The sequence below is a fragment of the Streptomyces sp. NPDC005899 genome (assembly GCF_040629645.1).
Lineage (GTDB): Bacteria > Actinomycetota > Actinomycetes > Streptomycetales > Streptomycetaceae > Streptomyces.
This window is the reverse complement of the sequence record NZ_JBEXWB010000009.1, coordinates 1-54,700: the sequence shown is the minus strand read 5'-3', so window position 1 is coordinate 54,700 and position 54,700 is coordinate 1. Positions and strand designations below refer to the sequence as shown.

Annotated in this window: 38 protein-coding genes; 16 read left to right on the top strand and 22 right to left on the bottom strand. The window is 72.3% G+C overall.

Annotation, left to right across the window (positions count from 1 at the left end; all coding sequences use genetic code 11):
- Positions 1-90: 90 nt before the first annotated feature.
- On the bottom strand, positions 91-522 hold the full coding sequence (locus ABZ371_RS02525) for an Lrp/AsnC family transcriptional regulator (protein ID WP_358672738.1): 432 nt from the start codon (positions 520-522) through the stop codon (positions 91-93).
- A gap of 162 nt (positions 523-684) precedes the next feature.
- Here ABZ371_RS02525 and ABZ371_RS02520 point away from each other — a divergent pair, with 162 nt between their 5' ends.
- From ABZ371_RS02520 to ABZ371_RS02505, 4 genes are all read left to right on the top strand, one after another.
- The gene (locus ABZ371_RS02520) at positions 685-1,896 is read left to right on the top strand and encodes an MFS transporter (protein ID WP_358672737.1); all 1,212 of its coding nucleotides are present in this window, start codon (positions 685-687) and stop codon (positions 1,894-1,896) included.
- Between the two features lie 52 nt (positions 1,897-1,948).
- A complete protein-coding gene (locus ABZ371_RS02515) occupies positions 1,949-3,406 on the top strand; it encodes an acyl-CoA synthetase (protein ID WP_358672736.1) in 1,458 nt (485 codons plus the stop codon).
- 19 nt (positions 3,407-3,425) lie between these two features.
- Entirely contained in the window at positions 3,426-4,760 is a 1,335-nt protein-coding gene (locus tag ABZ371_RS02510; protein ID WP_358672739.1) for a carboxyl transferase domain-containing protein, read from the top strand.
- A 79-nt stretch (positions 4,761-4,839) separates the two neighbouring features.
- On the top strand, positions 4,840-5,637 hold the full coding sequence (locus ABZ371_RS02505; protein ID WP_358672735.1) for a VOC family protein: 798 nt from the start codon (positions 4,840-4,842) through the stop codon (positions 5,635-5,637).
- 53 nt (positions 5,638-5,690) lie between these two features.
- On the opposite strand, the gene ABZ371_RS02500 is transcribed toward ABZ371_RS02505, so the two are convergent.
- The gene (locus ABZ371_RS02500) at positions 5,691-6,959 is read right to left on the bottom strand and encodes an MFS transporter (protein WP_358672734.1); all 1,269 of its coding nucleotides are present in this window, start codon (positions 6,957-6,959) and stop codon (positions 5,691-5,693) included.
- A gap of 111 nt (positions 6,960-7,070) precedes the next feature.
- Here ABZ371_RS02500 and ABZ371_RS02495 point away from each other — a divergent pair, with 111 nt between their 5' ends.
- Positions 7,071-7,244 carry a CsbD family protein gene (locus ABZ371_RS02495; RefSeq protein ID WP_358672733.1) on the top strand — a complete coding sequence of 58 codons (174 nt, stop codon included), beginning with the start codon at positions 7,071-7,073 and terminating at the stop codon, positions 7,242-7,244.
- 304 nt (positions 7,245-7,548) lie between these two features.
- Here the strand turns inward: ABZ371_RS02495 and ABZ371_RS02490 are convergent, their stop codons facing one another.
- Positions 7,549-7,989 (bottom strand): ATP-binding protein, encoded by a 441-nt coding sequence (locus tag ABZ371_RS02490; RefSeq protein ID WP_358672732.1) that lies wholly within the window; start codon positions 7,987-7,989, stop codon positions 7,549-7,551.
- Positions 7,990-8,159: 170 nt separating this feature from the next.
- Here ABZ371_RS02490 and ABZ371_RS02485 point away from each other — a divergent pair, with 170 nt between their 5' ends.
- Positions 8,160-8,330: a hypothetical protein gene (locus ABZ371_RS02485; RefSeq protein WP_358672731.1), complete on the top strand. Its 171-nt coding sequence runs from the start codon at positions 8,160-8,162 to the stop codon at positions 8,328-8,330.
- A 140-nt stretch (positions 8,331-8,470) separates the two neighbouring features.
- Here ABZ371_RS02485 and ABZ371_RS02480 read toward each other — a convergent pair whose 3' ends face one another.
- The 7 genes from ABZ371_RS02480 to ABZ371_RS02450 form a co-directional block, all read right to left on the bottom strand.
- Complete coding sequence (locus ABZ371_RS02480) at positions 8,471-9,361, bottom strand: universal stress protein (RefSeq protein WP_358672730.1); 891 nt, start codon at positions 9,359-9,361, stop codon at positions 8,471-8,473.
- Positions 9,362-9,454: 93 nt separating this feature from the next.
- Complete coding sequence (locus ABZ371_RS02475; protein WP_358672729.1) at positions 9,455-9,667, bottom strand: hypothetical protein; 213 nt, start codon at positions 9,665-9,667, stop codon at positions 9,455-9,457.
- Between the two features lie 917 nt (positions 9,668-10,584).
- Entirely contained in the window at positions 10,585-12,105 is a 1,521-nt protein-coding gene (locus ABZ371_RS02470) for an AMP-binding protein (protein WP_358672728.1), read from the bottom strand.
- On the bottom strand, positions 12,102-12,398 hold the full coding sequence (locus tag ABZ371_RS02465) for an acyl carrier protein (RefSeq protein WP_358672727.1): 297 nt from the start codon (positions 12,396-12,398) through the stop codon (positions 12,102-12,104). Before ABZ371_RS02465 ends, ABZ371_RS02470 begins: the two co-directional genes overlap by 4 nt.
- A 61-nt stretch (positions 12,399-12,459) precedes the next feature.
- Positions 12,460-13,488, bottom strand: a complete 1,029-nt coding sequence (locus ABZ371_RS02460) for a 3-oxoacyl-[acyl-carrier-protein] synthase III C-terminal domain-containing protein (RefSeq protein ID WP_358672726.1) — start codon at positions 13,486-13,488, stop codon at positions 12,460-12,462.
- Between the two features lie 10 nt (positions 13,489-13,498).
- Positions 13,499-14,827 (bottom strand): amidase, encoded by a 1,329-nt coding sequence (locus ABZ371_RS02455; RefSeq protein WP_358672725.1) that lies wholly within the window; start codon positions 14,825-14,827, stop codon positions 13,499-13,501.
- A gap of 59 nt (positions 14,828-14,886) precedes the next feature.
- Positions 14,887-16,278, bottom strand: a complete 1,392-nt coding sequence (locus tag ABZ371_RS02450) for an MFS transporter (RefSeq protein ID WP_358672724.1) — start codon at positions 16,276-16,278, stop codon at positions 14,887-14,889.
- A 296-nt stretch (positions 16,279-16,574) separates the two neighbouring features.
- Here ABZ371_RS02450 and ABZ371_RS02445 point away from each other — a divergent pair, with 296 nt between their 5' ends.
- The gene (locus tag ABZ371_RS02445; protein ID WP_358672723.1) at positions 16,575-17,291 is read left to right on the top strand and encodes a 4'-phosphopantetheinyl transferase superfamily protein; all 717 of its coding nucleotides are present in this window, start codon (positions 16,575-16,577) and stop codon (positions 17,289-17,291) included.
- Between the two features lie 751 nt (positions 17,292-18,042).
- Positions 18,043-19,440 carry a helix-turn-helix domain-containing protein gene (locus tag ABZ371_RS02440; RefSeq protein ID WP_358672722.1) on the top strand — a complete coding sequence of 466 codons (1,398 nt, stop codon included), beginning with the start codon at positions 18,043-18,045 and terminating at the stop codon, positions 19,438-19,440.
- 25 nt (positions 19,441-19,465) lie between these two features.
- Here ABZ371_RS02440 and ABZ371_RS02435 read toward each other — a convergent pair whose 3' ends face one another.
- The 7 genes from ABZ371_RS02435 to ABZ371_RS02405 all read right to left on the bottom strand — a co-directional run bounded on the left by ABZ371_RS02435 (position 19,466) and on the right by ABZ371_RS02405 (position 35,764).
- Positions 19,466-21,214 carry an acyl-CoA dehydrogenase family protein gene (locus ABZ371_RS02435; protein ID WP_358672721.1) on the bottom strand — a complete coding sequence of 583 codons (1,749 nt, stop codon included), beginning with the start codon at positions 21,212-21,214 and terminating at the stop codon, positions 19,466-19,468.
- Positions 21,211-21,555, bottom strand: a complete 345-nt coding sequence (locus tag ABZ371_RS02430; protein ID WP_358672720.1) for an acyl carrier protein — start codon at positions 21,553-21,555, stop codon at positions 21,211-21,213. Before ABZ371_RS02430 ends, ABZ371_RS02435 begins: the two co-directional genes overlap by 4 nt.
- Before the next feature lie 933 nt (positions 21,556-22,488).
- Positions 22,489-23,832 (bottom strand): cytochrome P450, encoded by a 1,344-nt coding sequence (locus ABZ371_RS02425; RefSeq protein WP_358672719.1) that lies wholly within the window; start codon positions 23,830-23,832, stop codon positions 22,489-22,491.
- 81 nt (positions 23,833-23,913) lie between these two features.
- Positions 23,914-24,684, bottom strand: coding sequence for an SDR family oxidoreductase (locus tag ABZ371_RS02420; protein WP_358672718.1), 771 nt, complete (start codon positions 24,682-24,684; stop codon positions 23,914-23,916).
- 31 nt (positions 24,685-24,715) lie between these two features.
- Positions 24,716-25,804, bottom strand: coding sequence for a guanitoxin biosynthesis L-enduracididine beta-hydroxylase GntD (gntD, locus tag ABZ371_RS02415; RefSeq protein ID WP_358672717.1), 1,089 nt, complete (start codon positions 25,802-25,804; stop codon positions 24,716-24,718).
- Positions 25,805-26,030: 226 nt separating this feature from the next.
- Positions 26,031-32,537: an amino acid adenylation domain-containing protein gene (locus tag ABZ371_RS02410; protein ID WP_358672716.1), complete on the bottom strand. Its 6,507-nt coding sequence runs from the start codon at positions 32,535-32,537 to the stop codon at positions 26,031-26,033.
- Positions 32,534-35,764 (bottom strand): amino acid adenylation domain-containing protein, encoded by a 3,231-nt coding sequence (locus ABZ371_RS02405; RefSeq protein ID WP_358672715.1) that lies wholly within the window; start codon positions 35,762-35,764, stop codon positions 32,534-32,536. Before ABZ371_RS02405 ends, ABZ371_RS02410 begins: the two co-directional genes overlap by 4 nt.
- 263 nt (positions 35,765-36,027) lie before the next feature.
- Between ABZ371_RS02405 and ABZ371_RS02400 the strand changes: the two genes are divergently transcribed.
- From ABZ371_RS02400 to ABZ371_RS02390, 3 genes are read left to right on the top strand one after another with little or no spacing between them, the layout of a single operon-like run.
- A complete protein-coding gene (locus ABZ371_RS02400) occupies positions 36,028-37,689 on the top strand; it encodes an AMP-binding protein (protein ID WP_358672714.1) in 1,662 nt (553 codons plus the stop codon).
- A 60-nt stretch (positions 37,690-37,749) separates the two neighbouring features.
- On the top strand, positions 37,750-38,088 hold the full coding sequence (locus ABZ371_RS02395; RefSeq protein WP_358672713.1) for a PadR family transcriptional regulator: 339 nt from the start codon (positions 37,750-37,752) through the stop codon (positions 38,086-38,088).
- Positions 38,085-39,023 (top strand): hypothetical protein, encoded by a 939-nt coding sequence (locus ABZ371_RS02390; RefSeq protein WP_358672712.1) that lies wholly within the window; start codon positions 38,085-38,087, stop codon positions 39,021-39,023. Before ABZ371_RS02395 ends, ABZ371_RS02390 begins: the two co-directional genes overlap by 4 nt.
- Before the next feature lie 90 nt (positions 39,024-39,113).
- On the opposite strand, the gene ABZ371_RS02385 is transcribed toward ABZ371_RS02390, so the two are convergent.
- The gene (locus ABZ371_RS02385) at positions 39,114-40,181 is read right to left on the bottom strand and encodes a diiron oxygenase (RefSeq protein ID WP_358672711.1); all 1,068 of its coding nucleotides are present in this window, start codon (positions 40,179-40,181) and stop codon (positions 39,114-39,116) included.
- A 315-nt stretch (positions 40,182-40,496) separates the two neighbouring features.
- On the opposite strand from ABZ371_RS02385, the gene ABZ371_RS02380 reads away from it, so the two are divergent.
- The 4 genes from ABZ371_RS02380 to ABZ371_RS02365 all read left to right on the top strand — a co-directional run bounded on the left by ABZ371_RS02380 (position 40,497) and on the right by ABZ371_RS02365 (position 49,107).
- Positions 40,497-41,195 (top strand): thioesterase domain-containing protein, encoded by a 699-nt coding sequence (locus ABZ371_RS02380; protein ID WP_358672710.1) that lies wholly within the window; start codon positions 40,497-40,499, stop codon positions 41,193-41,195.
- Between the two features lie 155 nt (positions 41,196-41,350).
- Positions 41,351-47,647 (top strand): amino acid adenylation domain-containing protein, encoded by a 6,297-nt coding sequence (locus ABZ371_RS02375; protein ID WP_358672709.1) that lies wholly within the window; start codon positions 41,351-41,353, stop codon positions 47,645-47,647.
- Between the two features lie 61 nt (positions 47,648-47,708).
- Positions 47,709-47,918 (top strand): MbtH family protein, encoded by a 210-nt coding sequence (locus tag ABZ371_RS02370; RefSeq protein ID WP_358672708.1) that lies wholly within the window; start codon positions 47,709-47,711, stop codon positions 47,916-47,918.
- Positions 47,919-47,964: 46 nt separating this feature from the next.
- The gene (locus tag ABZ371_RS02365; protein ID WP_358672707.1) at positions 47,965-49,107 is read left to right on the top strand and encodes a glycine amidinotransferase; all 1,143 of its coding nucleotides are present in this window, start codon (positions 47,965-47,967) and stop codon (positions 49,105-49,107) included.
- A 254-nt stretch (positions 49,108-49,361) separates the two neighbouring features.
- Here the strand turns inward: ABZ371_RS02365 and ABZ371_RS02360 are convergent, their stop codons facing one another.
- The 4 genes from ABZ371_RS02360 to ABZ371_RS02345 all read right to left on the bottom strand — a co-directional run bounded on the left by ABZ371_RS02360 (position 49,362) and on the right by ABZ371_RS02345 (position 53,864).
- Complete coding sequence (locus ABZ371_RS02360; protein WP_358672706.1) at positions 49,362-50,195, bottom strand: alpha/beta hydrolase; 834 nt, start codon at positions 50,193-50,195, stop codon at positions 49,362-49,364.
- 107 nt (positions 50,196-50,302) lie between these two features.
- Positions 50,303-51,145, bottom strand: coding sequence for an alpha/beta hydrolase (locus ABZ371_RS02355; RefSeq protein ID WP_358672705.1), 843 nt, complete (start codon positions 51,143-51,145; stop codon positions 50,303-50,305).
- A 624-nt stretch (positions 51,146-51,769) separates the two neighbouring features.
- Positions 51,770-52,951, bottom strand: a complete 1,182-nt coding sequence (locus ABZ371_RS02350) for a serine hydrolase domain-containing protein (protein WP_358672704.1) — start codon at positions 52,949-52,951, stop codon at positions 51,770-51,772.
- 439 nt (positions 52,952-53,390) lie between these two features.
- Complete coding sequence (locus ABZ371_RS02345) at positions 53,391-53,864, bottom strand: DNA starvation/stationary phase protection protein (RefSeq protein ID WP_358672703.1); 474 nt, start codon at positions 53,862-53,864, stop codon at positions 53,391-53,393.
- 317 nt (positions 53,865-54,181) lie between these two features.
- On the opposite strand from ABZ371_RS02345, the gene ABZ371_RS02340 reads away from it, so the two are divergent.
- The gene (locus ABZ371_RS02340) at positions 54,182-54,523 is read left to right on the top strand and encodes a beta/gamma crystallin domain-containing protein (RefSeq protein ID WP_358672702.1); all 342 of its coding nucleotides are present in this window, start codon (positions 54,182-54,184) and stop codon (positions 54,521-54,523) included.
- The last annotated feature ends 177 nt before the right edge of the window (positions 54,524-54,700 follow it).

Here is a 54,700-nt window from a genome sequence, read left to right as displayed (position 1 = left end):
TCACCGCGCGGCTGCCCGGCGGGCGCCCCGCCGTGCGCCTGGCGGTCGCCGACGACGGGCGCGCGGAGGACGGCACCCGCTCCCCGACGGTCATCTGGCAGGCGCCGCTCTGAGCGCGATGCGGGTGTTGGAGTGGGCGACGCCCGCGTCCCGTTTCAGCCGGCTCAGGAGCGCCCCCAGGGAGCCGGAGTCGGCCGCCGTGGCCCGGACCAGGTAGTCGTGTCCGCCTGTCACGTGGACCACCTCGGTGATGCCGGGCAGGGCGAGCACGGCCCGCTCGAACTCCTCGTTCGTCGTGTCGAGGCGCAGCGACACCTCGATGAAGACGACGAGGCCGGTGCGGGTGTCGGCGGCCGGGTCGATGATCACCGTGAAGCCCCGGATCACGCCGTCACGGCGCATGCGCCGCACGCGGTCGCCCGCCGCGTTGGCACTCAGTCCCACACGCGCGCCCAGATCGCGGTACGAGATCCGGGCGTCCTCCTGGAGAATGCCGAGGATCTCTCTGTCCAGCCGGTCCATACCGGTGATTGTCGCAGCCGGGGGCCGTGAGCGGCGGGCGAGCGGCTCCCCGCGCGGGGCCCGGGGGCACCACGGCCCAAGGGGCGTATGCCGTCCGGCGCCCTTCCCCATATGGCGCAACCCGGCGGGCCCCCCGCGCCCTCGCGCCCTTGACTTGCCCGTGTGGACACAGCCGCCAAGCAGGCCCTCACCCCTGAACGGAAGCCCTCCGCCGCCGCCTACCGGAACCTGATCGTGGCCACGGCCGGTTTCACGCTCACCTTCTGGGCGTGGAACCTGATCGCGCCCATGTCGGGTGACTACAAGGAGCGGCTCGGGCTCACCTCGTTCCAGCAGTCGCTGCTGGTCGCCGTGCCGGTACTCGTCGGTTCGCTGGGCCGCATCCCGGTCGGCGCGCTGACCGACAGGTACGGCGCCCGCCTCATGTTCCCCGCCGTGTCGGCGCTGACGGTCCTCCCCGTGCTGCTGCTGATCCCGGCGGCGGACTCGTACGGGGCGATGCTCGCCGTGGGCTTCCTGCTGGGGCTCGGCGGTACGACGTTCGCCATCGGCATCCCGCTCGTGAACTCGTGGTTCCCGCCCACGGCACGGGGCCTCGCGCTGGGCGTCTTCGGCATGGGCATGGGAGGCGTCGCCCTGTCCGGCTACTTCACCCCCCGGATCGCGAAGCACGGCGACGACCTGCCGTTCCTCATCGTCGCCGGGGCGCTCGTGGCGTACGCGCTGCTCGCCGCCGCGCTGCTCCGGGACCGCCCGGACAGGCAGGTGCCCACGGCCTCGCCGGCCCACCGGCTGGGGCAGGCCGGCCGCCTGCGGGTCACCTGGGAGCTGTCCGCGCTGTACGCGATCGGCTTCGGCGGCATCGTCGCGTTCGGGGTGTACCTGCCGACCTACCTGAAGACCTGGTACGAGATGTCACCCACCGAGGCCGGGACGAAGGCGGCGGGGTTCGCCCTGGTGACGGTGGTGTTCCGGCCCGTCGGGGGCTGGCTCTCCGACCGGATCCACCCGGCCCTGGTCACCGCCGGGGCCCTGCTGGCCACCGCGCTGACGGCGATCGTCCAGTCCTTCGACCCGTCCCTGGACCCGGTCGGCACGATCGCGCTGCTCTGCATGGCGGCCGGGCTCGGCACCGCGAGCGGCAGCGTCTTCGCCCTGGTCTCCCAGGTGACGCCGCAGGCCGCGGTGGGCAGCGTGACGGGCATCGTCGGTGCGACGGGCGGCCTCGGCGGCTTCGTGCCGCCCCTGGTGATGGGCGCGATCCACAGCGCCAAGGGCTCGTACTCGATCGGCTTCATGCTGCTCTCGGACCTGGCCCTGGCCGGAGCCGTGTACGCGTACGGCCGGATGCGGAACGTACGGCGGGACGCCTGACCGTGTCCCGATCCCCTGACCGCCGGCCGGGCGAGACCCTAGGCTGCGTGGCGTGACCCTTCTTCTGCCCGCACTGCACGGAGCGTCCGGCCGGCCGGACGCCGCGGAAGCCGTCCGCTTCGGCGCGCACAGCCTCACGTACGGCCGGCTGGCCGAGGCGTCCGACGCGCTGGCGGCGCGGATCGCGGGGGCGGGGCGCGTCGCCGTCTGGGCCACCTCCACCCCGCGGACGGTCGTCGCGGTGGTGGCGGCCCTGCGCGCGGGGGTGCCCGCCGTACCCCTCAACCCGAGGACGGGCGACCGGGAACTGACGCACATCCTCCGCGACAGCGCCCCCTCCGTCGTGCTCGCCGGGGCGGACGAGGTGCTTCCGCCGGCGCTGGACGGGCTGCGGCGGCTGGACCCCGGTACGGCAGCGCCGGGTGCGGAGGCCCCGGGCGCGGAGCCCTCCCCGGACGCCCCGGCCCTGATCGTCTACACCTCCGGCACGACGGGCCCGCCCAAGGGCGCGGTCCTCCCCCGCCGGGCGATCGCCGCCTCGCTGGACGCGCTGGAGGACGCCTGGCGGTGGACCGCCGACGACGTCCTCGTGCACGCCCTGCCCCTGTTCCACGTGCACGGCCTGATCCTGGGCGTTCTCGGCCCGCTGCGCCGGGGCGGCTCGGTGCGACACCTGGGGCGCTTCTCCCCCGAGGGAGTGGCCCGGGAACTGCTCTCCGGGGGCACCATGCTGTTCGGCGTGCCCACGATGTACCACCGGCTGGCCGGCGCGCTGGACGACCCGGACGGCCCCGGACGGCTGAAGGAGGCCCTCGCGGGCGCCCGGTTGCTCGTCTCCGGATCGGCGGCCCTGCCCGTCCACGACCACGAACGGATCGCCGCCGCCACCGGCCGCCGCGTCATCGAGCGGTACGGCATGACGGAGACCCTGATGAACACGGGCGTACGGGCCGACGGCGCCCCGCGCGCGGGTACGGTCGGTCCGCCGCTGTCCGGGGTGGAGCTGCGGCTCGTCGAGGAGGACGGCACCGTGCTCGAGGACCCGGCGTCCATCGGGGAGATCCAGGTGCGCGGGCCGAACGTCTTCACCGGCTACCTCGACCGCCCCGACGCCACGGCCGCGGCGTTCACCGAGGACGGCTTCTTCCGCACGGGCGACATGGCCACGGTCGACCCCGACGGCTACGTGCGGATCGTCGGGCGCAAGGCCACCGACCTGATCAAGAGCGGCGGCTACAAGATCGGCGCGGGCGAGATCGAGAACGCCCTGCTGGACCACCCGGGGGTGCGTGAGGCCGCCGTCACCGGTGAGCCCGATCCCGATCTGGGCGAGCGGATCGTGGCCTGGGTCGTCCCGGCCGACCCGGCCGCCCCGCCCGGCGAGCGCGAGCTGGCGGACCACGTGTCCGCCCTGCTGGCCCCGCACAAACGCCCGCGCGTCGTCCACCACCTCGACGCCCTGCCCCGGAACGAGCTGGGCAAGATCATGAAGAGGTCGCTCGGTGCCTGACGCCCCCGGTGACGGCCGCATGGCGGCGCGGGAGATCATCGCCGCGATCGCCGGCGACTTCACCGAACACCGCCCGCCACGGTGCCCGGGCCCGGCCGACGGGCCGCTGGGCTGGGCGGGTTACGGGGAGTCCCGGGCGCGCGCCGCGGCCCGGACCGGCGAGGACGAGTCGGTCCTCCACGGGGTGGCGGACGTCGCCGGCCACCCCTGCGTCCTGGTCTCCTTCGAGTTCGGCTTCCTGGGCGGCTCGCTCGGCGGGTGCTCCGGGGACCGGCTGGAGTCCGCGTACGCGCTGGCCCGCGAACGGCGGCTGCCGCTCGTCTCCCTCGTCGCGACCGGCGGCAGCCGGATGCAGGAGGGGATGGTCGCGCTGACCCAGCTCCAGCGGGTGGCACGCGCCTCCGCACTGCTGCGCGCGGCGGGGCTGCCGCAGATCGCGGTGGCGCGGGACCCCATGACCGGGGGCGGCTGGGCCACCCTGGGGGCGGGGGCCGATGTGGTGCTGGCCCTGCCCGGGGCGCAGATCGGGTTCGCCGGCTCCCGGGTGCGGCCGGCCGGCGCGGACCCGTACGCCTACACCGCCGAGGGGCAGTGGGCGGCGGGCCAGATCGACGCGGTGGTGCCGGCCGGGGAACTGCCGGCGACGCTGGGCCGCTGGCTGGCCGCGCTGACGGTGTCCGGACCCGCGCACCCGGCTCCGCTGCCGGACCCGCTGTCGGCCACCGGCCTGCCGGAGACCGGCTGGGACGCGGTGGAGCGGGCCCGTGCGCCGGAACGGCCCCGGGCCGCGGCCTACCTGGACGCGTACTTCGAGGACCGCCTGCCGCTGAGCGGTGACCGCTGCGGGGGCGTCGATCCCGGGCTGCTCTGCGGGGTCGGGCTGCACGACGGACGGCCTGTGGCGTACGTCGCCCAGTGCGGCACCGCCACGCTCCCGGCCGGCTACCGCACGGCGTCCCGGGTGATCCACCTCGCGGACCGGCTCGGCATCCCCGTGCTCACCCTGGTCGACACCCCCGGCGCGGCCAACGACGCCGAGGCCGAGCGGACGGGCGCGGGAGCGGCCATCGCCGGGGCCTTCGCGGCGATCGCCGGCGCCCGGGTCCCGGTGACGACCCTCGTGATCGGCGAGGGCGGCTCCGGCGGCGCGCTCGCCCTGGCGGCGCCGGACAACACCCACGTCACGTCGGACAGCTACTTCTCCGTCATCGCCCCCGAATCGGCCGCCGCCATCCTCAAGCGCGGTCCGGACGAGGTGCGTGCCACCGCCGACCAGCTCCGCCTGCGCCCGCAGGACCTGGTGGAACTCGGCGTCGCCCGGTCCGTGGTCGGTCCGGCCGGGCGGGAGCGCTGAGACGCTCGGCGCGCCGCGCGGGCGACGGTTGGCTAGCGTGGCAGGAGGGACCATCCGCCGAGTGAAGAGGGGTCCGGTCATGGCCGCAGAATCCGAGGGAACCCCGTGCTGGGCCGACGGTACGTTCGGCGACCTCGACGGTGCCAAGCGCTTCTACGGTGAGGTCCTGGGCTGGACCTACGGCGAATCGATGCCCGAGTACGGCAACTACACCCAGGCGTACGTGGACGGCAAGGCCGTCGCCGCCCTGTCGCCCCCCATGCCCGGTCAGGAGTCGCCTCCCGCCTGGACGCTCTACCTCGCCTCCCCGGATGCCGCGGCCACCACCGCGAAGATCCGCGAGCACGGGGGCGAGGTGCTGGTGGAGCCGATGAGGGTCGGCGACTTCGGGACGATGGTGCTGGCCGCCGACCCCGCCGGGACCCCCTTCGGGGCGTGGCAGGCGGGCAGCCACGAGGGTTTCCAGGCCCGGACGGTGCCCGGCGCGTACGCGTGGGCGGAGGTGTACACCCGGGACCCGGCGAAGGCGGACGCGTTCTTCCCGGCCGTCTTCGGATACGGGGTGAAGCACCTGGAGGACGACGCGATCGACTTCTCGCTCTACGACCTGGGCGGGGACCCGGTGCTCGGCCGGATGAAGATGGGCGAGGACTTCCCGCCCGAGGTGCCGGCCCACCTGAACGTGTACTTCACGGTCGCCGACTGCGACGGGGCGGTGGACAGGGCGAAGTCGCTCGGGGCGGAGCTCCGGTTCGGCCCGATGACCATGCCGTTCGGCCGGTTCGCCGCCCTGACCGACCCTCAGGGCGCGGTCTTCTCACTCATCGACGTCTCCACGACGGCGGGTGAGATGCCGCGGATCACGGACGTCACCTGAGCGGCGGCGGCCCCGCGGGCCGGGGGCTCCGCGGAAGGGCCCGGGGCCGGGGCCTACGGCTGCGGGTCCCGGGCGTCGTAGTGCGTGAACCCCCGGCCGCGCAGGCCGAGCAGGCACACCCCCAGGACGCACGCGAGGCCTCCGCCGGTCACGGCCACGGCCGGTGACGCCAGGTCGGCGACGGAGCCGGCCACCAGGTCACCGAGCCGGGGGCCGCCCGCCACGACGACGATGAACACACCCTGGAGCCGCCCGCGCATCTCGTCCGGTGCCGCCGCCTGGAGCATCGTGTTGCGGAAGACCATGGATATGGAGTCCGCGCATCCCGCGACCGCCAGGAGGAGCAGGCCGAGCCAGAGCTGTCTGGCCAGCCCGAACACCGCGATGGCGCCGCCCCAGCAGCCCACCGCGATCAGGACCGCGAGCCCGTGCCGGCGGATCCGCCCCAGCCAGCCGGAGAACACGCTGCCGAGGAGCGCGCCCAGCGCCGGGGCGGCGACCAGCAGCCCGGTCGTCCGGGCGTCGCCCCCGAACCACAGCACGGCGACCACCGGGAACAGCGCACGCGGCTGCGCGAGGACCATGGCGCACAGATCGCTGAAGAAGGTCATCCGCAGATTGGGCCGGGTCCCCAGGAAGCGCAGGCCGTCCGCGACGGAGGCCCGTCCGGCCGCCTTCCCCCCGTCCGCCCGGTCGGGGAGCATCGACGGCAGCCGCCACATCGCGTACAGCGAGGCGGTGAAGGTGACGGCGTCGACGGTGTAGGCGGCGCGGTACCCCCACCAGCCGACGACGAGGCCGCCGAGCATCGGCCCGACGAGACCGCCCGTGGTGGACGTCATGGAGTTGAGGGCGTTGGCGGCGGGCAGCTGCCCGGCCGGCAGCAGGCGGGCGATCATCGAGCTGCGGGCCGGCGAGTTGAGGGCGAAGCAGGCGGCCTGGAGGGCGACGACCGCGTAGAGGAGGCCGACGTCCTCGATCCCGGCGAAGGCCACGGAGGCCAGGGCCACGGAGAGGACGAAGGACCCGGCGGCGCTGAACAGACCCAGCTTGCGGCGGTCGACGGTGTCCGCCACGGCTCCGCTGTACAGACCGAGCAGCACCAGCGGCACGAGGGAGCAGAGACCGGTCAGCCCGACGGAGAACGCCGACCCGGTGATGTCGTAGACCTGGAGCGAGACGGCCAGTGCGGTCATGCCCTGCCCGATCCAGGACACGGTGTTCCCGAACCAGAGCCTCCGGTAGTCGGGCGAGGTCCGCAGGGGCGTCAGGTCGGCGAATATGCGTGTGCGAGATACACGGGCTTCGGCTGTTTCGGTCACGGGGGATGGTAACGGCCGCCGGGAACCCGTTCGGCGGCACGGTGTTTGCCCGCGCCGGTCCCGGTCATACGGAAGGTGTTCCCGACGCCCACAGAACAAGGTGTGATCGACATGGCTGCTGAAGAGAAGACCCAGGCCAAGACCGAGCAGGCCAAGGGCAAGGTCAAGGAAGCCGCCGGCCGGGCCACCGGCAACGAGCGCCTGACGGCCGAGGGGCAGGCAGACCAGGCCAAGGGAGACGCCCGCCAGGCCAAGGAGAAGGCCAAGGACGCCTTCAAGCACTGACTCCCGCAGACACTCCCGGGCTCGGTCCGGGAGGCGGGACCCCGGACTCGGTCCGGGGCCTCGCCACGAGCGCGAGACGCTCCCCTTTCATGCGTGTGGCCCGGCACCTGTGCCGGGCCACACGCATGAGCACGTACCGATGCCGGGTCGGAGGCGGGAGCGCGCTCCCGGTGTCGCGGACGCGGGAGTACCCGTGTTCCGGACGGCCCGGAAGTCCGTGACGTGTGTGAGGAGGGTGGGACGGGAGAGGGCGGGCGTGAGCGGCCGTGGCCGGTGTTCCGGCCCGGCCGCTCACGCACCCGGATCAGCTGACGGCGTCGCCGTGCGCGGGCTTCGGGGAGCCCGGCGGTACGAAGCAGGCGGTGACGGTCTTCCCGGACCTCTGCGGATGCGTGGACCATCCGTCGGCGAGCGCGTCGACGATGGCCAGCCCGCGCCCTCCCGTCGTGGTGAGGTCCTCGGGCCGCCGGGAGGGCGGCACCGGGTCGGAGTCGTGCACGCTCACGTGCAGGCATCGGCTGTCCCAGGTGAGGATCAGCTGGGCGTCGCTGTGCGCGTGGACGTGGGCGTTGGTGATGAGTTCGGAGACGCTGAGCAGGATCGCGTCCACCGTCTCGGGCGCGTCCTGTGTCCATGGCAGGGACGCCAGGTGCTCACGCGTCCATTGGCGGCCCGCCCGCACACCGCGCGACATCGGGAACGTCTGTGCCCATCCCACAGCACGCAGTGACGTGTCCTTCGTCATCGACCCCTCCTCACTCGGTTTCTCCCCACTCGTCTACCCCCGCGTTCGGCGCCCACCCGGGCGGCGTGCGGGCGGCCCCGGACGGCCTCGTGGAAGCCGGAGCGAAAACGGGGGCCTGTCCGCGGGATGTCCGGGCACACGCACCTCACCCCTTCGAGAGGAGCAATCCCATGCTCGGTATAGCCGCCGCCGTTCTGTTCTTCATCGCGTTCCTGATCAACGCAGCCGACATCGCCACCAACGACGTCTTCTCCTCCGTGAACGTCATGCTGCTGGGCCTCATCTGCCTCGCCCTGCACGTCGCCGGCATCGGCGCCGGCCGCCCCGCCCGCAGACGCTGACGCCGCCACCGGGCCGACGGGCCCGGTGCGGCCCGCAGGACGCGACAGCCCCGCCCCCGGAACGCTCACGGGGACGGGGCTGTCGCCGGTCGGGCCGGAACCCGCGGAGGGCTCGGACGTGCGGCCGGGGCGCGCGCGTCTCACTCGTCGGCGGCGGGCGGCACCGACGATCGCGGGACGAGGGCGATGGGCACGTCGGCGAAGTGCAGGGTCGCGTGGGCCACGTGCCCCACGTACCGGCTGCGGGGTGCGGCGCGGCGGCCGACGACGAGAAGCTGGGCCGACGCCGCCAGAGCCACCAGCATCTCGGCGGTCGGCCCGGCTTCGACGTGCTCCACCACCGCGACCTGCGGATGACGCCGCCGCCACGGCACCAGCTGGTCCGCCAGGGCGAGGCGCTGTGCTTCCTCCGGCCCGCCGCTCTCCTGGGAGCGGCGCACCAGGTCGGGGTCGTTGACGAGGAGGGTGGGCAGGTGCCAGGCGCGCGCCGCCCGCAGCGGGACACCGCGCGCGGCCGCCGCCCGGAAGGCGAAGTCCAGCACCGCGTCCGCCTCCTCCTCCCGCGGGACCCCTGCCACGACCTCGCCGCTCCCCCGGTGGCGGCCGGCTGCCCCGCCGCGGATCATGACGACCGGGCAGGCCGCCCGGCTCAGTACGCGGAGGCCGACCGATCCGAGGAAGAAGCCCGTCATCGGGCCCGGCCGGCGAGAGCCGACCACGAGCATCCGCGCGTCCGCGCCGCGCTCGACGAGGAAATCCGCCTCCGGCCGCACCGCCAGTTCAGCACTCACCTCGATGTCGTCGTAGTGGTCGCGCACCCATGCCAGTGCGTCGTCGAGCAGCTGTCCCGCGGCGCGGCGCTCGTGCTCCGTTCTGCCGGCGAGCAGGGGATGGGACCCCCTGCCCTGGGGGACGTGGCCGTGGAGGAGCACCAGGGGTGCTCCGTGCCGGCGCGCCTCGGCCGCGGCCCAGCCCGCCGCGATCAGGCTGTCGGCCGTACCGTCGACTCCGGCGACGATGGGGCGTTGCATGGCGACTCTCCTTGTGCGGGGGCCGGGTGCGGGGGGCCTTAGTCCGGGGTGGAGCGGATCACCTCGGGCCCGCGCGGCCCGCACGGGGGCTCCTCAGAGCTGGTCGGGTTCGAGGGCGAAGAACTCGACGGCCGACTCGGCCGCTCCCACCTGGTCGGCGGCGGCGGCGACGAGCTGCCGGTATGCCTCCTGCCGTGTCTGACCGGGCTCGATCAGGACCGTGCCCTCCACGGTGCGCCGGACGGGGGTGCCGGCGACCTCCCACCGCAGGGTGATGATCCAGTGGTGGACAGTGGGCAGATGCATCGTGGCTCCTCGCCTTGGCTCGTGATGTCCGGTCACGCATGCGGGACGGGTCGCCCGGCCGGCCGGTGACACCGCCGACGCGTCGGCGGTGCGGGCGCGGGAGCCCCTCGCTCGCCGCACCCGGGCCCGTCGGGCGGCCGGGTCGGCACCAGGGCCCCTCCCTCACGGTGCACCGTCGCGGTCGTACGGGAAGCCGGGTGGTCGCGGACCGACGGCCGTGGCAGGGGAGACCACCGGAGGGGGCCCGTCTCTCGCATGACATATACGGTCAAAGTAGCCGTCAGTTCACGACAGTGCGAGCGCGCCGCGCCACGGCCGGACCCGGTCGCCGGACCCGGTCGCGGCGACGCCCCGGAGCCTGACGACGGGACGCCGCGCACGTCGGCCGGCGCCGCCCACCACCTATCGCCTACCGCCGCCACCATGACGATGCCGTATCCACGCACCAGGGCCGTCCGAGCCCTGACGGCGCCGGGCGGAGGTGGTCGCCGTACCGGTCGCCGGCGCCGAGGGTCCGCGCGAAGCGGGATACGACCTCCACGTCGTGACCGCATCGGCCAGCGACGAGGACACCGTGTGGGTGAGCGAGGTGGGGAGGAGCAAGGAGCATCACGAGGCGTCGTTGCGGCTGCCCGGAGCGAAGGCTGCCGTCGGCAGGGCCAGGCCGCTGCCGACGGGTGAGTCTCACCCGTCAGGGGACGCACGTCGTGGGCGGTTCCGGTATCCGCCGCAGGTGCGTGCCGTGCGTCAGGGGCCGGCCCGCCGCCGCCTGACGGCTGCGCGAAGGCGAGGTCAGGATGTCCGTGGGCCGGGGCCGGGTGGGTCAGGTCGCTCCTCACTCGATCCGGCTCCGGCGGACGCGGTGCGGCGTTCACCGCACCGCATCCGGTCACGTCGGGGCCGAGTGGACCACGGCCTCAGGGCCGCGGAGTCCGGGCCGGCTCCTCCTCGGCTGCGAGAAGGCGGGCCTTGATCCGGTTGCGGTCGACCTTGCCGGTGGAGGTCCTGGGCAGCGGGTCCGTCACCATCTCGAACACGCTGGGGATCGCCGCGCGTACCGTTCGCTCCGAGCAGTGCTGGCGCAGCGAGAGGCTGTTCACCCGTCCCGCATCGGTCAGCCGAAGGCGGGCGTGCAGGCGGTGGCCGGCGACCGGATCGGGGAGGGCGATGACGGCGGCCTCGGCGACGGCCGGGTGGTCCAGGAGGATCTGCTCCACACTCTGGGTGCTGACCTGGAAACCACGCACCTTCACCAGGTAGTCGGTCCGGCCGATCACGCTCAGGGCGCCGTCCTCGTGCACGGTGACCATGTCGCCGGTGCGGTAGTAGACGAGGCCGGGTGCACCGTCCGGGTGCGGGGCGAAGGTCTTCCCGTTGGGCGCGTTCACGTATCCCGCGCTCTGGAAAGGGGTGTTGACCAGCAGCTCACCCTGACCGGGGCCGGTCAGCGCCCGGCCGTCCTGGCCGATGACCAACCAGCGCACACCGGCCAGCGGCCGGCCGATCGGCAGCGGGGTACGGAGGGGCCGGTCCTGGTCCACTTCGTGGAGGAAGCTGTTGTTCGTCTCGGTACAACCGTAGTTGTTGTACCAGCGTGCCTTGGAGAAGGTGGTGGGCACCCCGGCCAGCACCCGAGCGGGCATGCTGTCACCGGCGAAGATGACGTGCTCGGGCGTGTCGAGAGGACCGCTCTGCGCTGTCGCCTCCGCGAGCAGCTGGAAGAGCAGCGGCACTCCCTGGACCACGGACACCGCGTGATCGGCGACCAGATCACGCAGATAGCCGGCCGAGGCACCCCTGCCCGGGTCGACCAGCACGACGGTGCCGCCGTACGCCAGCGTCGTCCACACGTCCAGCATGCAGAGGTCGAAGTTGAGCGGCGCGTAGTTGAGGACAGCGACGCCGGTCGTGATCCCGAAGGTCTCGGCCGCCCACTCGGTGAAACGGCCGACCGCGCCGGACGACAGCGGAACGACCTTGGGCAGACCGGTCGAGCCGGACGTGGTGAGCATGAAGGTCACGGCTTCGTCGTCGACGGCCGCGGCGGGGGGGTACTCCGCACAGCTCTTGGGAGCCCCGGCCGGATCCACCACCCGGTCGACGGGCGGGGCGTCGGCGAGGCCGAGCACCACCGCGCACCCCGCCTGCTGGTACAGGGCTTTCAGGGGGGCGTCGGGCAGCTCGTGCGAGGGCAGCAGGAAGGTGCGGCCGGCCATCAGGCAGCCGAGCACCAGCGCCACGGCTTCCGGTGACTTGCGTACCAGCAGACCGACGGGACGCTCGGCGTCCGGCGCCGCCTCCTCGACCTGGGTGCGTGCCCTGGCCGCCATGGCGTACAGATCGCCGTAACTTACGGGCCGGTCCTCCCAGATGAGCGCGGGTGCGCCGGGCTGGGCGGCCGCGCGGGCCGTGAACGACGCGACGAGCGAGCGGGTCATGCCGCGCCACCCGCTTCCGCCCGCTCGGCCGTCGCCCGGATGGTCCGCACGGAACGGAAGTTACCGGCCGTCAGTTCGGGGCCGGTCAGGGTGATGCCGTGCTGCTTCCCCAGCCAGCTCGCGATGTGCAGCACCCCGAGGCTGTCGACCACTCCGGTCGCCAGCAGGTCGTAGTCCGGGTCGAGTTCGCTCCACTCGACGTCGGGAAGAAAGCGCTCGACGACGAATCGGGCGATCTCGTCCTCGGAGATCCCGATCAGTGTCTCCGGCTCGATGCCGGACTCGGTGGTCATTCCTGTTTCCCATCCTGGGGTCGTGACACGGGGAGCACTGCCTCGTCTCGATGTTCCGGTCTCACACCTCGACGAGCGTGCAGAACCAGTGCATGCCGGGGGAGGCGACACCCGCGAGGGCGACGAGGTCCCCCGGGGCCAGCTCCCCGGCCTCCGCGAGCAGGTGGAGGGAGACCAGCTGATCGGCAGCGCCCATGTGCCCGAGTCGTCGGGCGAGTTCGGCGTTGGTGCGGGCGACGGGAACGCCGATCGCGTCGGCGGCGCCGCGGATCGCCCGTTGGCTGTCGTTGAGGTAGACGAGCCGGGCCAGTTCGCTCCGGTCCCGGCCGGCCCGCGCCAGAGCCTTGTCAACCACGTCGGCGAACCGTCCGACGACCTCCCCGACGAACCGCCCGAAGCGCTCGGGGTCCGCGCCGAAGTGCTCGTAGACCGCGATCATCGGGTCCAGGTCGCGATGGGTCCGGCCCGGGGGCGGTACGGGGTGGGCGGAACCACCGATGTCGATACGGAACAGGTCCGCGTACTCGGGATCGGTGAAGGCGGCGGAGGAGAGCCGGCGGAGGCGTGGATGGCCACGGCGCAGGACAGCGGCGGCGGCTCCGTCGCTGGCGATGGTGCCGTTGAAGTCCATCCGGTTGGTGTGCGTCTCGCTGACCACGTTGACCATGGCCACCAGTACGGTGCCCGTGTCGGGCGAGAGCGCCATCGCGCCCGCCGCGTGGTCGAACGCCGACGACCACGCGGCACAGGACTGGGTGAACAGCACGGTGGGGGTGCCGTGGGCGCCGAGCGCCCTGGCCACCGCCGCCGAGGGGTCCCACCCCAGGTACTGGGGTATGTCGGAGTGGCCGAGGACGATCAGGTCCACGTCCCCGATGCCGAGGCCGGCGTTCTTCAGGGCGACGCGGGACGCCTCGGCCGCCAGGTCGACCGCGGTCACACCGTCGGCCACCCGGTGATAGCTCTCGTAGCCCAGTTTGGTGACGACCTCGGGATCGGGCAGGTACTCGCCCGCGGTCCCGGCCACGTCGCAGAGGGTGCCGAACGCGGTACCGGTCGCGACGATGCCCATCTCCACCGGAGTCTCCACGCCTCGTCCTTCAGCTCTCACGGGTACCGGCCCCCCGCGCGGTGAGTACCGCCTCGAGGTCGAGGGCCCAGTGCAGCAGGCGCTCGTCCTCGCCGTCACGGCCGACGCACTGGAAACCGAGCGGCAGGGCGCCCGCGGGACGGGCGGTGGGGATGGTGAGGCACGGGAGGCCGACGCCGCTCCACGGCAGGGACATCACCGAGTCCCCGGCGCTCTCCAGGCCGAGCGGAGCCGGTCCGGTGGCGGCGGGGGTGATCCACAGGTCGACGCCGTGCTCGGCCGTGGAGGCGGCCAGCCGGTCACGGAACGCCTCGCCCCGCGCCAGTGAGGCCGCGTGGTCGGACGCCTGGGCACCCTGGCCCTGGCGGATGGCCTCGGCGGTGCGCGCGTCGTAGAGCTCCTCGTAGCGCGCGAACCAGTCGGCGTGGGCCTGGGACAGCTCGTAGAGGTTGATCACGAAGAAGTCGAAGACCTCTTCCTCGAAGTTCTCGAACATGGGGACGCTCACCACGTCGTAGCCCGCCGTGCGCAGCGCGGCCACCTGCTCGTCGAAGGCGCTGCGGGCCTCCGGCTCCGCGAAGTTCATGTACGGGCCCTCCGGTATGCCGAGCACCGGCCGGCCGGGGGTCGCCCGGTCGGGCCGCCAGTCGTCGCACAGACAACTCGCAGCCAGCGCGGCGTCGGCGACCCGAGCGGTGATCATGCCGACGGTGTCGAAGGTCGGGGCGACGGGGAGGACACCGTCCAGCGGGATGCGTCCGTGGCTGGGCTTGAAGCCGACCACTCCGCAGTACGCGGCGGGGCGGATGAGCGACCCGATGGTCTGGGTACCGATGGCGAGCGGAACCAGACCCGCGGCGACGGCCGCGGCGGAGCCGCTGCTCGATCCGCCCGGGGTGTGCTCCGGCCGGTGCGGATTACGGGTGGGCCCCGGCGCCGTGACGGCGAACTCGCCCGTCACCGTCTTCCCCGCGATGACCGCGCCGGCCTCGAGCAGCCGGTCCACGACCGTGGCCTGCCCTCCTGCCAGGACCTCGGGCGGCAGCGCCGATCCCGCCCCGGTGGGCAGCCCCTCGACGTGGATGATGTCCTTGATCCCGACCGGGACCCCGTACAGCGCGGGCCGGTCGCCCGGCACCGTCCCGCGCCCGGCGGCTTCCCGGGCCGCGTGGGCCAGCCGGTCCGCCCGGCCGGGCTCCGCCACGAAGGACTGGACGACACCGTCCACTTCCGCGATGCGCTCGACGGTCCTGGCCACGTACTTCTGCGGCTCGGCGGCACCCGTCCGCAGGCTTTCGGCGACGTCCGTCAGTGACAGGGGCTGAACAAGATCTTCCATGATTTCCTTCGTACGTTCCGGTCGGCGGGCATGTGTTCCGGTCGGCGGGCCGAGGCCCGTCATCGCTGCTGCGGGTCTCCAAGCGTCGTGGTCCCGGTCGCCGTGGCGGGGACGTCGTCCTCCGGAGGGGCCGCCGGCCTGCTCTCCTCGCCGGTGGGCACGGCCCCGGGCAGGGGAAGTTCCTCCACGTCGGCCAGCGGGATGTCGAGCACCTTCACGTACCGCCGGGCCGCGTGCAGGGTGATCGCCAGCAGGGCCATGGCCGCCGCCAGCACCAGGACGGCCCGCTCCACGCCCACCGCGTCGGCGAGGATGCCCGCTCCCAACGGGCCGATCCACTGGACCCCCTGGACGAAGAAGCGGCTGGTCGCCGCGACCCTGCCCTGGTACTGGTCCGGAACCAGCCGGACCTCGTACGACTCGGTCACGACGTTCATCGGCACCATGCTGACCATGCCGACCATCACCACCAGGCCGATCTGCCACGGCTGGGAGACCGACACCGCCACGGCGAACGAGGCCATGAAGACCCACGCGGAGATGATCAGGACCCGCCGGGCGCCCAGCTTTCCCATCAGCAGCGGGCCGAGGACCGCTCCGATGACACCACCGGTGACCGCCAGCGAGGTGGCGAGACCGACCGCCGTGGGCCCGCCTCCCCGGTGCTGCACCAGCACCACGAAGAGCAGGATGAAACCCTCGGCGACGGCGTTGAGCACAGCGCCCCAGATGAGCGTGAACACCAGGTAGTCGCTGCGCCTGATCATGCGCAGACCGTCGCCGACGTCCTTGGCCAGGCTGGCACGGGGCCCGTCGTCGGGGTGCCGGTCCGGGCCGAGGGGCCGGCGGATCAGCAGGGAGCCCAGGGTGACGAAGAGGAAGGAGACCGCGTCGAAGAGGAACGGGATCCAGCGGCCCATCGTGTAGAGCAGGCCACCGAGCGGAGCGCCGATCAGCTGGGCGACCATGTCGCGGCCCATCCCCTGGGCCGTCGCGGCCGCGACCTGCTCCTTGGGGACGATCCTGCGGAGCACCGGCATCGAGACACCGACCCGCAGTCCGGCCGCCAGACCACTGAGCAGGGCCATCGCGCCGATCGCGGTCATCGAGGGGTCGCCGCTGTACACCAGCAGGGCGACGACGCCCATCGACACCGCCTGGACCAGCGGTACGAGACACAGGATGGCGCGGCGGGACACCCGGTCCGCCAGCGCCCCGCCCACCGCGAGGGTGGCCAGCCGGCCGACCATGTGCAGGACGGTGATGACGCCGGCCTGGGCGGCGGATCCGGTCAGGTGGAGGACGAGCAGCGGGAAGGCGAGCGTCGACACGCTGGTGCCCAGCGTCGACAGGCCGTTGCCCGACCACCAGTACATGTAGTCGCGATCCCGCCACAGTGACGGGGGGCTGACCGAAGCCGGCCCGGTCTCTTCGGGACGCGCCTGCGCCATGGCTAGTCGTCCTCTGTCCTTTGTCTCCACGCTCGTCCGGGCGTATGCCGCCGACCTGCGATGCATGCTGGTCGATGGGGAGCGGACCGGGCCAGGCAGCGCACCGGCAACTCACCGGGCGGGAATTGCCGCTCGGTCCACCGGACCACGCTCGTGCACCTCGACGGTCCCGGCGCGGAGCCGGCCCGCCCCGCCGCCGCCGCCGCCGGATCGCACCCCGTCGGCAGGTCCGGCGCACCGCGGACGGAAGAATCGCGGCACCCGGGTATCCGATGCCCGGCAGGAGGAGGCGAGGCGTGATCGCTGAGGTGGTGCCCACCGGGGTGCGGGCGCGGGAGGCGTTCGACGACGACGGCCCGGACGGCGCCGTCGCCCTCTTCGCCACCGAACAGGCGGTGGTGGAAGGGGTGCTCGACGAGCGGCGCAAGGAGTTCACCACGGTGCGCGGGTGCGCCCGTGCGGCACTGACCGCCCTCGGGGTGGACCCGGCGCCCTTGGTGCCCGGCCCCCTGGGCGCACCCGGCTGGCCTGCGGGGGTCGTGGGGAGCATGACCCACTGCCGGAACTACCGCGCGGCCGCTGTCGCGCTGACCGAGGACTTCGCCGCTCTGGGCATCGACGCGGAACCGCGGGAGCCCCTCTCCCGCTTCATGGCGGAGCGGATCGTCACGGACGTCGAAGCGGGCTGGCTCCGGCAGGACTTCCCCCCGGCCGCCGGTCTGCCACTGGACCGTCTGCTCTTCTGTGCCAAGGAGGCTTCCTACAAGGCGTTCTCGCCATGGGGGGGAACCCGCTTCGGTTTTCGGGACTTCACCGTTCGGCTGCGGCCCGACGGCACGTTTCGCGCAGCTCCCCCGGCGCCCGAACCGCCCATTGGGTCCCCCGGCCCGGCTGGGCTCACCGGCCGCTGGGTGGCACGTTCCGGCCTCCTCCTGTCCGTAGTGGCAGTTTCGGCCAGCTATGTATCGCATGACCCCCTGGAGGGTTTGGCGCCGAAAGCAGGGAAAAATTAGGACAAACAGAAACAACCAACCCGGCGAAACACGTGGTATTCACCATATGGCAATGTCACTTTAAGCCAATCTCGCCTGTCCGAGAGCGCATCGATGCGGTATTTTTAGGCCGTCATAAGCGTTCGTCGACCCGGTCGACGCCCCTTCGGGACCGGCAGCCCCGATCGGCCTCGGGAGAGTGCGGATTCTCCTGTCCCGGCGCCCGGAAGAACGACGTGACCGGGATCCGCAGGGGGTAGGGGTGACTCGTCGAATCCGATCCGACGCCCGGACAGGAAAGGCGACCGATCAGTGCTGGACACCATGAACGCCGGTTTCCCGCCTCTTCGCAGGGGGCCGCACAGGCGGTGCGGGCAAGCCGGTCCTTGTCGTGCCCACGCTTCCCCGGGCACTCGCTCCACGAGGAACGAATAGGCGCGTGCTGATGATTTCAGCATGTGCACCGGCGGGCCGGGCGCTTACCGACGGGTCACAGCTGATCAAAGCCGGAGCGGTCGGAGCCGTGCTGATCGGCAGAATTTTTCGACGCCTTCACATCTCCCACTCGGATGAGGTCTTCGAGTAGGGTCCTCCGTAATTGCAGGAGATGTTGCACCGAGCCGCTCGTCAGCGCACACGCGAACCGCCCGGCACTACAAACGCCACGGCTCGCCTATCGGTACCACCGCTCTCATAAAGAATGCGGCAACCGGATTTTCGCATCGCACGGATGCGCACGACTGGCACGGTCAATAATTCACGGGGGGCTTACATGCCGATTCTGAAGGAACACTACTCTTTCGACAGAACAGACATCCATCAGCTCCGCGACTTCCTGGTCAATCAACGCAGACTGTCCGGCTGGACGCAGGAGGAGCTCTCCGACCGGTCCGGCGTCAGTGTCCGGACCATCCGCAACCTGGAAACCGGCTCCAACACCAATCCCCGTCGGACCTCCGTCAACCTGCTGCTCACCGCGCTCGGCGCCACCGCCACCGCGTTCTCCGAGCCGGCGCCCTGGGACAGCGGGCGCAGGCCGGCGCTCGGGCAGCCCGCGGACCTCCACGCCGACCCGACGGCGCTCCCGCCCTGGCAGGGCCCCCGGCCCTTGGGCGACGCGTTGGTGGGCCGCCAGGCCGACCTGGGGCACGTCCTCGCCGCCGCGCAGCGCAGCCGGCTGATCGTCCTCACCGGACCCGGCGGCGTGGGCAAGACCCGCATCGCCCTGGCAGCGGCATCCCGGTTGCGCCCGCTGTTCCAGGGCGGAGTGGCCGTCGCCGAACTGCACGACATCCCGCCCCAGCATCTGGAACCCGCCGTCTCGGCAGCCGAGTTGACGCGTGTAGTACGGCGCCTGACCAGCAACGAAGGCGGTGCGCGGGGCGGTGCCGGGCTCGGACGGCGGCTCCTGGTCCTGGACAGCGCCGAGCACGTCCCGCAGCAGACGGCGCGGATCGCGCGGCAGCTCCTCGACGAGCATCCCGGGCTCCAGATCATCGTGACCTCGCGCCGCGCCCTGGCCGTGAGCGCGGCCGAGACCTGGGAGGTCGAGCCGCTCTCGTGCGACCAGCGGGACGGCTCGGACACCGAGCTCCCGAGCGCGGTGGAGCTGTTCCTGCGCCGGGTACGGGCCAGTCTGCCGACGCTCGACCTGGGCAACCGCCTGCCGATGGTGCAGGAGCTCTGCCGGCTCCTCGACGGCATGCCACTCGCGATAGAAGTGGCCGCGCGAGGACTCAGATCGCTCCCTCTCACCACCCTCCTGCACGACGGGACGCTCTTCCACCTGCTCGCACATGTCGACGCCGGTGACCTGTCGCGGCACCGCACGCTGTCGGACAGCGTGCGGTGGAGCTACGACCTGCTGCCCACCCCTCATCGCGAGCTGCTCCGGGAACTGGTCTCGCTGCCCCGCACGTTCTCCCTGGACGCGATCCCGGCCCAGTCGGGCGGGGGATTCGGGAGCACACGCGTCGCCCACCTCCTGGCCGAACTCGCCGACGTCTCACTGGTCCAGATCAATCGAGGGCAGCAGTACAGATACGGGGTCCACGCACTCGTGCGGCACTGGGTCACACAGGAGGAAGCCGCGACGGCACTCGGACGGTCCGCCGAGCAGGGCCGCGACCGGCCCGTACTCGCGGGCAGCGCCTGGCGCCGGGCCACCTGACGCGCCGCCGGGGACGCCGGCCCGCTCATGCCGGCGCCGGCCCGGCAGCCGCCCTGACGGCCTGGAGTGAGAAGTGCAGCGGGCCGTCGAGGCTCGACAGCATCAGCTCCTCCAGCCACGGCAGGCAGCTCTCCTCCAGCTCGGTCGTGTGGTCCAGCCGCCGCAGCAGTCGCTGCAGCGCCAGCACCAGCCATCCACTGCCGCCCGGCGCCGCGCGCTCCCGGTCGAAGGAGTAGAGCCAGGTGTACAGGCAGGAGGCGGCGGCGTGGTGGACGCTGTGCTCGGTGGCCTGGTCCTGCCCGTGCGTGGAGGCGGCGTCGGGCGCCTCGGCGGCGATCCGCGCGTAGAAGTCGGTCCGGCGTCGGGAGAGCTCGCTGAGGACCTTGACGAGCGCGGGGCCCTCGGGCCCGGCGAGTTCGCCTTCCGCGATCCGGCGGGCCTCGGCGGCCGCCGGGCCCCAGCCCCGGGTGATCTCGTCCTCACTGGCGTTGGTCAGCCGCAGCGCCCTGCCCGACGGATGCCACTGCGGGGCGTCCTCGGACCAGTCGAAGAGCTGCCGTAGCACCTCTTCCCCGCCGACGGCGGGGCGGTCGGCCACTCGCGCCACCGCGGGAAGCTGTGAGGCGATGCTGTGGAGGTTGACGTGCGTGGTCCCCTCGAAGATGCTCGCTATCGCGTGGTCGCGCTGGAGCTTCTGGAACGCGCCGGAGGCCACGCCTTCCCGCAGATAGCTCCGGGCGCCCAGGACCCTGGCCGCCTCCTGCACGACCTCCTCGCCGAGGGTCGGGACGAGGTACTTGACCACGGACGACCACAGGCTGAGCCGGGACGGCACGACGGAGAGCGACCGCGCCACCGGCAGCGCCGTGCATTCCGCGATCAGCAGGTCCACATGGGAGTGGACCAGATGCCGCCGGATGACCGGAAGCCGGTAGATCTCCTGTCCGTAGAGCACCCGCTCCCGCGCGTGGCGCAGGGCGATCCGCAGCACCGAGTCCATGGTGCCGATGGACAGTGCTCCGATGGCCGTACGGGTGATCTGGAGCACCTGGAGGATTCCGACCAGTCCCGCACCGGGCCGCCCGAGGAGTGCGCCGGCGGGCACCCTGGTGCGGTCGAAGGTGATCCCGCTGAGGTCGTGACCGCGCAGCCCGACCGTCCTCACGAACGGATGATTGGTCCAACTCCCCTTCTCCATCTGCTCCTTGTCGAGGAGCAACAGGGAGGACCGTGTACCGCCGATCGCCGCGTAGACGGTGACGAAGCGGCCCCGGGTCGCGTTGCCGACCGGCCACTTCTCCCCGGTCAGGAGGAAGTCGTCGCCGTCGGGCTCGGCAACGGTCTCGTTGGTGCCGAGATCGCTGCCGTGGTCGGGCTCGGAAACCGCGAAACAGGCGAGCTCCCCGTCCAGGAGGGCACCCGCGACCCGTGCGCGCTGCTCGTCGTCGCCCCACAGCCAGACCGAGTTGACACCGAGGAGCGCGGAGCCGAACATCACCGCGAGCGTCAGATTGCGGCGCGCGAGCGTACGGGTGAGCAGGAAGAGGTCTTCCAGGTTCCGAAGCCGGCCGCCGAACTCCTCGGGTACCAGGTAACCGGAGAACCCCCACGATCTGAGCAGCTCCACCGCCCCCGGCGGAAGGCTGTCGTTCTCCTCGTGCGCCACGATCTCGGCGAAGCTGAAGGGCCCGCTATCCGTGGCCGGGTCACCGAGCGTCCGCTCCAGATCGGCGACCAGCGCGTGGGCCGGGCGCTCCGCTGCGTGGCCGCTCATACCGGAGGGCTGTCGACGCCGTATCGGCTGAACATGCCGCTCAGGGCCTCCGCGTCGGGCAGCTCCGCCCGGCCCGCGACCACCTCGGCGCTGACCAGCTCGATCACGTCGCTGACCCGCTCCAGCTTCATGGCGGCCTCAGGGTTCAGCGCCTGGAGGGCGAAGAGGTCCTCCAGGTTGTACCCGAGCTCCGCGAGGACCAAGGAGTGGAAGCCGAGGTCACCCACGAGCCGGTGGTCCGGCTCGATCCGGTCCAGCTTGCGAGGCGCGACCACCTGGACCATACCGATCACCACGGGAGCGATGGCCTCGGTGCCGATGGCGGCAGGAGTGTGAGTCATGCCGCCGACGCTAGGACCCGCCGATGACCGGGCCCAGGCAACGGACCCGGCAAGCGCGCGGCAACTAAGCCTTCGCCGGGCACCCCGGCCGGCCCTCTCGCCGAGCGCCGGGGCACGCGTCGGCCGCCGCGCACGAGGAGCCGGACGCGGTCCGCCACCGCGGCCGTGGCCACCGGGCCGAGGGGCAGCCGTAGCCGGGCCGAGGGACGGCCGTGCCTGCGGGGCTGACGCCGGACGGCAGGGCGCCTGCCGCAACCATGGTGGTACGGGTCACGCGAACCCCGCGTGATCCGAGACGCGGGACCCGCTGCGTGCTCCCCGCACGGCGCACCGCTCCGGCGCCCCCTCCACCGGGAGCGTCGCCGCCGAAGTTGCCGCCCGGCTGCCTTGCCGGAACCGGGCGCGGAGCGATGAGGCTGACCGGCATGAGCACACGGACGGCACACCGGCAGTCGACCGGGGCAGCGCCCGGTTCCCCGTCGGAAACCCGCGTCTGAGGCTGGTACGCCCTCCGCCCGCGGGCAGGGGCGCGGGCGCCTGCGACTTGGGGTGACCTCACGTCCTGGGGCCCGAGGAGCCGGTGCCGGCGGAGCCGCCCGACCGGGGCTCGCGGACCGGCGAGCCCGTGCCGGGCGGTTCGACACAGTGGCCGGGGCTCCTCTCCGTGGCCCCGAGCCCGGACCGACGTCGCTCCACACCCTGCCCGGCCCCGGTGCCGGCGCCGAGGTGGCGTACGAGTTGACGCTGCGGATCGAGCGGGCGGCGCCGCGGCCGCCCAGCGCCCCCTGGCCTCGGCGTCCCGCGCGCACCGCGTCCGGCCCTGGGGCGTGAGCCGGCCTCGGCCGGCCCCGACGACAGGTCGATCCCCCGGCCGCCGAGCACCGGCGGGCTGCCGCGCGAACAGCTGGCCTCCCGACCTTCCGTGACGATTCGTCAGACCGTGGACCGCGGACACCCCGGCGCAGCACCGGACCCGGGTGCTGCCCGGCGGTCACCCGTTCCCGGGCACCCGCCGCCGGTGGACGATGTCAGCGGTGCTCGGCGTCCTGCCGGCTCCCCGGTGAGGCGCACCGGCTGGGACGAGAGGCCGCTCAGGAAGTTCGAGTACACGTAGGTCGGCGGGCCTGTCGGACGAGCCTCCGCGACCAGGTCGCACAAGCTCTCCAGGAGGGCCGCCAGCTCGGCGCGGGCCAGGAACGCGCCGAGGCAGAAGTGGGGCCCGTAGGCGAACGACAGGTGCTTGTTCGGGGTCCTTCCGAGGTCGAACTCGTCGGGCTCGGCGAAGACCCGGCCGTCGCGGTTGGCGGAGGCCAGCCAGGTGGTGACGACGTCGCCCTCCTCGACGAACTGGTCGCCGAGGAAGAGGTCCTGAGTCGCGGTTCGCCCGCTGTGCAGGGCGGGGCTCGTCCAGCGCAGCACCTCCTCGACCGCCGACTCCGTCGTCACCTCGCCGGACTTGAGGGCCCGCCACTGGCCGGGCCGCTCCATCAGTGCCTGGAGCCCGCCGACCATCGAGAAGCGGGTCGTCTCGTGGCCGCCCATGATGATGCTGTAGCAGTTGAAGACGATCTCCTCGTGCGTGAGGGGCCGCCCGTCGATCTCCTTGGTCACCAGCAGGCTGACGACGTCGTCGTACGGTTTGTCGTGCCGGGCGGCGGCCAACTCCGAGAAGTAGAGCAGCAGTCCGTTGCGCGAGGCCCAGGTCGCCTCCTCGTCGGGGAGCCCGTCCCCGGTGGAGAGGGCGGAGGAGGTGAGTTCGATGATGTGCTGCCGGTCGGTGGGCGGCACGCCGAGCAGGTCGCAGATGGCGGCGAGCGGGATGTGCGCGGCCACGTCGGCGGCGAAGTCCACCTCGCCCCGCTCCACCGCCTCCTCGACCAGCCGCCGGGTGCCCCGCCGCACGCTCTCGACCACCACGTCGAGGGATCGCGGCGAGAACGGCTTCAGCAGGGCGCTGCGCAGCGCCTTGTGCGGCTGTCCGTCGGTGACGGCCAGCATCCTCCCGGCCGCCGAGTCACCGCCGGCGAGCAGGGTGTCCAGCACGTTGCCCCGCTCCGAGGTGAAGCTCGCGCTGTCGCTGAGTACCGAGACGACGTCCGCGTAACCACTGACCACCCAGAACCCCGGACGGCCGTCGCTCTCCGGCTGCCAGTGCACCGGCGCCTCCGCCCGCAGGCGGCGCCACAACGGCCCCAGGTCGTGGTGGGCGTGCAGGAGCGGATCGGCCAGATCGACGGCGTCGAGCGGGCCCTGATCGAGTGCGGGGCGGGTGTCCATGGGGCGGTTTCCTCGGACTCGGTTACGGACGGTTGACAGCGGAAGGGTGCGGGTGACGCCGGCGGCCGGGTGCCGTCCTGGTCAGCGCATCGGCTCGGTGGGGCCGGGGAAGAACGCCGTGGTGGCACCGGCTGTCTCGGCGCCGTCCACGGTGAACTGCTGACCGGAGACGAAGGATGCCTGCTCCGAGGCCAGGAAGTGGAACACGTCCGCGATCTCCCCGGGCAGGGCGTGCCGCCGGGCCGGGATGCGTTCGTTGACCTCGTCGAGCATCGCGTCGGTGTACTCGGCGCGCTGCATGGGTGTCAGTACGGCGCCGGGGGCGACACACGCCGTCCTGATCAGCGGGCTCAGCTCCACGGCGAAGGTCTGGCACAGCGAGGCGACACCCGCCTTGCTGGCGTTGTAGTCCGCGTAGAGGGGGTAGCCGCGCGAACCGTTGACGGACGCCGTCGCCAGGAGCACTCCGTGCCCCTCCCGCAGCATGTGCGGAACGGCGTGCCGCCACAGGGCCAGGACACCCATCAGGTTGACGTCCAGGGTGCGCCGCGCGTCCGCCTCGGTGAGGTCGAGGATGGAGTGCCGGACACTGATGCCCGCATTGGCGATGACGACGTCGATGCGGCCGCGCTCGGCGTGCACCCGGTCGACGGCCTCGCCCACGGCGGTCCAGTCGGCGATGTCGAGCGTGACCGTCCGGATCTCGCCTCCCCCCTCGCGAGGGCCGTCCGCCGCGCCCCCGGTGAGTGCCTGGACGTCGAGATTGACCACGTGGTCGCCCGAGCGGGCGAACCGCTCGGCGGTGGCGAGACCGATACCGCTGGACGCGCCGGACACGATGACTGTGCGCATGATGCTCTCCTGCTCCTTCCGCCCGACCGGCTCAGACGATGACGCGGTGGTTGCCGGGTACGTATCCGCTGAAGTTGCGGCGCAGGTTGCGGCTGACGGTGAGCTTCTTCAGCCAGCGGTCGGTGCCGTCGTACCGGGCGGTGAACGGCCGACGCCCGTGTACCGCCAGGTAGTTGTCCACGATGAGCAGTGAGCCGGGGCCCACGGCGACGTCCTGCTGCACCCGGTGCAGCTCAGCCATCAGCCGGTCGAGCGCCCCCTCGGCCTCGGTGTCCCCCGGTGCGACGTCCATGAACGGCCGGTCGATGCGCAGGTAGGGGTCGAACCGGTCGCCGGACAGTACGGCGGTCGGGACTGCGCCGCTGATCATCGAGTACAGCTTCTCCAGCGCGGGATGGCCGGGGTCCTGGGCCTCCAGCTGCCGTACGTGCTCGGTGTCCGGCATGATGCGGAAACGGGGCTCGGCGAGCACCGCGCGGTCGTGGTCGCTCAGCCGGACGTCACGGACGGAGGCGACGATGGTCGGCACCAGGTCGGGGTTGCGCAGTCCGAACAGCATGAGGTAGTCACAGCGGTTCGGGTGGAAGCCGTCCTCGGTGTGGAACTCCAGCAGGCTCTCGCTGCCGTAGCCGCTCTGCCGCCGCTCGTCACCGCGGATCGGCAGGATGTTCTGGATGATGCGCCCCTCCTGGAGGGTCGCCCAGCCGAACGGGTCGCCCAGCGCCATGCCGCACATGGCCAGCCACAGTTCCTGGGACCGGGCCGCGTCGGAGCGGATGGCCTTGCGCCAGTGGTCCGGGGTGGGTCCGATCAGCGCGTCGTCCACCGGGAAGCCGTGCACCAGGCACGCGGCGGACCGCTCGGTCCTGCGGTAGGAGAGGAGGAACCTGCGCAGGCCGGCGGGCAGCAGTTCCTCGGCCGTGTGGGCGTGGTCGTAGAAGTCCGGCAGGCCGGGCGCCCCGTGGGCGCTCCCGAGCCGTGCGGCGGCCTCCTCCAACTGGGCGACCTCGGTGGTGTCCAGGTGGTACTCGACAGGAGTGTCACCGCGGTCCTCCCCCGGCGGGACCGCCGCGGCCGCGTCCGGGGAAGGTACGTCAACAGTCGGGGTGCTACTTGTCATGCCGGTTGTCCTCACCTGGTCGTGACCGCTTCGGTCGTCCGTCGTTCGGTCCTGTGCGGCCCGCGCCGGGTGGCCGGGCCGCGTGGTGGTGCGCACCGGACCGGCCTGGCAGGGTCCAGGCCGTTCGTGGTCCGGTGGTGGTGCTCGGTGCCGTGGTGCGTGTTCGGTGGTGCTCGGTGCGGTGGTGCCTTTCCGGTGGTGCGTCGGCCCCCGTGTGCGGGGCCGGCTACCGCCAGTCCTCGGCGAACTCGTCGAGCTCGCTCGGGTCCAGGGTGATCAGCGGTTCCTGCGAGTCGGCCGCGTCGGCGTCCGCCGCCGGAACCAGGTCCTTGACCGCTGTGGCGAGCGCCGCCACGGTCTTGTGGGCGAACACGTCGCGCGGGGCGATGTCCAGGCCCTCGGCGTGGGCCATCGTGACGAGCTTGATGGAGACGATCGAGTCGCCGCCCAGGTCGAAGAAGCTGTCGTCGACGCCGATCCCCTCCGTGCCGAGGGCCTTCTCGAACAACGCGCACAGCAGCTTCTCGCGCTCGGTCCGCGGCGCCCGGCCGCCGGCGCCCCCCGAGAAGTCCGGTGCGGGCAGAGCGGCGCGGTCGAGCTTGCCGCTCGGCGTCACGGGCAGTCGGTCCAGGACGACCACGGCCGCGGGCACCATGTGCTCGGGCAGCACGGCGGCGACCCGGGCACGGAGCGCCGCCGGGTCGAGCGGGCCGGCGGCCACCGGGGCCACGTACGCCACCAGGCGTGGTGAGCCGGGTGTGTCCTCCCGTACGACCACCACGGTCTGCCCCACCGAGGGGTCGGCGGCGAGCACCGCCTCGATCTCGCCCGGTTCGATACGGAAGCCGCGTACCTTGACCTGCTCGTCGGTGCGGCCCAGGTACTCCAGGCCCCCCTCCGCCGTGCGGCGCGCCACGTCGCCCGAGCGATACATCCGGGCACCCGGCGGGCCGAACGGGTCGGCCACGAAACGCTCCGCGGTGAGCCCGGACCGCCGCAGGTAGCCGCGGGCCAGGCCCTGGCCGGCCAGGTAGAGCTCACCCGCCACCCCGACGGGTACCGGCCGCAGGGAGCCGTCCAGCACATGGACCCGGGCACCGACGACGGGCCCGCCCATCGGCGGACCGGTCCGCCCGGACAGCGGGCGGCTCATCGTCGCGATGACGGTCGCCTCGGTGGGACCGTACGCGTTGACCATCCGGCGCCCGGGCGACCAGCGTGCGACCAGGTCCGGCGGGCACGCCTCGCCGCCCACGACGAGGGTGACCCCGGGGGGCAGGGCGTCCTCGGGCAGTACGGCGAGCGAGGACGGCGGCAACAGCAGCGCGGTCACACCGTGGCGCTCCACCGTCCGCGCCAGGGCCGGGCCGGGCAGCAGGTCCTCGGGGTCCGCGGTCACCGCGCTCGCCCCGGTCAGCAGGGCCGTGGCCAGTTCCCACACGGACGCGTCGAAGCTCGGCGAGGCGAACAGCAGCACCCGCTCCTGCGGGCGGAGCGCGAGCCCGTCACGCTGCTGGGCGACCAGGGCGGAGATCCCGAGGTGGGACACCAGCACGCCCTTGGGGCGGCCGGTCGACCCGGAGGTGTAGATCAGGTAGGCGGCGTTCGCGGGCCGCAACGGCGCGGTCCGGTCGGCGTCGGTGAGAGGGGCTCCGGACAGACCGGCGGTCAGCTCCGGATCCGTACCGAGGAGTTCGGTGCCGTTCCCGGCAGCCGGCTCGGGCCCGTCCAGGCACAGCACCTCCCCCGCACCGGCCTCGGCCATGATCCCGGCGCCCTCACCGGTGGTGAGGACGAGGTCCGGCCGCGCGTCGCCGATCAGGTAGCGGAGCCGGTCCGGCGGGTAGCCGAGGTCCAGCGGAAGGTAGGCCGCACCGGCTTTCAGGACGGCCAGGACCGCGAGGACGGACCGCGCCGACTTCGGCATGGCGATCGCCACGACACGCTCCGGGCCGATGCCCAGGCCGACCAGGGCGCGAGCGAGCCGGTTGGCCTGGGCGTCGAGGTCCCCGTAGGTGAGGGCCAGCTCGTGGTCGTACACCGCGACGGCGCCGGGACTGGCCCGTACCTGCTCCTCGAAGAGCTCGGGGAAGGTCGCTGTCCGCTCGTGGGCCGCCCCGTCCGCCGCGGCCAGGAGCTGACCGCGTTCCCGGTCCGTGAGCAGGTCGATCCGGCCCAGCGGCACGGTCCGGTCGTGCACGAAGCAGTCGAGGACCCTGCGCACCCGGGTCAGGAGCGCACCGGCCTCCTCAGCCGTGAACAGGTCGGCCCGGTAGCTGAGTTCGAGACTGAGCCGTTCGTCGGGCATCACGACCAGGCTGAGCGGATAGTGCGAGGCGCCGGGGACGGGCTCCTCGTCGAGGGAGATCCGCAGGCCCGGCACCTGCTCCTGGATGGCTGCCCCGTCGAAGGGGGTGTTCTCGAACCCGATGACGGTGTCGAAGAGGTCGCCCAGCCCCAGAGCCCGCTGTACCTCGGGGAGCCCGAGATGGTGGTACGGGCGCAGCTCGGCCTGGTGCGCCTGGAGGTCGGCGAGGACGCGGTCGAGCGGTCGCGCGGGGTCCAGGCGTACCCGCACCGCGACGGTGTTCATGAACAGACCGACGATCTCCTCCACGTGCGCCAGCTCCGGCGGACGCCCGGCGGTCGTCGCGCCGAACACGACGTCGTCGCGTCCCAGCCGGTGGCCGAGTGCCACCGCCCAGGCGCCTTGGACGACCGTGTTGAGCGTCAGGCCCGCACCGCGGGCCGCGGCGGTGAGCGCGGTGGTCTCCGCCGCGTCCAGGACCTCCGTCACCAGGTGGGGCACGGTCGCGGTGGCCGCGTCGGCGCCCGGGGCCACCAGCGTCGGTTCGTCGACACCGGCCAGCGCCTCGCTCCAGGCCCGTGTCGCCTCCTCGTCGTCCTGGCGGGTGAGCCAGCCGAGGAAGTCGGTGAACTGGGCCACCGGCCGGCCCGTGCCGGCTCCGCCGCGGGCGTAGAGGGAGAAGACGTCACGGAAGAACAGGGGCAGCGACCAGCCGTCGAGCAGCGCGTGGTGGTAGGTGACCAGCAGGGCGTGGTCGTCGGTCCCGAGCCGGACCAGGGTGACCCGCATCAACGGGGGATCGGTGAGGTCGAAGCGGCTGACGCGGTCCTCGTCGACCAGCTCCGCCAGTCGCAGGCGTCGTTCGTCCTGGCCGGTGCCGGAGAGGTCGATCTCCCGCCAGGGCACGCGCACGTCCTCGTGCACCACCTGGACGGAACGGCCCGACGCCAGGAGCCGGAACGAGACGCGCAGCGCGGTGTGGCGGGCGAGAGCCGCGTCGAACGCCTTGCGCAGCACGGTGGCCGCCAGAGGTCCTTCGAGCCGTGCGGGCGCCTGGGCTGTGTAGACGTCGATGCCGTCGGCGGCCAGCAGGGCGTGGAAGTGCATCCCCTGCTGGAGCGGGGTGAGGGGCAGTACGTCGGCGACCTCGATCCCCTCGGCGCCGATCTCCGCCAGTTCGGCGTCCGTCAGCGGCAGCGAGGGCCCGGCGACGGAGCCGTCCGCCGCCGTGGGGTCCTTCTCCTCGACGGCCTCGGCCACCTCGGCGAGCCGGGCGATGGTCTTGTGGACGAAGACGTCCCTGACGGCGATGGCGAGTCCGGCGCGGTGGGCGCGGGCCGCGAGCTGCATCGAGATGATGGAGTCGCCGCCGAGGTCGAAGAAGCTGTCGTCGACGCCGATGCGCGGCTGCCCGAGCACCTCGGCGAACACCTCGTGCAACACCAGCTCCCGCTCGGTGACCGGAGCCCGGTACGCGTCCGCCGACCGGAACTCGGGCACCGGCAACGCCCCCCGGTCCACCTTGCCGTTCGGAGTCAGGGCGAACGACTCCACCACCGTCACCACCGCCGGAACCATGTACTCCGGCAACCGCCCCGCCACGAACTCACGCAACGCGGCCGGGTCCGGCCGCACACCGGAGGCGGCCCGTACGTATCCGACGATCCGGCGTACGCCCCCGGCGTCGGCGGACACCGCCGCGACCGCCTGGCCCACCGAGGGGTGGTCGGCCAGAACGGCCTGGATCTCGCCGAGTTCGATGCGGTGGCCGCGTATCTTGACCTGGAAGTCGGACCGTCCGCGGTATTCCACGACACCGTCGGGCCGGCGGCGCCCCAGGTCACCGGTGCGGTACATCCGGGCACCCGCCGGGCCGAACACGTCGGCCACGAAACGCTCCGCCGACAGGCCGGGTCGGCCCAGATACCCGCGGGCGACCCCGTCACCGGCGATGTACAGCTCGCCGACGACCCCGGCCGGCACCGGCCGCAGGAACGCGTCCAGGAGGTAGACCCGGGTGTTGTCGGCGGGGACACCGATGGCGGGCGGGTCCGCCGCCGCCCCGGGTGAGCCGCCGGGGTGCCAGAGCATCGCGTCGACCGTGCACTCGGCGGGACCGTAGAGGTTGTAGACCGACAGGCCCGGTACGCCGTGGAGTTCGGCCCACAGGTCGTCGCCCACCTCCTCGCCGCCGAGCGCGAGGACGCGCACGCGGTGCCGCTCCCCCGCCACCTCGAACATGCCCGCGTCCAGCATCTGCCGTGCGACGGAGGGTGTGGTGTCGACGACGTCGATCCGTGCTTCCGCCGCGTGGCGGACGAGTGCCAGGGAATCCTTGCGCACGGTGTCACCGACGATGTGCAACTCGTGGCCGGCGACCATCCACAGGAGCTGGCTCCAGGAGGCGTCGAAGCCGAGCGAGTTGGTGAGCGCGGCACGCAGCGGCCGGCCGCCCGCCCTCGTCCGCTCGGGTTCGAAGAAGTTCGCCCGGTGGCTGTGGAACATGTTGGCCAGGTTGCGGTGCTCCACGGCCACGCCCTTGGGACGCCCCGTGGAGCCCGAGGTGTAGATGACGTACGCGAGGTGGGCGGGGAGCAGCGCACGGGTGCGGTCGCCGTCGTCGAGGTCAGTCCCGTCCGCGGGCGGAACGGTCTCGTCGAGCAGCAGCGCCGGCACCGACTCGGGTATGTCGCCCACCGTGGCGACGGAGGCGAGGACGAGGGCCGGTCGGGCCTCCGCGCATATCGCCGCGACGCGCTCCGCGGGGTGGTCGACGTCGATCGGCAGGTACGCGGCACCCGACTTGAGGACCGCCAGGATCGCCACCACGGCGTCCGTGGCGCGCGGCACGGCGACACCGACGAGGTCGCCCGGTCCCACGCCACGGGCCGCGAGCAGCCGGGCCAGGCGGTTGGCGTCGGCGTTGAGCGCGCCGAAGGTGAGGCTGGTCGTGCCGTCCGTGACGGCCACCGCGTCGGGCGTCGCGCGGACCTGCGCCTCGAAGAGGCCGGGCAGCGTCCCGGCCGGCCGCTCGACGGCGTGTCCGCTCGCCTCGCGCAGGATCCCGCGTCGCTCGGCGTCCGTACGCGAGGGGAACCGTCCGGCCTGCTCGTCGGGGTGCGCGGCGATGTCCTCCAGCAGGCCGGTCAGTCGCCGCAGTACGCCCCTCGCGGCATCGGCGGTGTAGACGTCCTCGCGGTAGTTGAGTTCGAAGCGGAGGCGGCTGCCGGGGTGGACGGCCAGGCTCAGCGGGTAGTGGGTGCCTTCGAACGCCTCGTCGACGGCGTCCCGCAGCAGGCCGACGCCGAGCCCCGGCACCGAGGCGCCCCGGACGGCCTGTTCCACGGGGACGTTCTCGAAGGCGACGGTGGTGTCGAAGAGCTCGGTGGCGCCCACGGCGCGGTGGATCTCGGCGAGGCCGAGATACTCGTGGCCCATCACGGTCGTGTGGTCGTGCTGGATACGGGCCAGCAGGTCCGCCACCGGCTCCGCCGGGTCGATCCGCACCCGGGCGGGCACGGTGTTCATCATCAGGCCCACCATGCGGTCGCTGCCGGGGAGCTCCGGCGGGCGGCCGGCGACGGTGTTCCCGTAGACGACGTCCTGGCGTCCGGTCAGCTCGGTCAGCAACAGCGCCCAAGCGCCCTGGACCAGGGTGTTGAGAGTGAGGCCGCGGCCGCGGGCCAGGGTGGTGAGTTCCGCCGCGGCCTGCTCGGGCAGCTCCGTCACGACGCGCCGCTGGCCCCGGTCCGAGGAGCCGGCGCCGGCCCCCTCCGCGACGAGCGTGGCGCCGTCGACGCCCGCCAGCACGCTCTTCCACGCCCGCTCGGCCCGGGCGCTGTCCTGCTCCCCGACCCAGGCGAGGTAGTCCTGGAAGGGCACCGTCGGCTCCAGCCGCTCAGCCGTGCCGCCGTCGCCGTAGATGCGGAACAGGTCGCCGAGGACCAGGGGCAGCGACCAGCCGTCCAGCAGGATGTGGTGGTTGGTGATCAGCAGGATGTGGCGCTCGGGCGCGAGGCGTATCAGGGTGAACCGGAGCAGCGGCGGCCTGGCCATGTCGAAGCGCCGGGCGCGTTCCTCGGTGAGGAGCCGGGAGAGGCGTGGCCTCTGTTCCTCCCGGCCGAAGCCGGAGAGGTCGATCTCCTCCCACGGCGGCTCGACCGCCCGCGCCACGGCCTGGACGGCCTCGCCCGAGCGACGGCGCAGGAATCCCGCCCGCAGGCTCGCGTGCCGGCCGACCAGTGCGCCGCAGGAGGCACGCAGCAGGCCGGTGTCGAGCGCCCCGGTCAGCTCCAGCGGCGTCTGGACGTTGTAGAAGTCGACGTTCCCGCTGTCGGCTCGTCCCTCCTCGTAGAGGGCGTGGAAGAGAATGCCCTGCTGCAAGGGCGAGAGCGGCAGGACCGCTTCCAGGGATGTCTGTCTCACAGTGCTGTCCCCCACTGGGCTTCGAGCTCGTCGAGTTCTTCCGCGTCGATCCGCACCAGGCTCCCGGCACGGGGGGTCGCGGCCCGCTCGCCGACGTCCTCGGCCGCCTCGGCGAGCCGGGCGATGGTCTTGTGGACGAAGACGTCCCTGACGGCGATGGCGAGTCCGGCCCGATGGGCCCCGGACGCCACCTGTACGGCGATGACGGAGTCACCGCCGAGGTCGAAGAAGCTGTCGTCGACGCCGATACGCGGCTGCCCGAGCACCTCGGCGAACACCTCGTGCAACACCAGCTCCCGCTCGGTGACCGGAGCCCGGTACACGTCCGCCGCCCGGAACTCGGGCACCGGCAAAGCCCCCCGGTCCACCTTGCCGTTCGGAGTCAGGGCGAACGACTCCACCACCGTCACCACCGCCGGAACCATGTACTCCGGCAACCGCCCCGCCACGAACTCACGCAACGCGACCGGGTCCGCCGCGCCCTCCGCGGCCGGGGTCACGTAGGCCACCAGGTGCCGGTGGCCCGGCCGGTCCTCGCGGACGGTCGCCACGGCCCGGCCGACTCCGGGTGCCTCGGCGAGAACGCTCTCGACCTCGCCGAGTTCGATGCGGAAACCCCGTACCTTGACCTGGCTGTCGGCACGGCCCAGGTAGGACAGCTCGCCGTCCTCCGACCGCCGCGCCACGTCTCCCGTCCGGTACATCCGGGTGCCGGGCGCGCCGAAGGGGTCGGCGACGAACCGCTCCGCGGTGGTTCCGGGACGGCCGAGGTAGCCGCGGGCGAGCCCGTCACCGCTCAGATACACCTCGCCCGCCACTCCGGGCGGCACCGGCCGCAGCGCGTCGTCGAGCAGCCGGACGCGGGTGCCGGGGACGGGGCGGCCCATGAGCGGGACGGTCCGCCCGGCCAGCGCGCCGGTCTGCGTCGCGATGACCGTCGACTCCGTGGGGCCGTAGGCGTTGACCATCCGGCGGCCGGGCGACCAGCGTGCGACCAGGTCCGGCGGGCACGCCTCGGCGCCGACGACCAGATTGATTCCCTCCGGAAGCCCCCCGGCCGGCATGGCCGCCAGCGTGGACGGGGCCAGCAGCAGGCAGTCGACGCCGAGTTCGGCCACCAGTTCGGCAAGTGGCTCCCCGGGCGTGAGCCGTTCGGCCGGCGCGACCACCGCGGCGGCTCCGGTGAGGAGCGCCACGCACAGCTCCCACACGGACGCGTCGAAGCTGGGTGAGGAGAACTGGAGCACCCGGGTCCGGGGGGTCAGGCGCAGCAGGTCGCTCTGGTGGCGCGTCAGCGCGGCGAGGCCGGTGTGCGTGACGACGACGCCCTTGGGCCTGCCGGTCGACCCCGAGGTGTAGATGACGTACGCCGGGTGTGTCAGTCGCAGGGGTGTGCGGCGGTCCCGGTCGTCGAGATCGTGGCCGTCGGTGTCGCCGCCCGCCGGCGGGAAGCCGACGGGAGCGGCCGCCTCGTCCAGGTACAGGCGCGGCACGTCGGGGGCGAGCGTGGCGTCGTCCGCCGCGCGGGTCGTCAGCAGCAGCAGGGGTGCGGTGTCGTCGAGCATGGCGGTGATGCGGGACCGCGGGTAGCCGAGGTCGACCGGGAGGCACGCCGCGCCCGACTTCATCACCGCGACGGTGGCGGTCAGGGCGGCGCTGCCGCGCGGGAGGGCGACCGCCACCAGCCGCTCGGGGCCGGCACCCCGCCCGACCAGCACCCTTGCCAGACGGTTGACACGGCCGTTGAGCGCCGCGTAGTCGAGGGACTCGGTCGGGGAGAGCACGGCGCAGGCGTGCGGGGTCCGCCTGACCTGCTCCTCGAACAGCTGGGGAAAGGTGCGCGCGACGACGGGTTCCGCGTCCTGCGGGGGACCGCCCGCGGCGAGTGCCCGCGCGCGCTCCGCCGCGGTCAGGACCTCCACCCGGGCGAGCGGCACATCCGCGGGGGCGTCGAGGAAGCGGCTCAGGAAGTCGGTGAACCGGTGCTGGTGCGTGCGGAGTTCGGCGAGTCCGTACCGGTCGGGGTTGGCCTCGAACTCGATGCGCATGCCCCGGCCGCCCGGATCGGGGTGGCAGGTGATGTTGAGGTCGGTGACGGGTCCGCCGGACAGCGCCATCACCTCGGCCACGCGGCCGGTGAACGCGGTCTCGGACCCCGACGGCATGATGTTGACGAGCACTCCGAACAACTGCTCGTTGGTGCCGAGCATGCGCAGGTCACGCCGGAGTTCGTCGTACGGGTAGCGCTGGTGGGTGAGCAGTTCCCCCAGGCGCCGCGCGACCTGCCGCACCAGCTGGGCGCGGTCGGCCGCCGGGTCGACGGTGATCCGCAGCGGAAGCGTGTTCGACAGCATGCCGGGCACGTTCTGGGACCTCGCCCCGAGCCGCGCGGTGGTGGGCACCCCGATCGTCAGGTCCTGGGCCCCCGTCATCCCGTGCAGGTAGGCGGCGACCGCCGCCAGCATCGGCACCGTCCAGGGGGTGCGGGCGGCCCGGCCGGCGGTGTGCAGCGCCCGCAGTCCGGCCGGCGGAAGCATCGTCGTCGTGGCGATCGCCATGCCCGCCGCTGTCGTCGGCGCTCCCGGGGCCAGACCAGCCGTCTCGGGCCGGTCGGCGAAGACGCCGGCCCAGTACGCCCGGTCCGCGGTGTAGTCCGCCGACTCACGGTAGGCCGTCTCGTCCGCCAGCAGGTCCTGGAGCCGGCCCAGCGGTTCACCCTCGGGTTCCGCCCCGGCGGCCAGCGCCTCGTAGCACGCGGAGATCCGGCGCGAGTGCAGCACCGACCCGAAGGCGTCGGACAGGATGTGGTGGCTGCGCTGGTACCAGACGTGGTGGTCGGGTCCGACCCGCATGAGGATGTGCGCCGACAGCGCGTCCTTCTCCAGGTCGAGCGGGGTCGCGCGGTCACTTTCGATCAGCGTCCGGGCGGCGGCGAGGGGGTCCGGCTCGTCGCTGAGGTCGTACTCCCGCCAGGTCGAACAGCCGGGTGGGACCGGCCGCTGGTACGCACCGTCCGGCCGCTCCACCAGTTCGACGTCGAAGCTTCCGCTCTCCCCCTCGGCCCGGCGGATCGCGCGCTGGAGCAACCCGCCGTCCAGCGGCCCGCGCACCTCCATGGCGACCATGGTGTTGTAGGCCGGGTTGGCGGGGTCGAGGCGTTGGGCGAAGAACACCCCCCGCTGGGCCGCCGTCAGCGGCAGCAGACCGTTCTCGGCGCGTGAAGTCATCGGGTCGTAACCGCTCTCTCGTGCATCCCCGCGAGCCTGAAGGCCCGGATCTCGCGACGATGCTGCATCGCCCGCCCGTGCGGTAACCAGGCAACCGGACCGGCAATCAGCGGCGCTGGCCGAAATGCCGCCCGGACCGGGGCGAGTTACCGGCCGCTTGCCTGGTTCTCGTACGGGACGCGGGTGATGCTGCGGCGAGCCGGGCACGGCGCCACGCCTCGCGTGTGCCGGACGTGCCGTGAACCATGGGAGAGGACAGGGACGTGGGAGACCGGAACCGGGGCCTGCTCGACTGGCTGGACCAGCCGTCCACCGAGCGCGGCCTGTACTACGCGGATTCCGCCGACGGATGGGACTTCTGGTCCTACCGCGACCTGGCCGCGCTGGTGCTGAGAACCGCCGCCGCCCTGCGGGCGCGGGGGGTCGGGCAGGGCGACGTGGTGGCCCTGGTGCTGCGCTCCAGCCCGGGTTTCGTCGCCGGGTTCTTCGGCGCGCTGGCGGCCGGTGCGACGCCGTGCTCCATCCCTCCGCCCTTCGCCTTCCAGCGCGCCGACGAGTACGCGAAGCACGCGAGCCATCTGTTCGGGACGGCCGCGCCCCGGTTCACCATCTGCGACGACGAGTCGCTGGAGCAGATCCGCAAGATCGCGAGTGGGCCGGGGCTTGAGGAGCCGGTCGCCTTCGACGAACTCGTCGCCGGGGCGGAGCCACTGGAGCGGCCGATGCCCGTGCCGGAGACCGCGCTGATCCAGTTCACCTCCGGGTCGAGCGGCTTCTCGCGCGGAGTGCTGATCTCCGCCGACGCCCTGCGCACCAACCTCGCCGGAATGGGGCAGTGGCTGGGCTGCGCGCCCCAGTACCCGGCGATCAGCTGGCTGCCGGTCCACCACGACATGGGTCTCGTCGGCTTCCTGCTGAACGTCGTCGTCACCGGCTTCGACGGCTGGATGATGCAGCCGGACGACTTCATCCGCTCGCCGCTGCGGTACCTGCGCTGCATCAGCGACCAGGGCGCCGTCATGACGGCCATGCCCAACTTCGGGCTGGCGTACATCCTGCGCCGGGTGAGACCGGCCGACCTGCGGGGGCTGCGCTTCGACTCGGTCCGGTGCGTGATCATCGGCGCGGAGCGGGTGGACCGGCAGGTCCTCGATGACTTCCACGCCTTGCTGGGGCCGCACGGTCTCGACCGCGGCGCCCTGCTCCCCGCGTACGGCAGCGCCGAGGCGACCCTCGCGGTGACCGGTCTGGCCCCCGGCGAGGGGTGGTCGGCGCAGGCGCCGGACGCCGGTGACGCCGCGTCCCTCGCCGGGGCGGCGGTGGTCGGCTGCGGTCGCCCGCTGGAGGGCAGGACGGTGCGGATCCTGTCCGAGGAGGGTGAGGAGCTGCCGGACGGGCGGGTCGGCGAGATCGTCGTCACCGGGGTGTCGATCGCGAGCGGGTACATCGGTGCCACCGCGTCCGCCTCCGGTACCAGCGTCGGCGAGGAGGGCCTCGCCACCGGTGACGCGGGCTTCATGCGGGACGGGCAGCTCTTCGTGATCGGCCGGCTGGGCGACGGGTTGAAGGTGAACGGGAAGATGGTCTTCGCCGAGAGCCTGGAGGCCCTGCTGCACCACCGGGGCATTCCCGAGCGGCGCGTCGCCGTCCTCCTCGGAGTGCGCGACGGGGTGCCGACCGGCGTGGCGGTGTTCGGCGACGTGCGGCCCGGCTGGCGGGAGGCCGCCCACGAGGTTCTCTCCGAATGGCTGGGTGACGCGGTGCTCCACATGGTCGAGCTGCCCCGTGGCGGTGTCTCGGTCACCTCGAGCGGAAAGCCGCGCCGGAGGGTCATCTGGAAGGCGCTCTGCGCGGGCGAGTTCGACGCGGCGACCCGACCGCTGGCGGCGGGGGCGGAGGAGGCCGCGCCGCTCCCGGCGAACTGACCGGTGCCCGGCGGACGGGACGCGTGACAATAGTGTGCGCCGCACAGTACAGTGCAGCGTATGGCTACAGAAGAGATCGCTCTTGGCCAGGCCCAGGAGTTGCGGCGCGGCACGGTCGTCCTGGCCTGCCTCGCCCTGCTCCGCAAGCCGCAGTACGGCTACGCACTGCTGCAGACGCTCAACGACGCGGGTGTCACCGTCGACGGCAACACCCTCTACCCCTTGCTGCGCCGACTCGAGAAGCAAGGCCTGCTCACCAGCGAATGGAACACCGACGAGTCCCGGCCACGGAAGTTCTACCGGGTGAGTCCCGAGGGCTCCCTGGTACGCACCTCACTGGTGCGCGAATGGCAGGACCTCGTCGCCTCGATCTCACGGCTTACCAAGGAGAATGGATGAGCACGAACACGCTCACCGAGCGCTACGTGCACGAGGTCGTCAGGCGGCTGCCCGCCGATCAGCGCGACGACATCGCCGACGAGCTGCGCACCACCATCGCCGACACCATCGAAGCACGCGACCCGGCCCGTCCCGAGACGGTCGAGCGCGAGGTGCTGAGCGAGATGGGCGATCCGATCCGGCACGCCGCGCGCTACACCGACCGGCCGCTCGCCCTGATCGGCCCCGATCTCTACCCGACCTACATCCGGCTGCTGGTCTTCCTGCTGACCACCGTGCTGCCGGTGCTCACCGCCGTGTTCGTGCTGCTGGAGATCGTGGACGACAACGGCCTCGGGGCGGCCGTGGGCGCCGGCGTCGAGACCGTGTTCACGGTCGGCGCCCAGATGGTCACCGCACTCACCGTACTGTTCGCCGTGGCCGAGCGCGTCGGCCACCGGAAGGGGACTCTCATCCGTACCACCGACTGGACCCCCGACGACCTGCCCGAGACCCGCGAGCCCGAGAAGGGCGGTACCGGTGCCGTCCTGACGGCGGTCTGGTACGCGCTGCTGCTCGGCCTGACCGTCTGGCAGCAGCTCTCCGAGCCCTACCGGACCGACGGCGGGGAGCGGATCGCCGTACTCGACCCGGACCTGTGGTCCGGCTGGATCTGGCCGATCATCACCGGGCTCGCCGGCCTCGTCGTACTCGCGCTCGTCCGCGTGGTCATGCACGGCTGGACCAGCCGGTCGGCCGTCCTGCACGCCGTCGCCCAGGCGCTGTTCGCCCTGCCGCTGGCCTGGGTCCTCCAGCGGCGACAGCTCTTCAACCCGGAGTTCCTGGCGGACGTCACCGACAACACGACGCCCGAGGTCTACACCGGAGTGGCGCTGATCGTCCTGGTCGCGAGTCTGATCGCCGTCGTCAAGGGCTTCCGCGCGGCGAAGAAGTAGGACGGGAGAAGAACGGCCGGAGCGGGAACGCCGGCGCCGATGTCACCCGAAGGGACGTCGGCGCCGGCGCGACGGTGGACCGGCCCCGGATCAGCGCGTCGCCGCCATGATCTCGGGACGCACCAGGTTCTCCGCCAACAGCAGGCCCTTGACCCGGTCCGAGAGCATGTCCAGCTGCCGCAGGACGTGGATGACCTGCTGGAACAGCATCTGCCGGTAGGTGGCCATCATCGGGTTCGTCCGAGCGAACAGCAGCCCCTTCTCCACGTCGAGGCCCATCCGCTCCCAGACCTCGCGCAGCAGGAACCGGCGCGACATCAACTGGATGGCCTCCAGCAGGAAGTCCTCACGCTCACGCAGCTCGGCGGTGGTCACCTGCCCGTACATGCCGGTGAGCGCGGTGACCCCGAAGGCGATGTGCCGGGCCTCGTCGCTCGCGACCATCTTGGTGATCTGGCGAATGATCGGGTCCCCGAAACCGCTGCTCGCGAGCCGCAGCGCGGTGATCGCCAGCCCTTCCACGACCACCTGCATGCCGAGGTAGACGATGTCCCACCGGGACTCCGACAGCAGATCCTGCAGCAACGTCTTGAGCCCGGGGTTGATCGGGTAGGAGTCGCCCAGCTTCTCGTCGACATAGCGGGCGAACGCCTCGACGTGCCGCGCCTCGTCGGCGACCTGCGAGGCCGCGTAGGTCTTGGCATCCATGTCCGGCACCGTCTCCACCAGCCGGGCCGTGGTCACCAGCGCGCCCTGCTCGCCGTGCAGGAACTGGCTGCACATCCACGACTGGTACTGCCAGCGGAACTGTGTCAGCAGCTCGCGGGGCACGGGACTGCCCTCGCCGACGACGAAGGACGCGAGTCTCCCCCCGCTCTCCTGCGTCATCTCGGACCCGAACCGGATGTCGTGGTCCCAGTCGATGTCGGTGGTCGCGTTCCACTGCGAGAGCTTGTTCTTCTCGTAGAGGTTCCACACCCGGCTGTCGCGTTGGCCGTAGTCCCAGTTCAAGCATGCTTTGAACATCGCGTCGACCTCCATGAGGTCCGCGGTGACGGTGTCCAGTGTGAAGAAGGTCGATGCGGCCGAGCCGGTCGTGGCGGCCGACCCACCAGGAGCAGCCGCCGAGCCGGTCACCGAGCCTGGAACTGTGGTCATGTGATTACGGTCCACCCCTCGGGCACGGAACAGGACTGACGCTCGTGGAGTCTGACGCGCCGCGGAACCGCTCTCCAGGCACCCGTGGGGCAACTTGGCGGCAGACCGGTTGCCGGTCCCATGCCTGGTCCCGCCGCCACCCGCCGAACCATGATGCCCGCAAGGGGCTGCTGCCCCGCATGACCGTCGGCCGACCGAAGGGGCGGGACGCGCATGACTGCCGCCGCACCACCCACCCGCTCAGGGAACCCGTCCGGCTCGCGAAGCGCACCGGCTTCCCAGGACGACTGTCCCTGGATCGTGGGCCGGGTCCGCGTGTCACGACCCCGGATGCGGCTGTTCTGTCTGCCGCAGGCGGGAGGCAGCGCGGCCTCCTTCGCCCCCTGGCGTCTCGCCCCGCCCCCCGGCGTGGAGCTCGCGACGGTGGAGCTGCCCGGCCGGGGCGCACGCGGCACGGAGCCGCTGCCGGACACCATGGAGGAACTGGCCGACGCCGTGATCGACGGCATCTCGGACGAGTTCGACCTGCCGTACGCGATCTTCGGCCACAGTTTCGGCGCGCTGCTCGGCTATGAGATCGCCGTCGGGATCGCGCGGCGCGGCCTGACCCCGCCGCGCGCACTGCTGGTGTCCGCGGCACGGTCGCCGCACACCCCGGTGCGCCGGCGCGTGTCGGACCGGGACGACGCCGGGCTGCTCGCCTGGCTGAACGGCTTCGGCGGCGTTCCCGCGGAACTGTCACGCTATCCGGCGTATCTGCGGTACGCGCTGAGCACCGTCCGCCGCGACCTCGCCCTCACGGAGGCCTACCTGGTCCCCGGGCCCGAGCGCGTCGACTGCCCGCTGCACGTCCTCGGCGGTGCGGACGACCCACTGGTCGGCGGGGCGCAGTTGGAGCGCTGGCGGGACTGCGCGGCGGGCGAGTTCTCCCTCCGGCTGCTGCCCGGCGGGCACGACTACCTCTTCACCGGCGCGCCCGCGACGCTCGACGCCCTCGCGACGACGCTGCGCTGAGGGCTCGAACCGGACGGGGAAGCTGCCGGTCGGCTGCCTGTCCCCGCACGCGAACCGTGCGGCAGCATCGCGCTGTCGGCCGCGTCAGCGTGCTCCGCACACCGCCCGCCGCCTTATCACTGCCACCACCGAACGCTCACGGGGATGACCTCACAGTGAACGAAGCGACCAGGTCGCCGATCGAGATGGCGCTGCCCCTCACACCACTGCAGGAGGGCATGCTCTTCCACGCGCTGTACGACTCCGAGACGGTGGACGTCTACAACATCCAGGCCGGCTTCGAACTGACCGGGGAGATCTCGGCGGAGCGTCTGCGCGCGGCCTGCGCCGCCACGCTCCGGCGCCACACCGCCCTGCGGGCCGGTTTCCGGCTGCGTGCCAACGGGCAGCCCGTGCAGCTGGTGCGCCGCGTCGTGGAGACACCGTGGACGGAACTCGACCTGTCGGCGGAGTCCGAGTCCGGACGGCGGGCGGGGCTGCTGACCTTCCTCGAGGACGAGCGGCTGCGCCGCTTCGAGATGGGGGCGCCCCCGCTGATGCGGTTCGCGCTGATCCGGCTGGCACCCGACCACCACGCCTTCGTCATGACCTACCACCACATCCTGCTGGACGGGTGGTCCCTGCCACTCGTCCTCCAGGACCTGCTGGCGTTCTACCGGAGCGACGGCGACGACACCGGGCTCGGCCCCCTCACCCCCTTCCCGGACTTCCTCCGGTGGCTCTCCCGCCAGGACCGGCCCGCCGCGGAACAGGCATGGCGAGACGCCCTGCACGGTCTGGACGAACCGACACTCGTCTCCCCCGGCGCACCCCTCGCGGAGGCGATGCCCGGGCTGGCCTTCGTGACGCTGTCCGAGGACGCGACGGAGGCGCTGACGGCGAGGGCCCGGCAGCACGGCCTCACGCTCAACACCGTCGTACAGGGCGCCTGGGCACTGGTCCTCTCCCTGCTGACAGGGCGCGACGACGTGGTCTTCGGCCAGACCGTGCACGGGCGCCCGCCACAGCTCCCCGGGGTCGACTCGATCGTGGGCCTGCTCATGAACGCGATCCCGGTACGGGTGCGGATCGCCCCCGATGAACCGATGGCCGCCCTCTTCGCACGGATCCAGGACGAACAGACCGCACTCGCCCCGCACCACCACCTGGGGCTGACCGAGGTGCAGCGGCTGGCCGGGCTCGGCGCGCTCTTCGACACCTCCACCGGCTTCGGTAACGCGCCCTTCGACTGGGAGGCCGTGCAGGACGGCCCGGCCGGCCTGCGAGTGACCCTGCTGGAAGGGGACGGCGAGGCGGCCGGACAGCAGGAGATCACCGGATCGACCCACTACCCCCTGAGTGTCTTCGCCGTCCCCGGCACCAGCCTGCGGCTCGAACTCAACTACCGCACCGATCTGTTCGACGCCGAACGCATCGAACTGGTCGGCTCCCGGCTGAGGTTGCTGCTCGAGACGTTCACCGAACGGCCCACGACGCCGGTCGCCGCCATCTCGCTGCTGACCCGCGAGGAGCGGGAGCAGCTCAGCGCCGGGTGGGGAGGCCGGCGAGCGGAGTCCGGGCAGGTGCCCGCCCGCGTACCGGCGACGCTCACCGAGCGGTTCGAGGCCCAGGTGCACGCGACACCCGACGCCCCGGCCGTGGCGGACGGGCAGCGGTCGCTCAGCTACCTCCAGCTCGACGAGGCGGCGAACCGGCTGGCCCGGCTGCTGCTGGCGCGCGGGGTGAAGCCCGGCGACTTCGTCGCCGTGGCGCTGCCGCGCGGTACGGACCTGATCGTGGCGCTGCTCGGCGCCCTGAAGGCGGGAGCCGGGTACCTGCCGATCGATCCCTCCTATCCCGCCGAACGCATCTCGTTCATGCTCGACGACGCCTCCCCCTCCGTCGTCGTCTGCGCGGGCACCGCCCGCCCGGCGGCCATCACGCATCCCTCGGTCGTCCCGCTCGCCGCCCCCGCCGTGCGGGAGCAGCTGGCGCTGCTGCCCGCGCACCGCGTGGAGGACGGCGAACGCGGCGCGCCGCTGCGGCCCGCGGACGCCGCGTACGTCATCTACACCTCGGGGTCGACCGGCCGGCCCAAGGGCGTCGCCGTCGAGCACCGCACGGTCGACAGCTACCTCGCCTTCGCCCGCGCCGCCTACCCCGGCCTCGCCGGACAGGCGCTCGTGCACTCACCGCCCTCCTTCGACCTCACCGTCACCGGCATCTTCGGCCCGCTGACCTCCGGCGGTCTGGTGCGCATCGTCGACCTGGAGGACTTCGACGCCCCGGCCGACGCCACTCCGCCACCCACCTTCGTCAAAGCCACACCCAGCCACCTGCCGGTGCTGACCGCGTCGTCCGACTGGTACTCACCGACCGGGGAACTGGTCCTGGGCGGTGAACAGCTGAACGGCGAGGCGCTGGCGCAGTGGCGCGAGGCCCACCCGGGTGTGACCGTCGTGAACGAGTACGGACCCACGGAGGCCACCGTGGGATGCATGGAGTACCGCCTGGCGCCCGGCGATCCCCTGCCGGGGGGTGCGGTGCCGATCGGCCGCCCGGTCCCCGACGCCCGCGTCCACCTCCTGGACGCCTTCCTGCGCCCCGTCCCGGCGGGCATCACCGCCGAGCTGTACATCGGGGGTGACGTACTCGCCCGTGGCTACGTCAACCGGCCGGGGCTCTCCGCGAGCCGCTTCGTCGCCGACCCCTTCGGCGCGCCCGGTTCCCGGATGTACCGGACCGGTGACCTCGCGCACCGGCGGCCTGACGGCATCCTGGTCTACCGCGGCCGGTCCGACGACCAGGTGAAGGTCCGCGGTTTCCGGATCGAACTGGGCGAGGTGGAGACCGTCCTCGCGGCCGATCCCGCCGTCGCGCAGGCCGCGGTCGCCGTACGCAAGGACCGGCGCGGGGCCGAGCGGCTGGTGGCCTACGTCGTACCGGCGGCCGACCCGTCCGCGGACCTTGCGGCACTGGCGGCCCGCATCGGGGCTCGGCTGCCCGCGAGCATGGTCCCCTCGGCGTTCGTCACACTGCCCGCACTGCCGATGAGCCCGAACGGCAAGGTGGACCGGGCCGCGCTGCCGGACCCGGACGAGGCACGCGAGTCCGGGCAGCCACAGCCGCGGGGCCAGGCGCGGGACGAGAGCGTCGAGGCCGTCCTCGTCGAGCTGTTCGTCCAGGTGCTCGGCGTGGACGGCGCCGTGGCGGCGGACGACTTCTTCACCCTCGGCGGCGACTCCATCACCGCCATCCAACTCGTCGTCCGCGCCCGCGCCGCAGGCTTCCACCTGACCCCGAAGCACGTCTTCACCCACCGCACCGCGAGCGCTCTCGCCGCCTTCCTCGCGGCGGGCCCGGCCGGCGCGGTGGAAGCCGCGGACGGCGGCTCGGGCGCTGCCGGCCCGGCGGCGGAGTGGCCGGCGGACGTGATCCCCGCCACGCCGATCATGCTCTGGCTTCGGGAGCAGGGCGGGACGACCGACGCCTACCACCAGTCGACACTGCTCCGGGTGCCGGCCGCACTCGACGCCGGCCTGCTGGCCGCCGCCGTACAGAAGCTCGCCGAGCGGCACCAGTCGCTGCGCGCACGTCTCCAGGAGGACGGGGCGCTGGCCCTGGACCCGGTGGACCCGGTGAAGACGCGGAACTCGGTACGCCGGGTGGATGTCGTGGGTCTCGCGCCGGAAGGCGTCCGTCTGCGGATCGCGGCGTGCGCCCGCGAGGACGCCGACTCCCTCGCCCCACGCGCCGGCGCCATGCTGCGGGTGAGCTGGTTCGACGCCGGCGAGGGTGCCCAGGGCAGGTTGCTCGTCACCGTCCACCACCTGGCCGTCGACGCCGTCTCCTGGCACATCCTGCTGACCGACCTGTACGGCGTCTGGCAGGACCTGGCGGCGGGTGCCGTCCCGGAGACCGGTCCGGTGCCGTTCTCGATGCGGGAGTGGAGCCTGCTGCTCCGCTCCGCGGCGGAGGCACCCGCTCTGAGGGACGAACTGCCCCACTGGCGGAGGACTCTCAGCAGGGGGCGGGGGCCGGGCGACGGCAGGCTCGCCGACGTGGAGCTCTCCCCGTCGCACGACGTCTACGCGACGGCCGGTGAGCTCTCCCTCACCCTCCCGCCGGATCTGACCGCCCCCCTGCTCACGACCGTCCCCGCCGTCTTCGGCACCCACACGAACGAGGTGCTGCTCACCGCTCTCGCGGTGGCCGTCGCCGCCTGGCGCCGTGACCGCTCGCCCGGCGGGGGCGACAGCACGGCCGTACTGATCGACGTCGAGGGCCACGGCCGCGAACCGCTGTCCGAGGACGTCGACCTGTCCGGCACCGTCGGCTGGCTGACCACGCTGTACCCGGTACGCGTCGACGCCAGGACCGCCGACTGGGCGCCGGACGACGATCCGGCCGGGGCACGCCTCGGCGAGGCCGTGCGCCGGGTCACGGCCCAGCTCGAAACCGTCCCACGGCGCGGCGCGGGCTTCGGCCTGCTGCGCTACCTGAACCAGGAGACGGCCGCCGAGCTGGCGGCCCGCCCCGCACCCCAGATCGGGTACAACTACCTCGGGAGACAGGGCGGTGCGGGGACCACCGACTGGAGCGTGGCCCCCGAGTCGGACGTGCTCCCCCGCGGCGCCGACCCCCGTATGCCCATGGCCCACGTCGTCGAACTGACCGCGGCGGTCAGCGACGGCGCGGAAGGGCCACGCCTGGTCACCCACTGGCTGTGGGCCCGCCGGCTCCTGTCCGACCACGACGTCGCCGAGCTGGGCCGGCTCTGGTTCGCGGCCCTGCGCGCGCTGGTGGAGCACGGGACGAGCACGGAGGCCATCGTCCCGCGGCAGACGACCGCGCCCGCCCTTCCGCGGGAGGGCGGGCCCCTCGGCGGAGAACCGCTCGACCGGCACGACACCGAGCTCGCCGGTCTCGGCGCGCGCCTCGGCCTGCCCGTCGTCGAGGCCCTGCCGATGACGCCGCTCCAGGAGGGACTGCTCTTCCACGCCCGGTACGACAGCCGGGACCTCGACGTCTACAACGTGCAGATCTCGCTGGAGGTCCAGGGCCGGCTCCACGCCGAGCGGTTCCGGGACGCCTGCGACGCCCTCCTCGAACGGCACCCGATGCTGCGGGCAGCCTTCCTGCAGAAGCGGTCCGGGGAGCCGGTGCAGGTGATCCCGGAGCGGACGGCCATGCCCTGGCACGTCCACGACCTGGCCGGCCTCGACCCGCGCGAACAGGCCGACAGGCTGGCGGCGTTGCTGGAGGCCGACCGGCGGCAGCGCTTCGACCCCGCCGACCCGCCGTTGATGCGCTGCACCCTGGTCGGCCTGGGCAAGGACAGGCAGCAGATCGTCCTGACCATGCACCACCTGCTGGTGGACGGCTGGACCACCTCGCTGCTGCTGCGCGACCTGCTCGCTCTCTACGACCACGGCACCGCGAGCGGGCTGCCCGCACCCGGTCACTACCCCGACTACCTGCGATGGCTGGCCGAACAGGACCGCGAGAAGGCGCGTACGGCCTGGCTGGAGGCGCTGGCGGGTCTGGACGGACCCACCCTGAGCTGCCCGGGCACGGACACCGCGCGGATACGAGTCCTCCCGGAGCGGATCGTCGTCGCCCTCTCCGAGGCGGACACCTCCGCGCTGCTCGACATATCGCGCCGTCACGGTGTCACGCTCAACACACTCGTCCGGGTCGCGTGGGCGCTGTGCCTGCACCGGCGGACCGGTCGGCTGGACATCACCTTCGGGGCCACCGTCTCGGGCAGGGTGGCCGAACTCCCCGGTGTCGAGGAGATGGTGGGGGTGTTCATCAACACGGTGCCGGTACGGGTGCGTCTCGACCCGGCCGAGCCGGTGGCCGAACTGCTCGAACGCCTCCAGGGCGAGCACGCCGAACTCCTCGAGTACCACTACCTCCCGCTGAGCGACATCCAGCGCAGTGTGGGACTGGGGACCCTGTTCGACAGTTGCGTCGTCTTCGAGAACTTCCCGACCGCCGAGACCCTGCCGAGCGGTCCGGACGACGGCATGCGGCTGACGGACGTCGTCGGCCACGACGCCTACCACTATCCGCTCAAGCTGATGGCCGCACCCGGCCGGCAGCTGGAGCTGGAGATCAGCTACCGCCCGGACCTGTTCGACGCACCACTCGGGCAGCAGGTGGCCGATCGTCTACGGGAACTGCTGATCGAGCTGCCCGGAGCGCTGGCCCTCCCGACGGGCCGGTTCCTGGAACACACTCCCGCACCACCCGCCGAGCCGGGGCAGCAGATGATGTGCGAGCTGATCGCGGAGGTGCTGGGACGCGACTTCGTCAGCGCGGACGAAGACGTGTTCGAGCTCGGCTGCGACTCCCTGACCGCCCTGCGCCTGGCGGGCCGGATCGAGACGGAGCTGGGACGGCCCGTCGACGTGGAGGCCGTCTTCCGCTGCCGTACCGCTCGCGCCCTCGGCACCGCACTCGCCTGAGGCCCCACGCGAAGCCCGGAACCGGCCCGGGACGAACCCTGAGAACAGAAAGGCTGAAACCATGACCAACCCCTTCGACAACGACGACGGTGTCTTCCACGTGCTCGTCAACGACGAGCGCCAGCACTCCCTGTGGCCCGCGTTCGTCGAGGTCCCGGCCGGCTGGGACGTGGTGGTGTCGGACAGCACCCGGCAGACCTGCCTCGACTACATCGAGGAGAACTGGACCGACATCCGGCCCGCCTCGCTCGCCGCGACCGACGCGGCCTGACCCGTTTCCCTCATCGAACGCTCCCGGCAGAGACAGGTGGCTGCACATGCCGAACAACTTCCCCCCGGTCGTCAACTCATGGAACGAGTGGGACACCCTCCGGGAAATGGTGGTCGGCTCCGCCGACAACGCCAACTTCGAACCGGCTGAACCAGGAAGCCGGCCCGCGATACGCAACGCCCCCGACCAGCCCTTCCCGACGGGCCCGAAGTCCAAGGAGGCCATCGATCTGGCCAACGAGGAACTCGCCGGTCTCGCCTCGCTCCTGGAGTCCCAGGGCGTGACCGTACGCCGCCCCGAGACGCACGACTTCTCCGCCCCGGTCACCACCCCCGACTTCGAGGTCGAGAACCAGTACTGCGCCGTCTGCCCGCGCGACGTGATGATCACCATGGGCAACGAGATCATCGAGGCGACCATGTCGCGCCGGGCCCGTTACTTCGAGTACCAGCCCTACCGCAAGCTGGTCTACGAGTACTGGAACGCCGACCCGCGGGTGGGATGGACGACCGCGCCCAAGCCGTCGATGAAGGACGGCATGTACCGCGAGGACTTCTGGGAGTGGCCGCTGGAGAAGCGCCACGAGAAGATGCACTCCTTCGAGTTCTGCATCAACCAGGACGAGGTGATCTTCGACGCCGCCGACATGAGCCGGCTGGGCCGCGACATCCTGGTCCAGGAGTCGATGACCACCAACCGGGCCGGCATCCACTGGCTCAAGCGCCACCTGGAACCCCGCGGCTTCCGCGTCCACCCCGTGCACTTCCCGCTGGACTTCTTCCCGTCCCACATCGACTGCACCTTCGTGCCGGTGCGCCCCGGCCTGATCCTCACCAACCCGGAACGGCCGCTGCGCGAGGGCGAGGAGAAGATGTTCCTCGACAACGACTGGCAACTGGTCGACGTGCCCCAGCCCGTCCTGACCAACGACGAGATGCCGATGTACTGCCAGTCGTCGAAGTGGCTCTCGATGAACGTACTGAGCATCTCGCCCACCAAGATCGTCTGCGAGGAGCAGGAGAAGCCCCTCCAGGACCTTCTCTCCTCGTTCGGTTTCGAGGTCTTCCCGATCCCGTTCCGCAACGTCTTCGAGTACGGCGGCTCCCTGCACTGCGCCACGTGGGACATCAACCGTGACGGCGACAAGCAGGACTACTTCCCCTCCCTCCAGTACAAGCCGCTGTTCTGACCGTTCCACCCGGACGCGCGACCGGCGGAGGCGGCCCCGGGCACTGCCCGGGGCCGTCGGCTTCGGGTGAGGCACGTCCCTCGGCCGCACCCGAAGTGCTTCGACGCGAAAGCTGATCGGCTCCTCCGTGCAGTGGCGGACCGTTCGGGCGCCTCACGGACCTGCCGTGCGGCAGTGGGGGTCCAGCTCGGCCTCGCGCGCGGTGCGTGACCTGCCGCATGCCACCTCACGGCAGGTGAGGCGTCGGCCGCCGGTCACTTGGCGAGGAACGCCAGGAGGGCGTCGGTGACTTCCTGGGCGTGGGTCCACAGCAGGCCGTGGGGAGCGCCGTCGACGACGACGTAGTCGGCCTGCGGGAGTGCCTGGTGGAAGAGTTCGCCGGTGGCCTCGATGGGCAGGATGCGGTCGGCGGTACCGTGCAGGATGAGTGCCGGCACGTCGATCTTGGGCAGGTCGGCACGGAAGTCGGTGGACCAGGTGGCCACGCAGGCCAGGGAGGCGTACGAGGAGGCCCCGGCGGCGACGTTCCAGCTGTTGCGGACGGCCTCCTCGCTGATCCGGGTGCCGAGGTTCTCGTCGAGGTTGTAGAAGTTCTCGTAGAACTCGGTGAAGTAGGCGTAGCGGTCGGCGGTGACGGCGCCTTCGATGTCCTTGAAGACGGTGCCGTCGACTCCACCGGGGTTGTCGTCGGTCTTGAGGAGGAAGGGTTCGAGGGAGGCGAGGAAGGCGGCCTTGGCGATCCGGGCGGAGCCGTAGGTGCCCAGGTAGCGGCCGACCTCGCCGGTGCCCATGGAGAAGCCCACCAGAACGACGTCGTCGAGGTCGAGGGTCTCCAGGACGACGTTCAGGTCGGCGGCGAAGGTGTCGTAGTCGTAGCCGGTGGTGGGCCGGCTGGAGCGGCCGAAACCGCGCCGGTCGTACGTGATCACTCGGTAGCCGGCCGACAGGAGTGCGGCGGACTGCTTCTCCCAGGAGTGGCCGTCGAGCGGGTAGCCGTGGATCAGCACGACCGGCTGCCCGGTGCCGTGGTCCTCGTAGTACAGGTCGATGCTGGTGGAGTTTTCCTGGTCGACGGTGATGAACGCCATGGTGGTTTCTGCCTTCCGGTGTTTGTGCGTCTGGTGGTGAGGCGCACGAGCAGGAACGGTCGTGCGGGTGCGATGAGGTGCGTCGGGCGTCAGGGCGGGGCCGGCGGTCACCGGACCGTGCGGGCAGCCTGCTCGACGATGCGGGTGACGGCTTCGGGGCGGGATACGGACACCGCGTGAGACGCGTCGATCGTCGTCGTGCGGGCCTTGGCGCGGGCCGACATGAAGCGCTGGGCGGCCACGGGGATGTTGCGGTCCTCCGTGGTGACCAGCGACCAGGAGGGGATCGTCTTCCAGGCGGCCCGGGTGGACTTCTCCTCCAGAGCGGCGGCGGCGATCGGACGCTGTCCGGCGGCCATGAGCCCGGCCTTGCCCTTCGGCACGTCTGCGGCGAACTGGCCGCGGAACTTCTCCGGCTTGATGTACACGTCCGCGCCCTGGCCGCCCCCGGGCAGGGCGTAGTCGACGGACTCGACGGCCTGGCCGAGGGTGCTGCCGGGGAACTTGTCCGTCAGGCCGATCGAGCTCTCACCCGTGTCGGGCAGGAACGCCGCGATGTAGACCAGCGCCTTCACCTTGTCCTCGAGGCCCGCGGCGGCCTGGCTGATGACGGTGCCGCCGTAGGAGTGACCGACCAGGACCACGGGCCCGTCGATGTGGCCGAGGACGCTGCGCAGGTAGGCGGCATCGGTCGCCGGACCGCGCAGCGGGTTGGCGGCGGACACCACCGGATAGCCCGCACGCTGAAGCCGGGTGACGACACCGTCCCAACTCGCGGCGTCGGCGAACGCCCCGTGTTCCAGCACGATCGTCGGGCGTACGGGGTGGGTGGTGGGTGCCGCGCCGGCTGCGGTGGGCAGAGTGACGGCGGCGACGGACAGGCCTACGGCCGTGGTGACACCGAGCAGCGCGGATCTGCGGCTCGGGCGGGCCAGGCGGGCGATGCGCATGATTGACATTCCTCTTGGTCGATTGTCGGTCCGCGACGGACCGTGCGGGCTGAGTAGGCCGGTGCGTCCGAGGAGCGGGGCCCCGAGTCACCTCGCCGGTGACTGAGTTCGCGTACGTCCGCCCGTGGGTGTGATCAGCACGGATCGGACTGCTGGTGGCCGTCGGCGGCAGCCGCGCGGCGGGCGGCTGCGGGTCTGCGGCTCGAGTGGCCCTGAGGTGTCGCTCTCGGCCGGTCACCGGGGAGTGGAGCGTCCTTCGTCTCGTACGACGACCGGACGGCCGGACCGGTTCACCCGAGAACGGGCTGCTCGTTCGCGCACAGTGGATGGGCTGTGCGGGGCCCCGCGATCAGCGGCTGCCGGACGTGATCGAGCCTATGACCGAGGGGACACCGCAACCCTCAGGCCACGGAATGATTGCCGCGCCACAGCGTGGGTTCGAGAACTGCGAACCGGAGAGCGCGCCCCGTCCAGCAGGACGACGGCCGCGCGCCCGTGGTCCTGCTCGTCCTGCCCGACGGAGCCGAGGCGCTCCACCCCTCCCTCGCGGCCCGGTGCCCGCTGGACGCCCTGGTCATCGGGTGGTGCTGCCGGAGCCTCCCGCCGAACAGGGGACTGCGCGCCTCAGTCGGTGGATTCCAGGACCGCGTAGACGTGCTTGATGTAGTCGTGGGTGCGTTCCGAGCCGAGGACCCCGTCGCCCACCCGGTTCATCGTGTACGCGAACGTGACGCCCCGGTCGAGGTCCATCATGACGATCGAACCGCCCCGGCCGACCCAGAAGCAGATTCTGCCGGTGGGCATGTGCGGCATCGTCCTCGGGTCGGCGAGTGCGTAGCCGATGCCCCAGCGGACGGGGACGCCCAGGAACAGGTCGACTCCGTCCGCCTGTACGTCGAGCACCTTGTCCACTGTCTCCGCAGAGAGAAGCCGGAGGCCGTTCACCTGGCCGCGCCGTGAGATGACGGAGAGGGCACGGGCCATACCTCGTGCGTTGCCGTGGCCGTTGACGGCTCCGAGTTCCGCGGAGCGCCACTGCGGTGTGTCCACGTGCTCGTCGCGGGCGGGGCTTCCGAGCAACGTCCTGGTGAAGATCCCTTCGGGGTCGAGGCCGGTGGGTATCCCGGAAAGCTGCGAAGGGGCCACCAGATCGGCGATGCGCGGCCAGTCGGCCCGACGCGCGCCGATCTGGACATCGGCTCGCGCCGGCTCGGCGATCTCGGTGTCGACGAACTCCGTCAGCGTCCGGCCGCTGACCCGCCGGACGAGTTCTCCCACCATCTGTCCCTGTGTCTGCACGTGGTAGCCCGACACGGAGCCCGGCTCCCACCAGGGGGCCTGCGCGGCCAGCCGGGCACTCGCGGTAGGCCGGTCGTACAGGTCCTCCATGGTGAAGGGCTGCTCCCAGCCGGAAAGTCCCGAGGTGTGGGACAGGACGTGCCGCACCTCGATGTGTTCCTTCCCCTGGGCGGCGAACTCGGGCCAGTAGTGCGCCACGGGGCGTCGCAGGTCCAGTGCGCCCCGGTCGACGAGGACGAGGGCCGCGAGATTGGTGAGGGTCTTCGTGGTCGACCACATGCTCACCAAGGTGTCCCGCTGCCACGGTAGCGTCCGCGCTCGGTCCGTGTGGCCACCCCACAGATCGACTTCCATGACCCCGCCCACATCGACGGCGATCGACGCCCCCAGCTCCTCACCGGCTTCGAGGTGCGCTGCCAGCGCCGCTCGTACCGGTTCGAACCGGGCAGTGCTCGTTCCCTCGACGACCATGTTCTTCTCCACTCCGGACGACAACCGTTCGCTCACTCAACGGGCTGAATGCCACAGCGGTTCACGTATCGCCGCAGTTCATGACATGCATGCACATGCCACTCCGTGAGGGGGCGGACACGCAACGGTGCACCAGCCTTCTCACTCCGCCGTGCCGGCACGGGGCGGACGAGTACCCGACCGATCGGTCGCGAGCCGTCGCACCAGGGCGACGCGGATGCCGGTCCGCGGAGTGGAGAGCGTCGGCTACCTGCCGGTGGACGGACGGGAGGATCCTCCGCCCCTGGTCGCGGCGGTGCCGTGAACCGGCCCTTCACCCGCTCAAGGCCCTCGCCGAGGCGGCCTTCGCCCGACACCAGGTGCGCGGGGCGAGGGCCGCCTCGCAGGAGCGATCAGCAGGCCGCGTGCGGACGCCATGGCGAACAGGCCCGGCTCACGGGACGGCACGCCGGGCGGTCAGCCGCAAGAGGACCGGTCAGTCACGGTTCTGCGCTTGGAACATCCAGCTCTGCTTCTCCAGATCGGCCGCGAGTTCGATGAGGAGGTCCTCGGTGACGACGTCCACCGGACCGATCTCGCCGATGCGCTCACGCAGTCTCCCGGTCACCGCCGACAGCGCGTGCGCCAGGGCCTCGACGGCGTCGCTGTCCCTGGTCCAGCCCGACGGGACGGCGGGCACCCCGCTGGTTCCCGCTATGGTCGCGGCCCGTCCGTCCGGGCTGATGCCCAAGGTGGCCGCACGCTCGGCCACGGTGTCGGCGTGGTTCCTGGCGATGGTGGCGGCCTCGTCGAGCTGGACGTGGACCGAGCGGAAGCGCGGACCGTACAGGTTCCAGTGAGCCTGCTTGGCCACCAGGGACAGGTCGAGGAGATCGGCCAAGGTCGCCTGCAGCGCCGCACCCGCGGTCTCGCGGTCGCGCTTCGGCAGAGGGTTGTCGATGACCGGCATGAAGTGCGGTCCTTTCGTGAGTGGCACCGGCGTCCTGGGCGCGGCCGTCGGCGACTGCCGTGCGCAGAAACGTGCCGCAGCCCGATCCAGTGAGGCGTGATGAGCCCGAGGCTGGGAACGGCGGGAGCCCCCCTCAGGTTCAGTTCGTGCGTGAACGGCTGAGAAAGATCGCGACCGCGCCCGAAGCAAGACGCTCGAGGGGTGAACGGGAGCGCCCGTTTCCACGTTGCGCTGATTGGACGCGCCTGCGTCCCCACGATGCCGCCGTGCGCTACGGCCCCCGGCGGCACCACCCATCACGGAAGGAAAACTCACCGGTGAAGCGCTTCATCACACGCCTCGCGGTAGTCGCGGCGGCCGGGGCCATGGCCGTCGTGCTCCCTGCCTCGTCGGCTTCCGCCATCAACCGCACCGATTGCAACGGCCTGGGTCTCCTGTCGCTTCACAACGCAGGCGGCTCCCTCTGCTTCGCCAACGCGGGCGTGCAGAGCGTGGCGATCTACGGCGTGGACCGGATCTGGACCGGGGACAACAAGGTCACCTTGGAGTACGTGCCGAGGCTGGGTGCGCCTGCGACCAGCGCGACCGTGGAGAAGTGGCATTTCGGCAACGTCCCTGGCGAGCCTCTCCACAAGATCACGAAGATCAGGATCTGGTAGGAAGGCCGGTGCGAACGAGGTGATGGCGGGTCCTCGCCGGCGATGACGTCGCTGTGCCGGGTCCATCGAGCCCTTTCGGTGTCGCCTCTCGAAGGCGGATGCCGTGGCGGCGACGTCCGTCGCGCGGCTCGGGCTGCGGCGGCTCCGGTGGGCGACCGCCGGGGCGTCCGGCCGGCG

What these genes read in the sequence shown, in the direction of transcription:
- ABZ371_RS02525 (WP_358672738.1), bottom strand. Translation starts at nt 522, where the DNA reads ATGGACCGGCTGGACAGAGAGATCCTCGGCATTCTCCAGGAGGACGCC.
- ABZ371_RS02510 (WP_358672739.1), top strand. Translation starts at nt 3,426, where the DNA reads ATGGCGGCGCGGGAGATCATCGCCGCGATCGCCGGCGACTTCACCGAA.
- ABZ371_RS02505 (WP_358672735.1), top strand. Translation starts at nt 4,840, where the DNA reads ATGGCCGCAGAATCCGAGGGAACCCCGTGCTGGGCCGACGGTACGTTC.
- ABZ371_RS02495 (WP_358672733.1), top strand. Translation starts at nt 7,071, where the DNA reads ATGGCTGCTGAAGAGAAGACCCAGGCCAAGACCGAGCAGGCCAAGGGC.
- ABZ371_RS02490 (WP_358672732.1), bottom strand. Translation starts at nt 7,989, where the DNA reads ATGACGAAGGACACGTCACTGCGTGCTGTGGGATGGGCACAGACGTTC.
- ABZ371_RS02485 (WP_358672731.1), top strand. Translation starts at nt 8,160, where the DNA reads ATGCTCGGTATAGCCGCCGCCGTTCTGTTCTTCATCGCGTTCCTGATC.
- ABZ371_RS02480 (WP_358672730.1), bottom strand. Translation starts at nt 9,361, where the DNA reads ATGCAACGCCCCATCGTCGCCGGAGTCGACGGTACGGCCGACAGCCTG.
- ABZ371_RS02475 (WP_358672729.1), bottom strand. Translation starts at nt 9,667, where the DNA reads ATGCATCTGCCCACTGTCCACCACTGGATCATCACCCTGCGGTGGGAG.
- ABZ371_RS02470 (WP_358672728.1), bottom strand. Translation starts at nt 12,105, where the DNA reads ATGACCCGCTCGCTCGTCGCGTCGTTCACGGCCCGCGCGGCCGCCCAG.
- ABZ371_RS02465 (WP_358672727.1), bottom strand. Translation starts at nt 12,398, where the DNA reads ATGACCACCGAGTCCGGCATCGAGCCGGAGACACTGATCGGGATCTCC.
- ABZ371_RS02455 (WP_358672725.1), bottom strand. Translation starts at nt 14,827, where the DNA reads ATGGAAGATCTTGTTCAGCCCCTGTCACTGACGGACGTCGCCGAAAGC.
- ABZ371_RS02450 (WP_358672724.1), bottom strand. Translation starts at nt 16,278, where the DNA reads ATGGCGCAGGCGCGTCCCGAAGAGACCGGGCCGGCTTCGGTCAGCCCC.
- ABZ371_RS02440 (WP_358672722.1), top strand. Translation starts at nt 18,043, where the DNA reads ATGCCGATTCTGAAGGAACACTACTCTTTCGACAGAACAGACATCCAT.
- ABZ371_RS02435 (WP_358672721.1), bottom strand. Translation starts at nt 21,214, where the DNA reads ATGAGCGGCCACGCAGCGGAGCGCCCGGCCCACGCGCTGGTCGCCGAT.
- ABZ371_RS02430 (WP_358672720.1), bottom strand. Translation starts at nt 21,555, where the DNA reads ATGACTCACACTCCTGCCGCCATCGGCACCGAGGCCATCGCTCCCGTG.
- ABZ371_RS02425 (WP_358672719.1), bottom strand. Translation starts at nt 23,832, where the DNA reads ATGGACACCCGCCCCGCACTCGATCAGGGCCCGCTCGACGCCGTCGAT.
- ABZ371_RS02420 (WP_358672718.1), bottom strand. Translation starts at nt 24,684, where the DNA reads ATGCGCACAGTCATCGTGTCCGGCGCGTCCAGCGGTATCGGTCTCGCC.
- gntD (WP_358672717.1), bottom strand. Translation starts at nt 25,804, where the DNA reads ATGACAAGTAGCACCCCGACTGTTGACGTACCTTCCCCGGACGCGGCC.
- ABZ371_RS02405 (WP_358672715.1), bottom strand. Translation starts at nt 35,764, where the DNA reads ATGACTTCACGCGCCGAGAACGGTCTGCTGCCGCTGACGGCGGCCCAG.
- ABZ371_RS02395 (WP_358672713.1), top strand. Translation starts at nt 37,750, where the DNA reads ATGGCTACAGAAGAGATCGCTCTTGGCCAGGCCCAGGAGTTGCGGCGC.
- ABZ371_RS02390 (WP_358672712.1), top strand. Translation starts at nt 38,085, where the DNA reads ATGAGCACGAACACGCTCACCGAGCGCTACGTGCACGAGGTCGTCAGG.
- ABZ371_RS02385 (WP_358672711.1), bottom strand. Translation starts at nt 40,181, where the DNA reads ATGACCACAGTTCCAGGCTCGGTGACCGGCTCGGCGGCTGCTCCTGGT.
- ABZ371_RS02370 (WP_358672708.1), top strand. Translation starts at nt 47,709, where the DNA reads ATGACCAACCCCTTCGACAACGACGACGGTGTCTTCCACGTGCTCGTC.
- ABZ371_RS02365 (WP_358672707.1), top strand. Translation starts at nt 47,965, where the DNA reads ATGCCGAACAACTTCCCCCCGGTCGTCAACTCATGGAACGAGTGGGAC.
- ABZ371_RS02360 (WP_358672706.1), bottom strand. Translation starts at nt 50,195, where the DNA reads ATGGCGTTCATCACCGTCGACCAGGAAAACTCCACCAGCATCGACCTG.
- ABZ371_RS02355 (WP_358672705.1), bottom strand. Translation starts at nt 51,145, where the DNA reads ATGCGCATCGCCCGCCTGGCCCGCCCGAGCCGCAGATCCGCGCTGCTC.
- ABZ371_RS02345 (WP_358672703.1), bottom strand. Translation starts at nt 53,864, where the DNA reads ATGCCGGTCATCGACAACCCTCTGCCGAAGCGCGACCGCGAGACCGCG.